Origin of the sequence: Porphyromonas gingivicanis JCM 15907 (genome assembly GCF_000614585.1) — a bacterium.
In the GTDB taxonomy this organism is placed as follows: domain Bacteria; phylum Bacteroidota; class Bacteroidia; order Bacteroidales; family Porphyromonadaceae; genus Porphyromonas; species Porphyromonas gingivicanis.
In genome coordinates, this window is the sequence record NZ_BAKX01000003.1 from 115,344 (window position 1) to 173,014 (window position 57,671).

General features: G+C 41.9%; 39 protein-coding genes, 1 tRNA gene and 5 pseudogenes (1 of these 45 only partly in view). 28 read left to right on the plus strand and 17 right to left on the minus strand.

The genetic code is table 11. The annotated features are described in order from the left end of the window. Positions 1-605, minus strand: partial view of a carboxyvinyltransferase gene (locus JCM15907_RS04255; RefSeq protein ID WP_025842843.1) — the 5' end (the start) only. Its footprint begins 688 nt before the window's first position; only the first 605 of its 1,293 coding nucleotides appear in the window; it begins with the start codon at positions 603-605; its stop codon lies off the left edge, out of view. Positions 606-632: 27 nt separating this feature from the next. Further along, positions 633-2,495, minus strand: a complete 1,863-nt coding sequence (locus JCM15907_RS04260) for an ABC transporter ATP-binding protein (RefSeq protein ID WP_025842844.1) — start codon at positions 2,493-2,495, stop codon at positions 633-635. 701 nt (positions 2,496-3,196) lie between these two features. Between JCM15907_RS04260 and JCM15907_RS13975 the strand changes: the two are divergent. The 14 genes and pseudogenes from JCM15907_RS13975 (at position 3,197) to JCM15907_RS04330 (ending at position 19,586) form a co-directional block, all read left to right on the plus strand. Continuing rightward, a pseudogene (locus JCM15907_RS13975) lies at positions 3,197-4,104 on the plus strand (DUF4831 family protein). A gap of 70 nt (positions 4,105-4,174) precedes the next feature. Beyond that, positions 4,175-6,102, plus strand: a pseudogene (locus JCM15907_RS12185) (peptide MFS transporter). 96 nt (positions 6,103-6,198) lie between these two features. Then, positions 6,199-7,191: a biotin synthase BioB gene (gene bioB / locus JCM15907_RS04280; RefSeq protein WP_025842847.1), complete on the plus strand. Its 993-nt coding sequence runs from the start codon at positions 6,199-6,201 to the stop codon at positions 7,189-7,191. Next, on the plus strand, positions 7,188-8,474 hold the full coding sequence (gene bioA / locus JCM15907_RS04285) for an adenosylmethionine--8-amino-7-oxononanoate transaminase (protein WP_025842848.1): 1,287 nt from the start codon (positions 7,188-7,190) through the stop codon (positions 8,472-8,474). Before bioB ends, bioA begins: the two co-directional genes overlap by 4 nt. A gap of 452 nt (positions 8,475-8,926) precedes the next feature. Then, a complete protein-coding gene (locus JCM15907_RS04290; protein ID WP_025842849.1) occupies positions 8,927-9,691 on the plus strand; it encodes a CPBP family intramembrane glutamic endopeptidase in 765 nt (254 codons plus the stop codon). Between the two features lie 2 nt (positions 9,692-9,693). Beyond that, complete coding sequence (locus JCM15907_RS04295; protein WP_025842850.1) at positions 9,694-10,590, plus strand: hypothetical protein; 897 nt, start codon at positions 9,694-9,696, stop codon at positions 10,588-10,590. Then, positions 10,527-12,515, plus strand: coding sequence for a PD-(D/E)XK nuclease family protein (locus tag JCM15907_RS13640; protein WP_025842851.1), 1,989 nt, complete (start codon positions 10,527-10,529; stop codon positions 12,513-12,515). Before JCM15907_RS04295 ends, JCM15907_RS13640 begins: the two co-directional genes overlap by 64 nt. Further along, positions 12,512-12,697, plus strand: a complete 186-nt coding sequence (locus JCM15907_RS13645) for a PD-(D/E)XK nuclease family protein (protein ID WP_025842852.1) — start codon at positions 12,512-12,514, stop codon at positions 12,695-12,697. The genes JCM15907_RS13640 and JCM15907_RS13645 overlap by 4 nt, the downstream gene beginning before the upstream one ends. 25 nt (positions 12,698-12,722) lie before the next feature. Continuing rightward, positions 12,723-14,504, plus strand: a complete 1,782-nt coding sequence (locus JCM15907_RS10690) for a M3 family metallopeptidase (RefSeq protein WP_306305470.1) — start codon at positions 12,723-12,725, stop codon at positions 14,502-14,504. Next, positions 14,501-14,764, plus strand: a complete 264-nt coding sequence (locus JCM15907_RS13820) for a M3 family metallopeptidase (RefSeq protein ID WP_306305471.1) — start codon at positions 14,501-14,503, stop codon at positions 14,762-14,764. The genes JCM15907_RS10690 and JCM15907_RS13820 overlap by 4 nt, the downstream gene beginning before the upstream one ends. Before the next feature lie 11 nt (positions 14,765-14,775). Continuing rightward, positions 14,776-16,010 (plus strand): annotated as a pseudogene (locus JCM15907_RS10695) (spore maturation protein). A gap of 18 nt (positions 16,011-16,028) precedes the next feature. Then, positions 16,029-16,451, plus strand: a complete 423-nt coding sequence (ybeY, locus tag JCM15907_RS04320; RefSeq protein WP_025842853.1) for an rRNA maturation RNase YbeY — start codon at positions 16,029-16,031, stop codon at positions 16,449-16,451. Between the two features lie 133 nt (positions 16,452-16,584). Then, positions 16,585-17,604, plus strand: a complete 1,020-nt coding sequence (locus JCM15907_RS04325) for an NAD-dependent epimerase/dehydratase family protein (RefSeq protein ID WP_025842854.1) — start codon at positions 16,585-16,587, stop codon at positions 17,602-17,604. 86 nt (positions 17,605-17,690) lie between these two features. After that, positions 17,691-19,586, plus strand: a complete 1,896-nt coding sequence (locus JCM15907_RS04330; protein ID WP_025842855.1) for a glycoside hydrolase domain-containing protein — start codon at positions 17,691-17,693, stop codon at positions 19,584-19,586. A gap of 131 nt (positions 19,587-19,717) precedes the next feature. On the opposite strand, the gene JCM15907_RS04335 is transcribed toward JCM15907_RS04330, so the two are convergent. The 6 genes from JCM15907_RS04335 to JCM15907_RS04370 all read right to left on the minus strand — a co-directional run bounded on the left by JCM15907_RS04335 (position 19,718) and on the right by JCM15907_RS04370 (position 27,809). Continuing rightward, positions 19,718-20,035 (minus strand): metal-sulfur cluster assembly factor, encoded by a 318-nt coding sequence (locus JCM15907_RS04335; RefSeq protein ID WP_025842856.1) that lies wholly within the window; start codon positions 20,033-20,035, stop codon positions 19,718-19,720. Positions 20,036-20,041: 6 nt separating this feature from the next. Then, the gene (locus JCM15907_RS04340; RefSeq protein ID WP_025842857.1) at positions 20,042-22,192 is read right to left on the minus strand and encodes a S46 family peptidase; all 2,151 of its coding nucleotides are present in this window, start codon (positions 22,190-22,192) and stop codon (positions 20,042-20,044) included. Positions 22,193-22,228: 36 nt separating this feature from the next. Further along, entirely contained in the window at positions 22,229-22,702 is a 474-nt protein-coding gene (locus JCM15907_RS04345) for a CYTH domain-containing protein (RefSeq protein WP_025842858.1), read from the minus strand. 19 nt (positions 22,703-22,721) lie between these two features. After that, positions 22,722-23,864, minus strand: coding sequence for a DUF2027 domain-containing protein (locus JCM15907_RS04350; protein ID WP_025842859.1), 1,143 nt, complete (start codon positions 23,862-23,864; stop codon positions 22,722-22,724). A 600-nt stretch (positions 23,865-24,464) separates the two neighbouring features. After that, positions 24,465-24,535, minus strand: a tRNA-Cys gene (locus JCM15907_RS04355). A gap of 610 nt (positions 24,536-25,145) precedes the next feature. Continuing rightward, a complete protein-coding gene (locus JCM15907_RS04370; protein WP_025842860.1) occupies positions 25,146-27,809 on the minus strand; it encodes a leucine-rich repeat domain-containing protein in 2,664 nt (887 codons plus the stop codon). 420 nt (positions 27,810-28,229) lie between these two features. Here JCM15907_RS04370 and JCM15907_RS12190 point away from each other — a divergent pair, with 420 nt between their 5' ends. From JCM15907_RS12190 to JCM15907_RS04410, 8 genes and pseudogenes are all read left to right on the plus strand, one after another. Then, the gene (locus tag JCM15907_RS12190; protein WP_052102618.1) at positions 28,230-29,423 is read left to right on the plus strand and encodes a DNA/RNA non-specific endonuclease; all 1,194 of its coding nucleotides are present in this window, start codon (positions 28,230-28,232) and stop codon (positions 29,421-29,423) included. A 51-nt stretch (positions 29,424-29,474) separates the two neighbouring features. Continuing rightward, positions 29,475-30,269 (plus strand): sulfide/dihydroorotate dehydrogenase-like FAD/NAD-binding protein, encoded by a 795-nt coding sequence (locus JCM15907_RS04380; protein WP_025842862.1) that lies wholly within the window; start codon positions 29,475-29,477, stop codon positions 30,267-30,269. Between the two features lie 36 nt (positions 30,270-30,305). Then, positions 30,306-31,778, plus strand: a complete 1,473-nt coding sequence (gltA, locus tag JCM15907_RS04385; protein ID WP_025842863.1) for an NADPH-dependent glutamate synthase — start codon at positions 30,306-30,308, stop codon at positions 31,776-31,778. Between the two features lie 19 nt (positions 31,779-31,797). After that, positions 31,798-34,272, plus strand: coding sequence for a replication restart helicase PriA (gene priA, locus JCM15907_RS04390; protein WP_025842864.1), 2,475 nt, complete (start codon positions 31,798-31,800; stop codon positions 34,270-34,272). A 194-nt stretch (positions 34,273-34,466) separates the two neighbouring features. Next, a complete protein-coding gene (locus tag JCM15907_RS04395) occupies positions 34,467-34,715 on the plus strand; it encodes a DUF4492 domain-containing protein (RefSeq protein ID WP_025842865.1) in 249 nt (82 codons plus the stop codon). Between the two features lie 66 nt (positions 34,716-34,781). Next, positions 34,782-36,371 (plus strand): annotated as a pseudogene (locus JCM15907_RS13345) (cytochrome ubiquinol oxidase subunit I). Between the two features lie 52 nt (positions 36,372-36,423). Next, positions 36,424-37,587: a cytochrome d ubiquinol oxidase subunit II gene (locus JCM15907_RS04405; protein ID WP_025842866.1), complete on the plus strand. Its 1,164-nt coding sequence runs from the start codon at positions 36,424-36,426 to the stop codon at positions 37,585-37,587. Positions 37,588-38,164: 577 nt separating this feature from the next. Next, positions 38,165-41,038, plus strand: coding sequence for a T9SS type A sorting domain-containing protein (locus tag JCM15907_RS04410; protein WP_036885495.1), 2,874 nt, complete (start codon positions 38,165-38,167; stop codon positions 41,036-41,038). Positions 41,039-41,170: 132 nt separating this feature from the next. Here the strand turns inward: JCM15907_RS04410 and JCM15907_RS04415 are convergent, their stop codons facing one another. From JCM15907_RS04415 to upp, 3 genes are read right to left on the minus strand one after another with little or no spacing between them, the layout of a single operon-like run. Then, complete coding sequence (locus JCM15907_RS04415; RefSeq protein ID WP_025842868.1) at positions 41,171-41,902, minus strand: glycosyltransferase family 2 protein; 732 nt, start codon at positions 41,900-41,902, stop codon at positions 41,171-41,173. A 56-nt stretch (positions 41,903-41,958) separates the two neighbouring features. After that, entirely contained in the window at positions 41,959-43,824 is a 1,866-nt protein-coding gene (locus JCM15907_RS04420; protein ID WP_025842869.1) for a peptidase U32 family protein, read from the minus strand. Between the two features lie 34 nt (positions 43,825-43,858). Then, positions 43,859-44,518: a uracil phosphoribosyltransferase gene (gene upp / locus JCM15907_RS04425; protein ID WP_025842870.1), complete on the minus strand. Its 660-nt coding sequence runs from the start codon at positions 44,516-44,518 to the stop codon at positions 43,859-43,861. Positions 44,519-44,694: 176 nt separating this feature from the next. On the opposite strand from upp, the gene porT reads away from it, so the two are divergent. Beyond that, positions 44,695-45,372, plus strand: coding sequence for a type IX secretion/gliding motility protein PorT/SprT (gene porT, locus JCM15907_RS04430; protein ID WP_025842871.1), 678 nt, complete (start codon positions 44,695-44,697; stop codon positions 45,370-45,372). A 59-nt stretch (positions 45,373-45,431) separates the two neighbouring features. Here the strand turns inward: porT and JCM15907_RS04435 are convergent, their stop codons facing one another. The 6 genes and pseudogenes from JCM15907_RS04435 to ileS form a co-directional block, all read right to left on the minus strand. After that, positions 45,432-45,809 (minus strand): YraN family protein, encoded by a 378-nt coding sequence (locus JCM15907_RS04435; protein WP_025842872.1) that lies wholly within the window; start codon positions 45,807-45,809, stop codon positions 45,432-45,434. Between the two features lie 9 nt (positions 45,810-45,818). Beyond that, positions 45,819-46,754: a glycine N(alpha)-acyltransferase GlsB gene (glsB, locus tag JCM15907_RS04440; protein WP_025842873.1), complete on the minus strand. Its 936-nt coding sequence runs from the start codon at positions 46,752-46,754 to the stop codon at positions 45,819-45,821. Between the two features lie 35 nt (positions 46,755-46,789). Then, positions 46,790-47,620, minus strand: coding sequence for a 1-acyl-sn-glycerol-3-phosphate acyltransferase (glsA, locus tag JCM15907_RS04445; protein ID WP_025842874.1), 831 nt, complete (start codon positions 47,618-47,620; stop codon positions 46,790-46,792). Positions 47,621-48,411: 791 nt separating this feature from the next. Further along, a complete protein-coding gene (locus JCM15907_RS04455) occupies positions 48,412-49,287 on the minus strand; it encodes a DUF4296 domain-containing protein (RefSeq protein WP_148297460.1) in 876 nt (291 codons plus the stop codon). A gap of 21 nt (positions 49,288-49,308) precedes the next feature. Beyond that, positions 49,309-50,031, minus strand: a complete 723-nt coding sequence (locus tag JCM15907_RS04460) for a lipoprotein signal peptidase (protein ID WP_025842876.1) — start codon at positions 50,029-50,031, stop codon at positions 49,309-49,311. 19 nt (positions 50,032-50,050) lie between these two features. Beyond that, positions 50,051-53,463, minus strand: a pseudogene (gene ileS / locus JCM15907_RS10710) (isoleucine--tRNA ligase). 320 nt (positions 53,464-53,783) lie between these two features. Here ileS and JCM15907_RS04470 point away from each other — a divergent pair. Genes JCM15907_RS04470 through JCM15907_RS13830 form a run of 5 tightly spaced genes read left to right on the plus strand, consistent with a single transcriptional unit; the run spans position 53,784 to position 57,614 of the window. Next, positions 53,784-55,049, plus strand: coding sequence for a putative porin (locus JCM15907_RS04470; protein ID WP_025842877.1), 1,266 nt, complete (start codon positions 53,784-53,786; stop codon positions 55,047-55,049). Between the two features lie 30 nt (positions 55,050-55,079). Next, positions 55,080-55,424 carry a sensor histidine kinase gene (locus JCM15907_RS04475; RefSeq protein ID WP_081773793.1) on the plus strand — a complete coding sequence of 115 codons (345 nt, stop codon included), beginning with the start codon at positions 55,080-55,082 and terminating at the stop codon, positions 55,422-55,424. Positions 55,425-55,469: 45 nt separating this feature from the next. Next, on the plus strand, positions 55,470-56,492 hold the full coding sequence (locus tag JCM15907_RS04480; protein ID WP_025842879.1) for an o-succinylbenzoate synthase: 1,023 nt from the start codon (positions 55,470-55,472) through the stop codon (positions 56,490-56,492). A 13-nt stretch (positions 56,493-56,505) separates the two neighbouring features. After that, on the plus strand, positions 56,506-57,087 hold the full coding sequence (locus JCM15907_RS13825; protein WP_306305472.1) for an AMP-binding protein: 582 nt from the start codon (positions 56,506-56,508) through the stop codon (positions 57,085-57,087). Further along, on the plus strand, positions 57,033-57,614 hold the full coding sequence (locus JCM15907_RS13830; protein ID WP_306305473.1) for an acyl-CoA synthetase family protein: 582 nt from the start codon (positions 57,033-57,035) through the stop codon (positions 57,612-57,614). Before JCM15907_RS13825 ends, JCM15907_RS13830 begins: the two co-directional genes overlap by 55 nt. The last annotated feature ends 57 nt before the right edge of the window (positions 57,615-57,671 follow it).

Sequence of the window (57,671 nt, forward strand, 5' to 3'; positions counted from 1 at the left end):
TGCATCATACTTAGAGTCATTGCAATATAGGGCTTGCTGGGAGCATCTGCCGAGAGAGGAACAAATAGAGGAGAGGAGAGATAGGGAGCTATTAAGAGAAGTGCGGTAATGAATTGACTGCTTAGACTCCCTATTTCAGGTGCTATATCTCCTCCTCGTAAGGGGTGCAACGAAGGGCTTACTACCAACGAGGTGGAGGATACTTTTTCATTGCCCCAACTACCAGATACGTTCGCACCCAACTCAGAGAGAGCTTCTATCAGTGGCTGTAGGGGGCGTTGTCGCAAACGCTGTGTAGCAGAAAAAGATACCCTCCCTTGAGTCGTGAGAGAAGCAACCGCTAAAACAAAGCGAAGCACTGTACCTGCAGCACCCACATCAATGATACTTGTTTCGGAACTATTGGCTTTTTGTAGGTTCGTTTGAGGAATGCTTTCAAGTGCTGATAGCATTAGATTTATATCATCGGGTATTTGAGCTTTTTGCCACCGAGCATAAAACTTCTTTTTGACAAATGGTAATACTCCTGCCAAATAAGCCATAACAAAGAGACGGTTGGTAAAGCTCTTGGAAGGAGGTAGATGCTGTATAACGATGGGAGACATATCTCTATGCAAGCAAAAAGGCTTGGTTTATAGAGTTTGACTTGACTGCATTTTATAGAGACGAGAATAGGCTCCACCTAAAGACAAAAGTTCTTGGTGAGAGCCTTGCTCTATGATGCGCCCTTTGTCTAAAACGCAGATAATATCGGCATTGACTATGGTGGTCAATCGGTGGGCTATAACGATAGTGGTGCGGTCTTTCAAAAGATTTTCAATAGCTTCTTGTACCAAGCGTTCAGAATGATTATCCAAAGATGAGGTTGCTTCGTCCAATATTAAAATAGCAGGGTTTTTTAGAACAGCACGGGCAATACTCAAGCGCTGTCTCTCACCACCGCTTAATCGACAACCTCTATCGCCAATGTTGGTGTGGTATCCCTCTGTTAAATTTTGGATGTATTCGTGAGCATTGGCTATTTTGGCAGCATTGAGTACTTCCTCTTGGGTGGCTGTTTCTGGAGAGAAAGCTATGTTGTTGTAGACTGTGTCGTTAAAGAGTATGGGCTCCTGATTGACGTTGCCAATGAGGGAGCGTAGGGCATCTAAATCTACCTCTCGGATGTCTGTTCCGTCTATTGTGATGCGACCTTCGGTAACATCCCAAAACCGGGGGATAAGGTCTACCAACGTGCTTTTTCCCGCTCCTGAAGCTCCTACGAGCGCTACTGTTTGTCCTTTTTTGATGGTTAGATTGAGGTCTTTCAGAATCCATTTTTCGGGAGAGTATCTAAAGGATACGTTTTCGAGTCGAATCTCTCGGTCGAAGTGGAGCGGTTTAGGTTGCTCTGGGCTTTTTATCGGATTTTCAATATCCAAAATCCGTTCGATACGCTCCATGGAGGCCATACCCTTTTGGATAGCGTAGGAGGCACGACTAAGCTCTTTGGCAGGGTTGATAATGCTGTAAAAAACAATTAGATAGTATATGAAAGTTGGGGCAGAAATCATACTTGTACCCTCTAAGATGAGACTACCTCCATACCACAAAATAATGGCTATTGTAATTGTTCCCAATAATTCACTAACGGGGTGTGCCAGTTGTTGGCGCTCGTAGACTTTTGTAACAACCTCTTTGTACTCCTCGTTGGTTTTGTGAAAGCGTGTTTTTATTTTACTCTCTGCACGGAAGGCTTTAATGATGCGTAGACCTCCAAGCGTTTCTTCTACTTGAGACATCAAGGTCCCCCACATATTCTGTCCCACCAGACTCTGGCGTCTTAGCTTTCTTCCTATTACTCCCATAATATAGCCAGCTGGAGGGAGTACAACGAAAACAAAGAGGGTAAGTTGCCAACTTAGGGTAAAAAGTGCTATGAGATAGATGAGCAGAAGGATAGGATTTTTAATCATCATATCCAATGTCTCTACAATAGTCCACTCCACGTCTCCGACATCTCCTGAGATGCGAGCCAATATGTCGCCTTTATGCTCTTCAGCCATAAAGGCAATGGGTAATGTGGTTATCTTGTCGTTGAGCTTGTTTCTCAAATCTCGCACCACGCCTGTACGCACGGGGATAAGACTCCAAAGTCCGAAGTAAGTAACCGTTACTTTTAGTAGAGTCATCCCTATTAAATAGAGACATAGTACTATGAGTGTCGTACTGGCTCCGTAAGAGGCGATAAGAGTCTCTATGTAGTAGCTGAAATTATTGGTTAGGGCGTTACCCCATTCGGAGAGTGTTTTTATACCCTCGTAGGGTATGCTGTCTAAGGGAATGTATTGATGACCGCCTTCGCTTAATCCAAAAAGAATTTTCAAGATGGGCATAATAAGCGAGAAGGCCAATAGGTTGAGCAGTGCTGCGAGGATATTAAGTACTACGCTTAGCCATAGATAGGCTTTGTAGGGCCAAACGTAATGTTTTACGATGCGGAAGTAACGCTTCATTTCAGTGTGTCAATAATTTTTGTCTCAAGATTTCTATTTTGCCTTACCTTGTTAAGAAAGTCTTCAATGCAATATATATAGAGCTTCTCAAGAATATTCCACAAAAGTACACTTTTGGCAAGAGATGACGAAAGGGCGCTAGCGGAGTTTGAAAAAGGGCAACGGGGGGCTTAGGACGGCTTGAGGGAAAAGAGGCTTCGATAAGCTGTAAGGAGTTTGTGGAAGGGCGACAGTGAGGGACATGATGCTCCCTATACATAGAAACCTATTAGACGATACTTTCAAGAGCCTACCTCCTCGATGCAAAACCATATGAGCAAACTATAGAAAGGTTCTGTGCAAACCTTTCAAACCTTCTGTGTAAACTATTCAAAGGGTTATGGGTACTGAAGAGCAAGAGAATGGAGTAAGAAAAAAAGAGTCTACATAAGAGAAAGAGAGGGGTAAAGCAGAGGGCAAAAAGGGTAAAGTGAAAATATATCAATGAAATTAGTTAGCTTTGCATTTGCTGAAAATTTTGAACAATGAAGTACGTGTTGCTAAAGAAAACTTTCTGCCTGTTGCTAGCCTTGCTTTCGTCTCTCGGGGCGTTATGGTCGCAGGCAGATGTGATTCGTTATTCAGCAGTGGAGTATGCTTCTCAGGGTATTGTTTATTATTTGCCAAAGAGTTTGGTGAAGGTCTCCCTGACGATTGAGAAGATGACCTATACACCTGGGGAGTTTTCTGCGTATGCTCCTATTCTTTTCGGCAAAGAAATTTCAATACAACCTCAGACTTCTTACCAGATAAAGAGTGTCCGACTCTCATCCATTGGTGTGCCTGACGAAGAGCAGCAGTATATCGTCTCTTTTAAGGCTTCGAACCCTTTTAGTTATGTAGCTCTTACCAAAGAGGGAGTCATAGCTGGTATCAATACTGATGGAGTGCCTTCTGTTGGAGAGAAGGAAGCTCTTCTTACTGAGGGTAGTGTGTTGCCACAGAACAACCTTGCCCTACCCCGAGAGTATGCCTTGGCTACTTCCAAGCTAAACGTGCCGAAATAGTAGCAGTAAAGCTCTTTGAGATGCGAGAAGACCTCTTGGAACTTATCTCAGGAAAGGCGGAGAATGCTCCTCGAGATGGGGCTGCCTATGAGCTGGCGGTGTCGGAGCTTAAAGCCCAAATAGCTGGTTTAGAAGCTCTTTTTGAAGGGGCTACAGCAACTACAACCATTCATCGGGATTTCTTTATATCCCCAGAGGGAGCTATTAATAATCGTACCTTAGCACGCTTTTCGGTGCAGGAGGGTTTACTTCCCGCCAATAGTACCAAAGGAGAGCCTATCACCTTTAACCTCTCTCCTACAAGGAGTTTACAAGAACTCTCCCCCGAAGAGATGGAAAAACGAGAGCGTAAACTCAAAGGTATTATATACAATGCGCCTGGTATAGCGGAGGTAACACTTCGATTAGACAGGAAGGTTATTGCCAAAGAAGACCTCCCCATAACTCAGTTGGGCTATAGAGTCTCGTTAGAAAATCAAATTACAAAACCCAAAGAGGGCAATGTGTGTGTTCTGTTTGATGTGAATACAGGAGCCATTCTCTCTCTCTACAAAAAAGAATAATTCTCACATTAATAATTAAAAGTATGGCAAAAAGTCACCCGAAAGGCTAGTTGTTCTAGCCTTAGCGAACATGGGAGAACGCTTTGGTTACTACACCATGTTGGCGATTCTAACTCTTTACATGCAAGCCAAGTTCGGCTTTTCTTCTGCAACCACAAGTCTTATTTATGGGACTTTCTTAGCACTCGTATATTTCTTACCAGTGTTTGGAGGTATTGTGGCCGATAAATGGTTGGGCTATGGTAAGACTATTTTGATCGGTATCACGGTCATGTTTGGTGGTTATCTTCTTTTGGGTATTCCATTTGGTACGGGTACCGAGGGGGTTATCTTTATGGCTCTATCCCTTGTTTTAATATCCGCTGGTACGGGTATGTTTAAGGGTAACTTGCAAGCCTTGGTAGGAAAACTTTACGACAATCCTCTCTATTCCAAGAGTAGAGATATGGCGTTTTCTATTTTCTATATGTTCATCAACATTGGTGCTTTCTTCGCTCCAAGTATGGGGAACGCTATTACTAACCATTTCCTACAAAAAGAAAACTTCTACTACGATGCAGCTATCCCTAAAAATTACGTAGCTCTTAACGATAAGGTCGTAGATGAAGCCCAATTTATGGCAGAGTTCCAAGCATCTCACCCTAAGTATGCTACTGAAACCGCCGAAGAGCAGGCTAAGATGATTGCTAAGGCAAAGAAGAAACAAGGGTGATTTTCCCTGCTGACGAGGCTGAAATCCTTTTCAATCTTAAGCTCGCAGGACTCCATCAATATACCAAGGCTGGGGCTGTTACAGACCCTAACCTCACGGTTACCGATGCAGACTATGAGGTTATGGCAAGCCGTAATATAGCAGATAATGAAGCTAAGGCAGCTATTCGCGAACGCATTACGCAAGCAGAGGTACCTGCTGAGTTCTTGGCAAAGAGTGATTCTGAAGGTTTTGCCAAAGACTTTGGTAAAAAGTACGTAGCCACTACGCTCTCTAAGTCTTATAGCTGGGCTTTCTTTGTAGCCTGTGGTAGCTTGATTATATCTATACTTATCTTCGTTCTCTTCCGTAAAACTTGGAAAGAGGCCGATGTTACAGCCAAACAGGCTAAAGCTAAAGCCAGTCAAGACGGAGCTGGAGCTCCAATGTCTAAGAAGGAAGTTAGCGAACGTTTGCTCGCTTTGGGGCTTGTGTTTGCTGTGGTAATCTTCTTCTGGATGGCTTTCCATCAAAACGGATTAACCATGACATTCTTTGCTCGCGATTATACAGTAAGTAAGGTTACGGCAGATGGTTATATTCCTTTCTCTCTCCTTATGCTTTTACCTTTAGTATGTCTTATGTACGGGGTATATCTTTCTATCTTCGGACTCCTTGGAGGAAAGAGAAATCCTAAGACAGGTTTGCTCCTTATAGTGTTAGGTATTGCAGGTCTCATCGGAGGTTACTTTGTAGATATTAAGCCTATTGCTGATGGCTTGAGAAGCATTACTCCTCAAATCTTCCAGCAGTTTAATCCATTCTTTATCATACTATTGACTCCTGTAACAGTTGGTTTCTTCGGTTATCTTGCCAATAGAGACAAAGAACCTTCTGCTCCTCGTAAGATTGGTATCGGTATGTTGCTCGCTGCTTTGGGCTTCCTCGTACTTTTGGTTTCTTCTATTGGATTGCCAGCACCCAGTGATATTAAGGGAACGAGCGACGTTTTGGTTTCTCCTAACGTACTTATCGGTACTTACCTCGTACTTACTTTGGCGGAACTATTCCTCAGCCCAATGGGACTCTCGTTCGTATCTAAAGTTTCTCCTCCACAATATGCAGGTTTAATGCAGGGTGGATGGCTTGCAGCTACTGCAGTAGGTAACCTCCTTGTAGGTGTTATGGGAGCTTTCTGGGAAAAACTTTCGTTGGTAGCTTTCTGGGGTGTACTTATTGCATGCTGTCTCTTATCGGCTGCATTCATATTCTCTGTAATGAAACGATTGGAGCGCGTTACTGCTTAATCGTAGCACCATAATTTATCACGCCAACCTCTCCATAGGTGCTCTTTATAGGAGTCCCTGGGAGAGGTTGCTTTGTAATCAACCAACCCTTAACGAATAATGCAGGAAATAGTAGAGAAGATAATTAATGGTTATGCCCTTTCAAAAGAAGAGGTTATAGCCCTTTGGAAAAATACTCCTCCCGAAGAGCTTTACGAGATGGCTCATAGGATTACTCAGCAAACTATGGGAAAAGGCTTTGATACCTGCTCTATCATCAATGTCAAGAGTGGTAACTGCCCTGAAGATTGTAAGTGGTGCGCCCAGAGTAGGCACTATACCACAGGAACAGAGGTCTATCCGCTTTTAGATACTGCTACTTGCGTGGCGCAAGCGAACTACAATCGAGCACAAGGTATAAAACGTTTTTCTTTAGTGGCAAGTGGTCGAAGTCTTTCGATACGAGAGATAAAATCGCTCGCAGAGACCTACAAGGCTATTCGCTCCGAGAGTGATGTCCGTTGTTGTGCTTCGCTGGGTTTGTTAGATGAGGAGCGTTTACGTATCCTCTACGAGGCTGGGGTTAGTACCTATCACTGCAATATGGAGACAGCACCCAACTTTTTTTCTAAACTCTGTACAACGCATACGCAAGAGGATAAATTGGAAACGATAAAAGCGGCTCGCCGTGTGGGTATGAGAGTATGCTCTGGGGGGATTATTGGTATGGGGGAGAGTATGGAAGACCGCATAGACTTTGCCCTTTTCCTTCGAGATATAGGTGTTTATTCTATCCCTATTAACGTATTACAACCGATAGCAGGTACACCGCTTGCCAAGGTAGCTCCTCTTTCGGCAGAGGAGTATCTTACTACGGTGGCTCTCTTCCGCTTTATCAATCCGAAAGCCTATTTGCGTTTTAGTGGTGGACGCATTCAAATTCCTATCTCTGTGGTACGTAAGGCTATGTATATAGGTATCAACTCTGCTATTACGGGAGATATGCTTACAACTATAGGTGCAAGAGCCGAAGAAGATATGCAACTCATCAAAGAGATGGGGTATAGTAACGAAATGGAAACTACTTGGGAAACAGAAGATAGTATATGACAACCGAAGAATTGTTACAGATAGATAGAGAGCATCTATGGCACCCTTATACTTCTACCATTGACCCTTTGCCCGTTTTTCCCGTAGAGCGAGCCGAAGGGGTACGCATCTATTTGGAGGGAGGAGGTATCCTAATTGATGGTATGAGTTCTTGGTGGGCAGCTATCCATGGGTACAATCACCCACAACTCAATAAGGCTATTGAGCAACAGTTGCATCAAATGAGTCATATCATGTTTGGAGGCTTTACGCATCGTCCTGCGGTAGAGTTGGCAAATAAATTGCTTCCGCTTCTCCCCAAGGGGATCGATCAGATTTTCTATGCAGATAGCGGTTCGGTAGCGGTAGAGGTGGCATTGAAAATGGCTATTCAGTACCAGCATAGTAGAGGAGAGGGAGAGAGACAAGCCTTCGTTACTATACGTTCGGGTTACCATGGAGATACATGGCACGCTATGAGTGTATGTGACCCAACAACGGGTATGCACGCCCTTTTCGGACGGGCTTTGCCCCAACAATACTTCTTGCCTCAACCTAAGAGTAAGTGGGGTAAGGAGTGGGATCCCTCGGATCTTGACCCTCTAAAAGATTTGTTGCAAAAAGAGGGATCTCATATCGCTGCATTGATCGTAGAGCCAATCGTACAAGGGGCTGGAGGAATGTATTTCTACCACCCCAACTACCTAAAGGAGGCATTAGATCTTTGTCATGAACATGGAGTACTGGTGATATTTGATGAGATTGCCACAGGATTTGGTCGTACGGGTACTTTTTTTGCTTCGGAACATGCACAAGTTGTGCCTGATATCCTCTGTATCGGCAAGGCTTTGACGGGAGGGTATATGACGCTCTCTGCTACTTGTACACATAAAACAATAGCTGATACCATCTGTTCAGGAGAGGCGGGATGTTTCATGCATGGACCCACTTTTATGGCTAACCCTTTGGCGTGTGCCGTGGCTTCCGAGAGTCTTTCGCTACTTCTTTCGATTCCTTGGCAACAAAAAATAGAATCTATGGAGCAACAGATGCGTGACGAGTTAGCACCAGCTTTCGCCTTTCGTGGAGTGGAGGAAGTACGAGTTTTGGGTGGAATTGGAGTCATCGAAACCAAAACGCCCGTCAATATGGCACGTATGCAACAACGCTTCGTGCAGGAGGGTGTGTGGGTGCGTCCCTTTGGTCGCCTCTGTTACCTAATGCCTCCCTATATTATTCAAGAGGAAGAGTTGAGTCATTTGACGCACAGCCTTGTAAAAATTGTACGTGAAGAGTTCGACTAATCCTTATTTTTTCTAAGACTTTTTACCTCATTCTTTAGTGCAAAATATAGCATACTTATACCCTTGTCTTCAAAGAGATAGAGTTATCATATAGGAGTGTACTCTGCATTTTTTACATAGAGAGACACTTTATAGAGACAGTTAAAAGGGAAGTCAAATATCTCTCTTTAGAGAGTGGCTACTCTGTTTTATTTGCCTTACTGCAAATCCTCTGTACAAACATTGCAAACCTTCTGTGTAAACCTTCAAAACGATTATAGGTTTTGGGACAGAGGGTTATAGGTTTCGAATGGGAGAAGCCGTTAGAGCTTCGATAAGGTTTTGTAAAGGTGGATGAATAGACCTTGGAGCTTGTCTTTTATTAAATAAAGTAATAGCTTGAGTAACCCACCATGCTGTATATTTATCTTATGATTTTGGATAACTTTGTAGGGTAGAAAGCAACAATCAAAGTGGAGTACAAAGCACAAGATACAGGATATTTTACCGAACAATATGCGGGCTTAGACCGCTCAAGGGGGCTTCGAGCTTTTTTGTTGCTCTTGGCAATGACTCTTTTTGCTCTATCGATAACTAATTTGTGGGCGATATACGCTCCCCCGAAGGACTTATTAGGGCAACTGTTGCACTCCGCATTCTCTTCTGTTCTTACCTTTGGGATAGTTCCCTTTCTCTTTACTTACGTTCAGATACCCAAAGGGTTTCGATGGAGTTATTTAGGATTGCAACCTATGCGAAAGCTCTCACGAGCTCTTTGGATAAAACTTTTTATAGGCACGCTCTTTGCCTTGGTTTTAATCGCAGGCACTTCCTATGCGAGCAATTATCTAATAGAACATTGGAGTGGAGTGTGGGGAGACTATTTGAGAACCTTACAAGAGCGGATTGAGGAGGCTACAGCTTTCATAAAACAGCCTACAACATTGGGCATTGCTATTGTTAGGATTGCGGTTATTTCTTTGCTAACGGGGGTAGTAGAAGAGTTGTATATGCGAGGAGTACTACAACCTTTACTTATTCGTACAACGAAGAGTGTACATATAGGTATTCTACTTACAGCCCTGATTTTCTCGTTGTTACACTTGGCTCCTTCGTACCTTTTGCCTATTTTTATCTATGGATTGCTTTTTGGTTACTGGAGACACTACACGGGCTCTCTTTATCCCAGTATGCTGCTACATATACTGAATAATTTATTGACCCTCTTAGTCTCGTGATTATGCCGTACGCTCCAGATTTTCTCCATACTTTGGCAAAGCGGGTCGTATCTACATCTACCGATCGACTGTATGAGCATTGCTTTGTTTTTCCTTCTCACCGTGCGGGAACTTTCTTTAAGCACTATATTAGTCAGATGCTCGATGTTCCTGCTTTTGCTCCGCAGGTTATTACTATTGAGGAGTTGGAGTTTCGCTTATCAGGTCTGAAGCAAGCGGGAAAAACTTATCTTTTGTGTACCCTTTTAGAAGAGCTGTATCGTCTACGGCAAGAGAGGCAACCCGAGTATACTTGGGAGGCGGGTATTGTTGCCATGGATCATTTTGAGCGAATACTTCGAGATTTCAACGATATAGATCTCTTTTTAGCTCCTGCCGATAAAATATTTCGTAATATGGAGCATCTTGAAGAGCTGACTTCAATAGACTATTTGACCGAAGAGCAACGTGCCACTATTGTACAGTTTTGGGGGACACTCCCCAGCTCCATAGGGCATTCCTCTTCGCTTTCTATGGGAGAGGAGTTTAGCTCTATCCTTTCGGAAATGGAGCTGCTCTATACTCGTTTTCGTGAGCGATTACAGAGAGAGGGGGTAGGATATCAAGGTATGATGGCACGGAACATCGTAGAGATGGACGAAAAGCTCTTTGTGGAGCATCTTGCCACTTTCTTGCAACGAAAGATTAAGCATATTACCATTGCGGGTCTTTACCAAATAACCCCTGCCGAACGTCTCCTGCTACAACGCCTTAGTCAATACTCTTCTCTTTTTTCCATAGAATTTATTTGGGAAGATCTTCCTTATAGTGCCGATACGAGACTAAAGGATAGTGAATGGAGCAAGATTATAGCAACGCTCTTGCCGAAAATAAAGCCTTCTTTGGAGGGGAGGTTTTGAAATCCAACATCCCTCTTACGCTTCCTGAGATAGAGATTATAAAGACTTCTTCCGATATGGGTAGAAGTCGAATAGTACCTACTTTGCTGCAGGAGATAGAGCTTCTTGATGCCGAAGCGGTAAACAACCTGCGCTGTGCCATAGTGTTACCGCAAGAGAAGGCTTTAGTTCCTCTTTTGGAGGCGATAAAACCTATCAAGAAAGATATTAATATCACGATGGGTTACCCTTTGAGCAATAGTTCTACAGCTATATGGGTGCGGCGTTTTATCGATTTGCATCTTAATGTTCGCTGGCAGGGAGCTAAGGTTTTATTGCCTGCCAAGCTCTTAAAGGTCCTGCTCCGCCATCCGATGACACGCTTGCTTTTGTCTGAAAAGGAGATTATCGCCTTAGAAAACCTCTTAAAGAATAGCTTCTACTATGTGGACTTTGCTGCTATTCAAGCGTTGAAAGAGGTGCAAATATCCTCTCTATTACGCCTCTTCCTTACTCCTTTGAGTCAAGGAGTAGAATTGCTATATACTTTACAAGAGCTTTTAGAGGCATTGGGCAAGAAACTTTATCTAACATTACCCGAAGAGGATGAGGAGACGTTAAGACACTTTGCCCAGTTGGAGATAGAGTTTACGCAGACTTACACTACTGTTGTAGTGCAATTGCTCAATATCGTAGAGCCTCTGCAAGAGCCTCTTAATCTTACGATAACGGTGCGCTTGTTACGTCAACTGGTAGAGGGAGAGAATACGCCTTTTGAGGGTGAGCCTCTTTTAGGTTTGCAGGTAATGGGTTTTTTGGAGTCTCGTCTTATCAATTTTGATTATCTCATTATCCCCGATGCCAATGAGGGTATGCTTCCCAAAGGCAAGAGTAGTACTGTCTTTGGCTACATACCCAATGCGCTAAGGATAGGTTATGGGCTACCGACCTATAGGTTTAATGATTATATAGAGAGTTACCACTTTTACCGCCTCATTAGTCGTGCTCGGCGTGTCTACTTTGTTACGGGGAGCAGTCAAGACTATGAACCTTCTCGTTATCTAAGGCAGATGCGCTATCTACTTGGTTATCCTATACGAGAGCGTTTGGTGCAAATTTCCTTGACTGATAGTCATACCCCTCCGATTACGATTAAGAAAAATGAAGAGGTTATAGCACTCTTGGAGCGTTATATGGGAGAGGCTTTACCTAAACAGCCAGCTCTCTCGGCGAGCAGTATCTATGATTTTGCTCAATGTCCACTCCGTTTTTATTTCAAGCATCTGTGTGCCATAGGCGATCCTGAAAAGGATGAAGAGTTTCTCAATGCAGGAAAGTTTGGAAGTATTGTACACAATACGATGCAACAGCTTTATAAGCCTTTTGAAGGTCAGCTCTTACTCAAGCAAGATATAGATTACTACTTAGACCCTAAGGGTGGGTTACAAACGGTAGATTCTATTATTAGAAAAGAGTATGCCTTTATCGTACTCAATAAGGAAGCTCCCTCCGCCCACGATATAGAGGGTATTCATGAGGTTTACTGCCGTATGGTGCGTAAATATGTTTGTGCTATTTTGGAGCATGACAGAAGGTATGAAAATCTTACCTATTGTGCTTCGGAGTATTCGTTTCTTTTCTCTCTTCCCTTGGATAATGGGCGCCGTGTGCGCATCAAAGGTTTTATAGATAGAGTAGACCAAGTAGAGGGGGGTACTCGTATTATTGATTACAAGACGGGAAGCGATAAGGGAGTTTTCCCCACTATGACTTCTCTCTTTTTTCCTACAGATAAGGATAAGGCGAGTAAGGCTATCCCTCAGCTACTCCTCTATGCCTATTACTGGTATGCACATAAGGATAGCTCTCGTCCCATCTTGCCTACACTCTATGCTCTCAAAGAGTTGAGCAAAAATCCAGCGCATCCCATCCCTCCTTTAGATTGAAAGAGTTACCCAAAAATGAAACAGAAATAAAAGATTTCAGAGAGGAAACTATTGTTCATCCCTTTACCGAGGAGTTAAAACGCTGTTTGGAAAATCTTTTTGACCCTACACAAGATTTTTCTCAAACCCCCATTTCAGATTTTTGTACCTACTGCTCCTATAAGGATATTTGTGGTAGATGATGAACGAAAATAAAAAGACTTTACAATGAATACGATACAAGAAAAAATCAAAACTCTATTTCTAAATCCCTCCACACCTTATGGGGCATATCCTTTTGATAAGATAAAGCAAGAGGTTTACGGGGAGGTTTTCACCGAGGCAATACGACTTTATAGGGCTGAGTTTGAGGCTCTGATTACTAATACAGATGCACCCAATTTTGAAAATACGATTGTTGCTTTAGAACATTTGGGTGCAGCTTTGGAAGCTGTTGAAGGAGCTTTTTACAACCTGCTCCACTGCCATGGAAACGACTTTATGATGGAGCTGGCAGAGCAACTATCGCCCGAATTGACTCGACTCTCCAACGATGTTTCTCTTTCGGAAGCCCTCTTTGTTCGAGTAAAAAAGGTTTATGATGAACGAGAAAAGTATGACTTGGACGAGGCTGATCGTCGCCTTTTAGACAATTGCTATAAGGGGTTTGTGCGCAGTGGTGCCCTGCTTAATGAAGAGGATAAAAAGCGTTTGCGAGCTTTGCGTGAAGAGTTGAGCCGAGATACTCTTACCTTTGGGAACAATGTTATCAAAGAGGAGAACGAATTTAGACTATATGTACCCAGCGATGAGGCATTGAAGCTACTTCCCTCAGCGCTACTTAGTAAGGCTCGACAAAGAGCGCAGGAAGAGCGAGGAGTAGAGGGGTATCTTTTCGACCTTTCGTTCCCCTCAATACAAGGTATTATGAAGTTCTGTACATCATCGGAGCTTCGTCGAGAAATGTTTTTAGCTAAGGCTCAACTTTGTTGTAAGGAAAATGAGACCAATAATACAGAGATTACTCGACGTATTGTAAACAATAGACTGAAAGTAGCTAATCTGTTAGGCTATCCTACCTATGCCGATTTTGCTTTGGAGGAGCGTATGCTCAATACCCCTCAGCGCGTATTAGACTTTTTGGAGCATCTACGGGAGGCTTATATCGAGCAAGCTCGAGGAGAGATAAGTCAGATTGCCAAACTCAAAGAGGAGGGAGAGCTTGAACCTTGGGATATAGACTTTTACTTTGAGCGTTATAAAGAGCAGCACTATGCTATCTCTCAAGAGGAGTTGCGCCCCTATTTTCCCTTAGAAAAAGTGATAAAAGGCGTGTTAGGTTTGGCAGAAAAACTCTATGATATCCAGTTCAAGAGTGTTCAGCTCCCTGTTTACGAGCCAGAGGTTTATTCCTATGAGGTGTGGGATAGAGAACCACAACGTTTCATAGGCTTACTTTACTTAGATTTCTTCCCTCGTAAGGGCAAGAGAAGTGGAGCTTGGATGAATAATCTGAAAGAGCAAAATGGCGAACAACGTCCTCATATCCTCTTAGTGATGAACTTTACTCCTCCTTCAGAAGAGCTCCCTTCGCTACTTACCCCAAATGAGGTAAATACATTTTTACATGAGTTTGGACATGGTCTTCATGGCTTGCTTAGTCAGTGTAAATATACTTCATTGAGTGGTACTAACGTAGTGAGAGACTTTGTAGAGCTACCCAGTCAAATTATGGAAAATTGGCTAAGAGAGCCTGACTTCATTCAATCTTTTGCTCGTCACTACAAGACCAATGAGGCGATGCCCGTAGAGTTGTTGAAGAAGATGTTAGAGGCAGAGCAATATCCCGTTGGGTATAGCATGTTGCGACAGCTTTCTTTCGGATTTTTGGATATGGCTTACCATACTCGTCGAGAACCTCTGGAGGTTGCTTGTGATTTGGAAGCATTCGAACGCGATGCCACTGCTTGGTACGTATTACTCCTCCTCGTCCTAAGGGGTGTATTATGAGTAACTCCTTTGGGCATCTTTTCTCGGGTGGCTATGCTGCAGGATACTACGGGTACAAGTGGAGCGAGGTATTGGATGCTGATGCTTTTTCCCTTTTCTTGGAGAGAGGAATTTTTGATAGAGAGACGGCTCGAGCTTTTCGTAAGGAGATATTGGAGAGAGGAGATACAGCTAAGGCTATGGAACTCTTTGTTTCTTTTAGAGGAAGAGAACCTCAGATAGAAGCTCTTCTTAAGAGAGATGGGATTGTTGTAAAATAAGATTTTGTAAGGTGGCACTCAACTATCTATTTTTACTGTTCATTTTAGGCGGTGTGTTGTTTGGCGTGGTAACGGCTCTCTTTTCGAATCGTCCCGATGTTTTTCAACAGATTGTTACAGCTATCTTTGACCAGTCGACCAATGCTATACAGATAACTATAACCTTGACAGGGATACTCTGTTTCTTTATGGGACTGATGAAAGTAGCTGAGAGGAGTGGTGCTATGGAGCGTTTGGCAGTGAAAATAAGCCCTCTTTTGAGTATGCTTTTTCCCTCTATCCCCAAAGGACATCCCGTTTTGAGCAGTATATTTATGAATTTGTCTGCCAACCTTCTTGGTTTGGACAATGCTGCGACTCCTTTGGGATTGCAGACTATGAAGCAGTTGCAGGGTATCAATCCTAATAAGGGGACGGCTTCCGATGCGATGATTATGTTTATAGCCCTTAATGCCAGCGGGCTAACTATCATTCCCATAAGTATCATTGCCTTTCGTTTAGAGGCTGGAGCAACCAATCCTACAGATGTATTTTTGCCGATTCTTTTGGCGACCTTAGCATCAACTCTCACGGCGATAACGTTAATTGCCTTGAAGCAGAAAATCAATTTGTTACAAAAGCCCTTTTTATTTCTCTTAGGCTTTATTGCTCTTTTGATAGCGGGAGTAGTTGTGTTGCGCAATAGTTTGTCTTCGGAGGTGTTTGCTCTCTATACAACTATGTTTGCTGCCTTGCTCCTTTTGGCTATTATATCATTGATTTTTATTCGGGGTATTCGAGCTAAAATCAATGTCTATGATGCTTTTGTAGATGGAGCTAAAGAGGGTATTGGTACAGCTGTAAAAATTGTTCCCTATCTTCTTGCTATGCTGGTGGCGATAGGGGTTTTTAGAGCATCTGGAGGTATGGATGTTGTTATTGAGGCTGTTCGGTGGCTTTTTTCTCTCATTGGGGTTCGTACAGATTGGATAGAAGCTTTACCCACCATGCTTATGAAGCCTCTTAGTGGCAATGGCGCGAGAGCTCTTATGGTAGATGCGATGCACACTTTTGGGCGGATAGCTTGGTCGGACGTTTAGCTTCTATCGTACAGGGAAGCACCGATACAACTTTTTATATTATAGCTCTCTATTTTGGAAGTATAGGCGTCAAGAAGATACGCTATACGGTGGGAGTTTCTCTATTGGCAGATTTGGTAGGAGCTATTGCAGCTATTGTTATTACCTATCTATTCTTTACACTATAATATATTATTTGAAACACAATGAGTGTATATTATTTTAGCGAGAGAGGACAGAAAGTGCCTCCCATTCACCGTTTAGTAGTACGCCGATGGATACGGGAAGTAGTTCATAGATGGGGACGAGAACTGGGGACTATTTCTTATCTCTTTACGAATGATGAAGGAATTTTGGAGACCAATCGTCAATACCTCGACCATGATTATTATACAGATATTATCACTTTCAACACCCAGGTAGATGAGCAAGATGACCGTGTTTTTGGCGATATTGTTATAAGCCTCGATACGATAAGGAGCAATGCAGAGAAGTTTGCCACAGAGTATGCCGAAGAGTTGCACCGTGTATTGATACATGGTATACTGCACCTCGTGGGCTTGGATGACCACACCGAAGAAGAGGAAAAAACGATGAGAAAAGCCGAAGACGATGCTCTAGCCTTCTAAAGAATCTGCTCAACGGAACTTCTTTATTGAGAAATTGAACCGGAGAGGGTGGAAAACTCTTTAGTTTATATAGACCCTATCACTATATTTGTTTAACTTTGAGTATAAGATGTACTTAAAAAAGGAGGTGGATATGTCACAAAAAATAAAAGTCTTGCTCACAGGTGCTGGGAGTAGCATAGGGAGAAACATCCTAAAAACTTTACTTGTCCACAAGGAGCAGTTCGATATTACTGCATTTGATGTTAAGAAGGGAAAGACGATGAACTTCTTAGAACATTTTAAAGCAGAGGTAAAGGTTATCTACGGAGACTTGGCCATACCAGAAGAGAGCATCGAGGCTACAACGGATAAAGATTTTGTTATCCACTGTGGGTATCTATCCGAATCTGCCTCTAATCGTAATCCTCGATTGGCACAAAAGATAAATGTAATGGGTACTCGCTACTTGGTAGAGAATTTGGAGTGCTACTCTCCTTCTTGCTTTTTAGCTATGATATCGACTGTGGGAGTATATGGAGATCGTCTCCGATCGCCTATGATTACGGTAGGAGATTTTACAGCTCCCTCTATAGGAGATAGCTATGCTCTTTCTCTCTTACAAGCAGAAAAATTTGTTCAGGATAGTCGTTTGGAGTGGACTATCTTTCGCCCAGGGATTGTTTTAGATACAGAGGAAAGTTTCTTGGATAGCTCTTTCTTCAAAATGCCTTTGACCTCTCACTTGGAGTTTGTACACATTCGAGACTTGGCCTTTGCTGTGGTGAGTAGCTATGAGCGTAGAGCTTCTCTATGGAACAGGACTTTCAATGTAGGAGGAGGAGACCTTTGTCGAGAAATTTATCAAAACTTTGTTCAAAGGCTCATAAAGATAGCAGGCTGGGGTGATATAGATTTTCCCGAACGCTCTTTTGCTACGTATAATAGATATGGAGGGTATTTCTCCGATGGAGATGCCTTGGAAGAGATAATGCATTTTAGGGCACACACATTGGAGCACTTCTTTGAAGAGTTACAGAAGTCTCAAACTCTTATCAGTCGCCTGACAACGAAGGTATTTGGGGACTTGCAAAAGAAGAATTTTTTAGCTCAGAGCGAGCCTTATAAGGCTTTCAAACAGAACGATGAAGAGAAGTTAAGACTCTATTTCTAAGTTTTCTTCCTTTTCTTTGACAAATAAGTAGCACTTTTTTTGACTTGGGTAGAGTTTTCTACCCAGTCTTCTTTTTTTTAGTTTTTATGCTTATATCGGGTAAATTATTTCGTTCCTTATTACTTTTTATAGCTCTCTTCTTTATCTTTTCCTGTACACAAGAGGGCACATCCTTTAGGCGTGTTGCACTTGCTCCAATAGACTGTGTAGACCCTTTGGTTGGGAGTCTTTCTCTGGGGCAGAAGCCTCTTCCTGCCATCGTACAGCTACCCCATGCACTGCTCTCTATCAGTCCTATGAAGGCAGACTTTAGAAGTAACTATATAGAGGGTTTGCCTTTAGTGTCATTTTCTTCTATGGGGGGAACGCAACTCTATTTTTGTCCGCTTCTCTCAGACTCGACTCAAACCGATTATACACCCCATTATACTTATGACTATGAGGCTATAACACCTTATAGCTATCAAGTTTTTCTCGACAAAGAGCAGGTGCATTGTAGTTTTTCTCTTCAAGAACGAAGCGGTATTTACCTTCTCGATTTTAAGGAGTCTGTAGCGCAGGAGCGTTTGTTGCAGTTTCGTTCTTCTGAAAGTGAAGCTATCTTTCGAGTAGACTCGCTCAATAAGGTCTATGCTACCTTTCCTCTCAAAGGTCGAGGAAATTTGTTCCTTTACTTAGAGGCTAATTTGCCGTTGGAAACAAGTGTGCCCCAAAGTGAAACAAGGCAACTGCTCTTAAAAGCACCTACAGGTTGTGAAGAATTAGTTGTGCGCTATGGTATCTCTTTGATAGACCATGAGCAAGCGCAAAAGAACTTGGAGCGAGAGATACCTTCTTATGAGTACAATGTCGTTTCCAAAGCTGCTCGTAACGTTTGGAGTACCTCTTTAGGGCGTATTAAACTTGAAGGAGGTACTTTTGAGGAGCAGTCTATCTTTTACACAGCTCTATATCGTTCTTTGACAGCTCCCGTTTGCATTTCGGAATATGGGCGTTACTACTCTGCAATAGATGACTCCGTGCACAGTGACGAGGGGGTGCCTTTTTACACTAATGATCGTACCTCTGAATCTTTTCGATCATTGCATCCTCTCAAAACACTTCTTTTCCCAGAAATAGAACAACAGATATTGAACTCCTATATTCGGATGGCTCATAAAGTGAATAATAAAGAGCTTCCCGCTTACCCTTCATTTGGGGGTGATATTGCCACTGCATTGGATAGAAATAGAATGCTCGAAATCTTTACTGATGCTTATAGCAAAGGATTGACAGACATAGATATACAAACTATATATCAAGTAGCAGATAGCTATATAGATAGAGACCTTTCCGATGCCTACGACCGATGGTGCTATGGGAAAATAGCGGCTTTTAGCGGACGCCCTATTAAGGAAAATCAAAAGAAAAAGATGGAGGTTGTAAGTTCTCCTTCAATCTCTTTAATATATCAATTAGAGCCTTACAATATAAGAGAGATAATAGACCGTTCTGGGTCGGTAGAGACATTTGAAACACTCTTAGATCAGCGGATGTCTTCCGTTCTGTTAGAGCCATTAACAGTACACAATATCTATGGTTACTACCTCTACTCCTTTACCGATAATCCTGCCAAAAGTCAGAAGATAATACGTCATATACTTAAGAAAAACTGCCGTCTTGACCCTGCAGGCTTCCCAACAACAGTTGATGGAGCTTCTTGGGGGGCTTCGGTCGTCTTCTGTATGTTGGGCTTTTATCCTGTTACTCCAGGTTCAAGTGAGTACACTATTGGCTCGCCTATCTTTACCAAAGCAACTTTGGATCAAGGGGGAGGACGCTACTTCGTATTGGAGGCAGAGAGAGCTTCGGAACGAGAAAAGTATGTAGGGGCTGTACTCCTTAATGAGCAACCGCTTAAGCAATTGCATTTTTCTCACAAAAGTATTGCTCAGGGAGGTAGCCTAAAGATGAAAATGTATGCTAAGCCCTACAAAAATTAGATTTTTTGTGGAGGTCGTACAGAGTTTGTGGAATTTGAATAAGACTTCTACTAATACTTAAAAAGGGTGTGGCATATAAAAGGTTGCCACACCCTTTTTTAGGGTCTTTTCAACTTCTTTCGAAGTGAAGATTATAGGAAGCCAAGTTCTAATTTAGCTTCGTCACTCATCATATCTTTATGCCAACTTGGCTCGAAGGTAAGTTCTATGTTGCATCGTTCAACCCCTTTGACACTCTCGGTCTTGAGTCGTACATCTTCGAGTATAAAGTCTGCCGCAGGACAGTTGGGGGCTGTTAGGGTCATAGTAATGGTTACCACTCCGTTCTCCTCAACATCTACTTTATATATAAGCCCAAGGTCATATACATTAACGGGTATCTCGGGGTCATATACGGTACGTAACATGCGTACTATATTCTCCTCAAGAGCCAAAAATTCATTGTTCATAATAGATTAAAATTTAGGGTTAATCTCATCGATTAGTCTCTGACAACCTGCAAATTTATCAATAACAAAGAGTAGATAGCGAATATCAAGAATAATACTTCTCTGATAGTTAGGAAGATATTCTATATCTCCTCCAACACCTTCCCAGTTGCGGTCGAAGTTAAGTCCTATAAGTTCTCCTTGGGCGTTGAATACGGGACTTCCGGAGTTACCTCCTGTTGTGTGTGTTGTGGCACAGAAGTTAACGGGCATGGTGCCATCGGTATTTGCATAGCGTCCGAAATCTTTTCGGTCATAAAGCTCCTTAAGACGAGGTGCAACCACATACTCCCAGTTATTGGGGTCCTCTTTTTCCATAACTCCATCCAGTGTTGTTTTGGCTTCATAGGCAACGGCATTGCGAGGGATATACCCCTTGATTTGTCCGTAAGTAAAGCGTAGAGTAAGATTGGCATCTGCGGGAAGTTTCTCTTCACCTACCATAGCCAACCAAGAGCCGATGTAGTCTCTCTGTGCCTTGGCCAAAGGAGCATCGAAAGTTGCCATTTTACTCATAAGAGAGGTATACTCTGTGTGTACTGAAAGGGCAAAAAGAGTCATCGGATCGGTAAGTAGTTGCTCTTTGTTCGGTTGCTTCATAAAGGTTTCAAACTTCTCTTTAGAGGCGTAGATAGAGTGCTTAAAGATATTCTCTATATAGGTTTCGACAGAACCTGCTTGGGCTACTCCAAGGCGGATAGCTTCTGGTTGTTTCTCCGGAGCAATACGTTGGGTATAACGTTTGAGTAGAGCGGTCGCAATGGCTTGATCTACTCGAGGGCTGTAGTCTGCGTTGTAGAAAGAGGTGAATTGTTTACGTAGGTTGTCTAATCCTTTTTGGCGTATAGAAGCATTGTCCCAAGAGTTGATAAGCTCATCGGAGGGGATGGGGGCTTGACTAAACTCTATGCCGACAAGTATACCTTCCAAAAGGTAACGTTGGCGTGTGCGGAGATCTTTGCGCTGAGCTATAGATTTAGAAATAGCTTTTACGGCATCTTGGGTTATGGGGTTAGCTCTGCCTTCTGCCCAACGGATAACCTCTTGTTGCTGTTGGAGCTTGGTGTTGTAAAGCCCTCTCTGACGAATAGCCCAGTTAGCCCCTTGAGCGCGTTTGTAGCCGTTTTGCGAAGAGGCATATTTAGCGGCATACATAATGTTAATTTCTTCGTTAGAAAGCATCTCATGGAGCATCACATCTTGGCGTATGCCTCGCATTTCTATACGGATGTTGTTGTCTATTTCGCTCCATTCGGTTACTTCGTCAGCTGTGAAGAAGCGGTAGGTAGTGCCAGGAAAACCCATAATGAAAGCAAACTGACCTTCCTGTACACCTTTGGCACTCACAGGTATAAACTTTTTAGGAGTATAGGGTACGTTGTCTTTAGAGTAGGGTGCAGGGTTACCATTGCGGTCTACATAGAGACGGAAGATAGAGAAATCACCCGTATGACGTGGCCAAGCCCAGTTGTCTGTATCAGAGCCAAACTTACCGATAGAGCTGGGAGGAGCTGCTACTAAACGCACATCAGAGAAGACTTTTTTGGTAAACATGTAGTAGCGATTACCTCCGTAGAAAGCCTTTATTTCGTAGCGATAGCCATAGCGAGAGGCTGCCTTTTTGCCTACAATCTTGGGAGCTAATGACGATAGGTACTTGGGCGAAAGGTAGTCCATGCTGTTGGGATCTTTGATTTTCTTTAGCTCCTTCTTGATAGCCTCTGTAACATCGTCCACTCTATCTATAATTTCCGCTTCGAGTCCTGGGTTAGGAAGCTCTTCTTGGAGCGTATGGCTCCAAAAACCATCTTGTAAATAATTGTGCTGTACAGTACTATGTTTTTGTATTTGGTCATAACCGCAGTGATGGTTGGTTAGTAGTAGTCCTTGTGATGAGACTAATACTCCAGAACAACCCCCATCGAAGAGCACTACAGCATCTTTGAGGGAGTTACCCTCGGGATTATAGAGGTCAAGGGCTTCGAGCTGCATACCCAAGCTCTTCATACGTTCCATTTGACCGTTAATTTGTTGCATTAACCACATGCCTCCGTCTGCATACAGTGCGGTAGAGACTAAGAGAGCAAGGATTGGAGTTAGAAATAATCTCTTGTTCATAGATATAAAATAAATGATTTGTAGCTAATTATAGTTTTATTGAGGGCGAGAGGTTGCTATGGCGAGTTGAGAGTTGTAGTAACGCTTGTCCCCCGTAACCTCTTGACCTATCCAATGAGGAAGTATAGGCGTATCTGTTGGAGAAGATAGCTCTACTTCGGCAAGGATAAGCCCCTCTAAGATACCATGAAAACAATCGACTTCCCACATAAAACCTTCGTAGGGAATATAGTATCTCTCTTTTTCTATTGAGCCGATAATGGGGGTGCGGAGCAGTTGCTCTGCCTCTTCTTTTGAGAGGGGGTATTCCTCTTCTCTGCGCACTAATCCATCTTCAGAGGATAACCCTTTTCGAGTGAAGATAGCCTTGCCATCGATGAGGCGTAAACGGAGAGTTTCTTCCTTGTTAGGGCTGTGCAGGTAGAACTGCCGAATCTCAGCTGAGTGCGTGGCTTCTTGCTTGAACTCCTCACTAAGCACCAAGAATTTGCGTTCAATCTCTACTCCCATTGTACTCTTGTTTGCCTTGTTAGTGAATAGTTACCAAGGTAGCCCCAAACCCATACTCTTGAAAGGAGGCATCCTGTGCCGAGGCCTTGGGATACTTACGTTTGAGTTCATCTAAAATAGCTTTGCGAAGTACGCCTTCGCCTTTGCCATGTATAAATACGATTTTTTGACCTTTGTGGTGGATATGCTCCTTCATAACCTTGTGAAACTCGTCCAACTGGTACTGAAGGAGGTCGCCTGCCGAAAGCCCTTGCGTGGTGGTGAGTAGATGAGAGGCGTGTAGGTCTACTTCGATGGGTTCCTCTCTTTTTTTCTTAAGAGGAGTATGGTGTAGGGGTTTGCTCTCTTTTTTATCTCCCTTTTCGGTGATGGACTTACTGCTCTCCATGGCTTCTTTGAGAAGGGTAGGAGATACCTCTTCCCGTTTTCCCTTTGCTTTGTCTTTCTCAATCAAAGCTACTATAAGGGCGTCTTCATTGAAGAAGTCATTGTCGGTAAAGCAGTGTCTTTTGAAAAATTTGACCCCATCGGGTTTGAAGTCGATAGAGTAGGGCTCTTTGAGAGCATATTTCTGTCCTTTCTTGTAGGGTACAACGCTTAGGTGGATACGCTCCCTCTCGGAGAGTTCCGATAGGGAAAAAGTGTCTATTAGGAGCTTGGTATCTCTTTCTATCTCGCCCGATGCTACTAAGCGGTAGGTGCCATTGGACTGAGCTAAGGCATAGGTGAAAAAGAGGTGATAGTTACTGTCGTTGATGAGATAACACTCCATGTCTCCGTTACTGAAGGTGGCGTAATCTTCTGGAAGCCAGGCTAAGTAAAGGGATATAAGTTCTCCTTCTGGACGCTCGGGTAGGAAGAGATGGGCGGGAGGAGGAGAAGAGATCTCTGAGGTTACTTTTACGCTTTTCGAGAGACTCGATTGCGTTCCGAGGCGTGCCTCTTTGCGACGCATCTCTTCCTCTTTTATTTCTTGTGGAGTGCGGTAGGCAGGTATGAAAGTATCTTTTTCACTTACTATAACGCACTCATGGATAGGAGTTGGTAGTTCGAAGCCATCTTCGCCTTCTACCCAAGCCACCTTACCTACTATACGACGTACTATACCGCCACCTTTGCTATTTAGGAAGCGCACGTTATCTCCAACTTTTAACTTCGCCATTGCTACTAATATCTCTAATCAATATTTAGAAAAAGTAGAGATTCTGATGAAACTCGCACGATGAGCTGGAGAAGCTATTTTATGCGCTTTTCTCTTTTAGGATTGTCGTTACAGTCCATGGGGAACTCTACTGCCTTTCAAAAGTAGTGCTTTCTTTTGACTTTGTCGGGGCTTGAGTCAAGAGTTTATTTTAATTAGAAGGCGTTGATTGTAACTATAAAGAGAGGTAAAAGTTTTTTGAAATATAGTAGTGTCCCAAAGGATAGTGTTTTTTAATAATGGATAGCTTTACATGAGTTCTTTAAAGATGACCAGGAAAGTCTCTGAAATAGTGTTGTAGAAGGTGGTTATGTGGGCTTCAAAAAGTCTGTTGTAACGGACTTGCGAAAGATTTAGCAGAATGCTGTAATCAAGGCGCAGAAACGAAAGGCAAATAAAGGGAATATAAAAAGAGATATGAACTCTAACTTGAATATCAACAATAACGCAGTGAATACGGTTGTATGCTGAGGTTTTCTATGGAGTAACCTTATGAAAGCTATCTCCAAAAGAAAAACCTCGAAATGATACTATAAATCATTCCGAGGTCTCTTCCCTTAGAGGTTCGTGGCGGATTCGAACCGCCGTAAACGGTTTTGCAGACCGGTGCCTAACCCCTCGGCCAACGAACCAACATATGAGAGCGTTAACTCAAATCGTTTGCAAAGGTAGCAATTATTCTGATACAACCAAACCTTTTTCGTCTTTTTACTCTAAAAAGTTTGCTCTTATAGCTATAGAGAGAGCAATCTATCTTTTTACTCCTATTGTATAATAGAGAGGGGAAAGACCTCTTATCCTTCCTTATGTAACCATTAATACTTGTATGTAAAAGGGTTAATGGTTTTGCACTTAAGGGTTAATGCTTAGAAGAGAAAGGTATAATCCTATTGAGTCTTTTACTTATAAAAAGGAACTTTTTTGCTTATTGTATTGTATGTCAAATTCTTAAAGGTTGGGTGTGAAAGTGTCTAACTCTCAGAGTGCTGCTGTCTCAATTGTTACATCCACAGAGATATGCTGAAAACAAATCAAACCTCCGTGTACCGAACGATATGTATGGGGAACATAGAAAAGGAGACGAAAGAAAAATCTCTCGTCTCCCTATTTACTTGACCTTTATAGCTTCCTCTTCTGCTCCTCATTAAGATACATGGTGGAAAACTATAAAGGGGGCAGGGAAAAAGGTTAAGAGTCTCGAAATAGAAAGTCCTATGCGAGACTATCTTTTACAGTAGTGCACTACTTGGCTCTGTGGAGTACTTTGAGCACGTTGCCGTTGCTGAGGCGGATGATATTTACCCCCTCTTGCAGTTCGGATATGCGATGTCCATCCACATTATAAATTGCCACAATAGTAGCTTCCTCTTGTGCTAATACGTCATCGATAGCAACATCTTCGCTACCTTCATATTCGTTCCACTGTTCATTTTTATACTCTTGAGGTATCCAGCCACGGATTTTGGCAGCAGCGACCTGTTTCTTGGTACAAACATTTCCCTCAGGATACTCTTCGGAATCAGTAAAGCACACCACATAGAAATTTCCTTTTCGCTCCTGATTACTTCGATCGGGGAGAGAGGATATGAGTATACCCATATTTTGGCTCTTAATAGAGTTGCCGAAACAAGCGAGATCTTTGAGTTCTCTGTTTTGAACCACATCAAGCTGTGTAAGCTGATTGAACTCGCAATTGAGCTGTTCGAGCTTTGTGTTTTTGCTCACATCAAGTTGTGTAAGTTGGTTGAATGAGCAATCGAGTTCGTTGAGTTTTGTATTTTTACTCACATCAAGCTGAGTGAATAGGTTGCCCCAGCAAATGAGTTCTTCGAGCTTTGTGTTTTTGCTTGCATCAAGTCCACTGAGTTGGTTGTTTGCACAAGAGAGCCATTCGAGATTTATGTTGTTGCTAACATCAAGCCTATTTAGCGGATTATTTGTGCAATTGAGTCCTTTGAGTTCTATGTTTTTACTCACATCAAGCTGAGCTATTTTGTTCTTTGCACAATTAAGAACTTCGAGTTTGGTATTTTTACTCACATCGAGTTGAGTGAGCTGATTTTTAAAACAAATGACTCCTTTGAGTTCTGTATTTTTGCTTACATCGAGCAGTGTTAGTTGGTTACTAAAGCAACTGAGCTTTTCGAGCATTGTATTTTTACTCACATCAAGTTGAGTGAGCTGGTTGTCTTGGCATTCAATCGAAGTTACATCTCCTTTGATGGTGATGCGTCCATCAGTCGCAGTTAATGTGTATGTCTTACCATCTTTAAGAGTGGCGCCCTCTACGGTGAATGCTCCATCAGCTTTTATTTCTAAGGTGATGGTCTCGCCTACAGCCTTTTTGGTTGTCATCGTGATCGCCCTATTATCAATAGCCTCACTTCCCTCATACTCACTCCACTTTTCATTTTTATATTGTTGAGGTATCCAGCCTCGGGTCTTGACAGCAGCTACTTGTTCTTTGGTGCAGACATTACCCTCTGGCTGATTGGAGTCTGAAAGGTCTATCACATAGAAATTTCCCTTTTTCTCCTGACTACTTCGGTCGGGAAGTGAGGCTATGAGCGCACTCATATTTTCCTCATTAATAGAATTAGCTGAGCAGTTGAGCCATTCGAGCTTTTGATTTTTTTCAAAGTTGAGCCGAGAGAGACTATTGTTGCTACAATTTATAGCGGATAGAGTTGAGCATGAACTGGCATCCAACGCAGTTAGTTTGCTCTTCCCAACAGAGAGTTTCTTTAAATTACCCTCAATAATCACATCGGACGAGAGTACTTTGAAAGTTCCATTGCTCAACTCTTCTAACCCATCATATACCAAAGGATTGTCTCCTTCTGCTTGCAACGAGATATTTTCGTTTATAGGCGTTTCTGTAGTAAAACTCAAGGTAGGATAGCCATCTATTCCAGGATATTCGACTGACTCTGAACCTTTAAAATCGTACATAACAAAGCCTTTTCTTTTCGCTACGGAAACAAGGGTTTTGCTACACTCGTTTTTATGAGGAGTATTACTCTGTTCACTATCTACGACAAAGATGTTGATGGGCTTTTCTGTATTATTGGGTAGAGATTTAATAAACTCATACATAGCTCCTCGATCCAAACGATTGTTTTGTATATGGATGCCTAAAAAAGAGGCTTGAGAAGATACCAACAAAGAGGTAAGTTCATTGTTGTAACAAGAGAGTGTATGTAACTTATGGTTGTTCGATAGATTCAATTCTTTGAGCTTCCCATTATAGATATTGAGTGTTTCCAATAGAGTGTTTTTAGAAAGGTCGAGTTGGCTGAGTGCATGTTGGAAGCCATGTAGTACTTCGAGCTCCGTATTAGCAGTTAGATCGAGCTCTTTCAAAGAAGGACATTCGTGTATGTACAAACTTCTCAAAGCGGAATTATCGGACAAATCTACACTGCTGAGAGAGGGACTCTTGCTACAGTTCAGCAACCTAAGGTCTTTTTTCTTTTTTAGGGATAAAGAGGTTAAGTTGTTTTTACCGCATGCAAGATAGGTGAGTTTATTGTTATTATTCAAGTTAAGTGTAGAGAGAGAGTTACTTCTACAATCAAGCGATTGGAGTTCGGGAGCTTGAGTTACGTCCAATGCTGTTAGCTTTACATCGCTACAAGTAAGCTCTGTAATATTGCCTGTAATAATGATTTCCTGAGCAGTAACTTCGTATTTATATTCACTCAGTTTTTTAATACCCTCGAAAGTTACGGGATGTTTTGACTTTTCATTTACCCAAAAGTCATCACGGTTAATTTTGGTCCCCACCTTAAGTTTTGTGGTCATAGTTACTCGGTGTTGAGCAAAAAAAGGAGAGGCATAAATTGAACTCAAAAGAGCAATTAGCAGGGTCTGATAAACGACACGTTTTTTAATCCAATGGTTCATAAATGTAGTTTTATTTTAAGGGTTCATAATGTTGCTTTACAACGGTAGAAGGATGAATTCTTTTCTGTATGTAAGTAAGTTGAGAAAGGAAATGACCCTCCAAAAATAGGTTGTAGGATTTTCTTTGAGACGAAGATAATAAAAAATTAACGCATAGAGCCTACTTGAAGAAAAAATATTTCGTTTATTTTCATCTGCTTGTTTTACCTTTTTAAGTATAGACTCTTTGGCGTAGTTGGGGGAATTATTTTTGTTCTTCGCCGAACAAATTATTACAACCTTTTGCAAAGTGTTTCATACTTAAACTTTGCGAGTTAATAATCTTATGGGCAGATATCAAAGGGCATGGGCTATGTCTGTTACCGATATAATGGTATCTTTGTGTCTCGTAAAAGGACAACCTTATAAAATGGTTTGTAAATGAGATTTTTTAGGTCAATTATAGCAGGAGAAGGACATTTTATTCACAGTTTTTGGCTATTGTCAATTGCAGTTTCGTTTTTACTGCAATCCTCTTCGTGCGAAAAGCGAGTAGATTCTGCTCCTTCTGTGTTGCATTTAACGACTGTTACTTATGGAAAAACTTTGGTTCTCCCAGAGGAAGGGGGAAGGCAGAGTTTACGTCTTACATCTCCTAAAGAGTGGACTTTGTCCCTACTCCCAAACGCAAATGGGTGGTTGCAGATTAGTCAAAAAACAGGGACAGCAGGAGTATATACTATTGCGATAGAAGCCTCTAAAAACGAGGAGTCTCAGAGAGAAACTTATATCTATTTGCAGAGAAATGATAACCTTCTTCGAGATTCAGTGCGCATTATACAGCAAGGAAAAGATGGTGCTGGTGAGTTAGGAGCGGAGCATATATTTGGAGATATAGATTTGATTGAGTTGCCTCGTTTAAGTGGAGCGAAAGAGGACTATTTTGTAACTCATAGAGTGGAGGCAGGACGAAGAGTAAACTACTCTCTAGAGTATCATACCCCCTTGCGCCACGCTCGGTGGGTTTGTTTCAGTTTCGATGATACGACTAAAGAGGTTAATACAGAGCGTTCGGATGCATGGGGGTGGGATCCTTTTATCCCCACTGATTTTGAGGTAGGTAAGCTTGATTTCAAAGGTTTTGATCGAGGACACTTAGTGGCTTCTTATGATCGAGTTTTCTCTAAAGAAGCCAATATGCAAACTTTCTACTATAGTAACATGAGTCCTCAACGCGCCAAGTTTAATCAAATCGCTTGGCAGCAACTTGAGCGTGCTGTGCAGGACTGGGTACGTACTCCTGGCTTTGCAGAAAAGATGTATGTTGCCAAAGGTGGCACTATTCGTCCAGGGGAGTATGAGGGGCGTTTGAATGCAAACAAAATAGCTATCCCCAAGCATTATTGGATGGCTATTGTAGTTCAAAAAGGAGATAGCTGGCGAGGATTAGCTTTTTGGATTAGTCACAGTAGTGATAGTAAGAAGAAGGGGGGATTGGCTCCTCTTACTTGCTCTATTGACGAATTGGAGCATCGCACGGGCTTGGATTTCTTTTTCAATTTGCCCGACGACATAGAGCAAAGTGTCGAGGCTCAAATACCATCAGAATATAAAAAAGAGTGGCCTGGATTATAACCATGGGCTTACTTCTGTAGATATAATCTTTCGAGACAAATAAGGAAAACAATGAATTTGATAGTTGAAAAGCGTTATTTCTCGCCTAATGTGGCGATGTTACGCATTCAGGCACCCCGTATTGCTAAGGCACGAAAGGCGGGGCATTTTGTTATTGTTCGTGCAGACGATCATAGCGAACGCATCCCCTTAACGATAGCTTCTTCCAACCTTGAAGAGGGAACGATAACTTTGGTTATACAAGGTGTGGGTACTTCGTCTAAAAAGTTGATTGCTTTGGAGGAGGGAGATTACGTACACGATGTTGTGGGACCTTTGGGCAAGGCTACAGAAATTGAAAAGGTTGGTACGGTAGTGTGTGCTGGAGGCGGGGTCGGAGTTGCTCCATTGCTTCCCATTGTAGAGGCTTTTCATGCAGCAGGTAATAGAGTTATCGTTGTCTTAGCTGCTCGTACCAAAGAGCTTGTTATACTTGAAGAGCAAATGCGTCGTTCCAGTGACGAAGTTATAATTATGACCGATGATGGCTCTATGGGACAAAAAGGCTTAGTTACCGATGGGATAGAATCGGTTATAAAGCGAGAAAAGGTAGACAAGTGTGTTGCCATAGGTCCTGCTATAATGATGAAATTCGTGGCTGCTTTGACTCAAAAATATGATATACCTACAGTTGCTTCGCTTAATACCATTATGGTAGATGGTACGGGGATGTGTGGAGCTTGTCGTGTTACGGTAGGTGGGCAGCGTCGTTTTGTTTGTGTAGATGGTCCTGAGTTCGATGCACACGAAGTAGACTTTGATGAGCTTTTGATGCGTCTGAACTCTTACAAAGATCAAGAGAAATAGGATAGAAGTTGTGTAGATTGAAAGAGAAACAGCATAATGAATACCAATGAACTGATTACCGAGCGTCGCAATCAAGAGTGGCGTGAGACGCTTCGTAAGAGTCGCTCGGCCAAAGAGCGTTCTGCTATTGAACGTGTTAAGATGCCAGAATTAGACCCTTCTTACCGTATAACTTCTTTGACAGAAGAAGTGAATACAGGTTTGACTGAAGAGCAAGCTCTTTTAGAAGCCACTCGTTGTCTTGACTGTGCCAAACCTACCTGTATGGAAGGGTGTCCTGTGGGCATTCATATCCCAAGTTTTGTTAAAGAGATAGAGCGAGGTCGTTTTGCCGAGGCAGCAACTATTCTTCGAGAGACCAGTTCTCTCCCTGCCGTTTGTGGTCGTGTTTGTCCTCAAGAGCGTCAGTGTGAGAGTAAGTGTATATATCACTCAATGAAAAAAGAGCCTGTTGCTATTGGATATTTGGAGCGTTTTGCTGCCGATTGGGAGCGTGTTAATGGCACGATGAAAGTCCCAGAACTTCAGCCTCGTAACGGTAAAAAAGTAGCCGTTGTAGGTAGTGGTCCAGCAGGTCTTTCCTTTGCAGGTGATATGGCTAAGTTGGGCTATGAAGTGGTCGTATTCGAGGCTTTGCATGAAATTGGTGGGGTCCTAAAGTATGGTATTCCAGAGTATCGTCTGCCTAACGAGGTAGTTGATGCTGAAATAGAGTTACTGCATCGTATGGGAGTATCTTTTGAAACGAATACTATTGTTGGAGCTACACTTTCGTATGATGATATTCATGATATGGGTTTTTCAGGGCTTTTCGTTGGTTCGGGGGCAGGGTTGCCTAACTTTATGGGCATTAAAGGTGAAAATTTAGTGGGAGTTATGTCTTCTAATGAATATCTAACCCGAGTAAATCTTATGAATGCTGGAGCTGAAGATAGTGAAACTCCCGTTTTTAGGGGGCGTTCGGTAGCGGTTATAGGAGGGGGAAATACAGCCATGGACTCTGTGCGTACAGCCAAACGTTTAGGGGCAGAGAGAGCTATGATTGTATATCGTCGTAGCGAAGAGGAGATGCCCGCTCGTATAGAAGAAATAGCCCATGCTAAGGAAGAGGGAGTTGAGTTCCTTACTTTGCATAATCCTGTGGAGTATTTGTCTAACGAAAGAGGGCGTGTAAGGTCTATGCTTTTACAGAAAATGGAGTTAGGAGAACCAGATGCTTCGGGTAGAAGAAAACCAGTCGCTATTGAGGGGGCTATCGAAGAGGTTCCTGTAGATGTGGTTATTGTCAGTATAGGAGTTTCTCCCAATCCCCTTGTCCCTAATGCTTTTAAGGGCTTGAATGTCTCTTCTAAAGGTACTATTGTAGTGAATGAAAACAATGCTACTGATTTGCCCGATGTATATGCTGGAGGCGATATTGTGCGAGGAGGAGCGACTGTAATCTTAGCTATGGGTGATGGTCGTAAGGCAGCCTCTTCAATGCACGAATACCTCTCTCGTTTGTCCTAAACAGAGCTGGAGGTAAAGTATGTTTGCGCATGTCTTTCTGCCCCTCAAATTGTCGGATAGCTATCTCTATAGTGTACCCACAGAATTTTCCGAAGAGGTCGCAGTAGGCATGCGCTGCGTAGTACAGTTTGGCACTAAGCGTTTTTATGTAGGAATAATTGCCTCCCTGACCAATGATAATAGCCAAGCAAGGGGTAAAAGGATAAAGCCCATACTTTCGCTCCCCGACAAGTTTCCTATAGTAACACTCGAAGAGATTGAGTTGTGGAAGTGGGCTGCTCATTACTATATGGCTACTCCCGGAGATTTTCTGCGAGCTGCCATGCCTATTACGCTTATCCCACAGAGTGAGACTCTTGTTTATTTGCATCTTGAGAGAGCCGAGGTAGAGCTCCCTCCAGAACAAGCCGAGGTCGTGGAGCGTCTGAGGACTATTTGTAAAAGAAAGATACGCTTCGATTTATTGCTCTCTACTGTAATAGGAGCAAGAAGGATAAAAATTTTTGAAGCTCTTTTGGAGCGAGGGATACTCTCCGTAGAGGAAGATATTCATAAGGCTTCCAATACTATCGGTACACGTTGTGTTGGTTTTACAAAGGCCTATAGAACCGATGAAGCTATCGCTCTGCTCATGGATGAACTTCGAAGAAAGCCTGCTCGTTTACGACTAATTCAGCAACTGATAGCTTTGCAAGAGAAGGAGAATTTAGGCTTCGATGGTTGGATTCCAGAGAGAGTTTTGACCCGATCGAAAGAAGCTCCTCGTCAAGCCCTGCGGCATCTTGTTACAGACAATATATTAGAGGTTATTTATCACTCTGTTGTCCAGCACAAGGGAGAAAGCTTTTGTTATGACTCGATAGAACTCTCGCTCCCTCACAATAAACCAACACTTTATATTGCTCCTGACTATCGTCGAGAGATGAGCTATCTGGGGCGACATATTCAGAGTACTATATCTAAAGGTAAAAGGGTGTTACTTTTGCTCCCCCAAAGTACCAATGTGGATGGAGCTCTGGAAGAAATACAGATGCAATTAGGAGTACAAGGAGTTACTACCTACCTTTACACGAGTACACTTTCCAGTCGAGAACGCTCTGCTTTGCGGTATCGTCTTCTTGAGACTGAAGAACCGATGCTTATTGTCGGTAGTCGTACTGCTTCGTTGCTTCCAGCACATCTGTGGGGATTGATTATAGTAGCAGAAGAGCAAGACTCTTTTTACAAACAGCAGGAACCTACTCCTCGCTATCATGCTCGAGATTTATTGATTGTTCGTGCTCACAAAATAGGCATACCTATACTCTTGTCATCGGTTACTCCCTCTGCCGAGAGTTTTTACAATGCTATGCAGGGCAAATATCACTGTATCAATGCTTCAGAACCTATTCCTAAAGCTTCTTTGGAGATGGTCGACTTGCAGTATGAACGCTCTACCCAACGTTTGCAGTATGGAAAGCTTTTTACTCATCCTCTAAAGGAGGCGATTACTCAAACTCTTGCGAAAGGCGATAAGGTGCTTATTCTTTCTGCCCATAGGGGCTTTGCTCCCTATGTTTTTTGCAACCGTTGTAGAGAGAGCTTGAAGTGTATTCATTGTAGTGTCAGCCTTACTTATCACCAAAAAAGGCGAGCATTAATTTGCCATTATTGTGGATATATGCTTCCTTTCCCTACGCAATGTCCTAAATGTACGCATATGGGAGATATGATTGCTGTTGATACTTTAGAATTAAAGGGCTTTGGTTCTGAACGAGTAGAAGAGGAGTTATTATCTCTCCATCCCGATGTCTCTATTACGCGAGTAGATATTGATACCTTTCGTACCAAGGAACAAAAAAAGAGGTTGAGGGAGAGTTTGGAACGCGCAGAGGCGAGTATCTATGTCGGCACTCAGATGTTGAGACATTTTTTACCGATAAAGGGAGTGCGTTTGATAGGGGTAACCCAGCTCGACCAAATGCTCTCTATTTCTAATTTTAGAACAGATGAGCAGGTATTCGACCTTCTGTATCAGCTTATGGCAAAGTATCCAAAGGCTTGTCTTTTACTCCAAACATCAGACCCCGAAAGACCTTTATTGACGTTGCTGCACGAACCCCAAAAGAGAGAGGGAGAATACACCTCGTCGTATACTCTTTTTATGCAACAGCTTTTAGAAGAGCGACGTTTGACTCATTTCCCGCCCTATGTGCGACTGATTAACATTATTGTAAAGGCTACACAAGAAGGTGATGCTGTACTCGTTGCCCAGCATCTATCCTCTTCTTTGCAGGCTCACACCTCTTTTTTTAGTTCTGTTAGTATCCCTATGAAGCCTTATGTTTCTCGTGTTAGGCTAAAATATATTCGCCAGATAACTCTTCGTTTGGACCCTAAAGCCTCTTCTGTTGGGGTACGTACCCTTCTAAAAGAGACTATTACTGCTCTTGAAAAACAACTTTTACAAGCTCGTAGAGTTACTATTTTATTCGATGTAGATCCGCAAGGGTAATCTTTGTTAGAATGTAATTCTTGTGCCAATAGTTCTTTTGTAGCTTTGTTTTTCGACCACTCTTCTCAGAGGTTTTCACTTAATTTCCATATATTTGTGTCCTAAAATAGCCATTGCCTTCGGGCGAGTCTCCTATTGCAATAGGTTGATTTGTCTATTGGGCGTAGTATTGGTAGATAAATAAAATAAGAAAAATGAATTCGGTTCGGGAACAGAAAAAAGAGGGTTTTTGGCGCAAAGCCTTGTATCTCTACTTAGATGGCTTTAGGACACTTACTCCTACATCAAAGACCCTTTGGATTATTATACTTGTTAAGTTGTTCATTATGTTTGCCATTTTAAAGGCTTTCTTCTTCCCCAATATTGTTAAACAACAGGGTGATAAGGAGCAACAAGCCTCCTTTGTAATGGAGCAGATAACGCAACCGAAAGAGTACAAGTAGTCGCATCAAGCTCCTCTCTGACTCTTGAGAGGAATTTTTATAAACAATAACAACAAACTAAATGATATAAGTATGAATATTGAATCTTTACTCACTTGGTCACGGGCACAATTTGCTCTGACAGCATGTTATCACTGGCTGTTTGTGCCCCTTACGTTGGGATTAGGCGTTATCATGGCTCTTGCAGAGACACGCTACTATAGAACCAATGATCCCAACTGGAAGCGCTGGGCACAGTTTTGGCAGAAGTTGTTCGGTATCAACTTTGCTATTGGTGTTGCCACAGGTATTATTTTGGAGTTTGAGTTCGGAACTAACTGGTCTAACTATAGTTGGTTGGTAGGAGATATCTTTGGAGCACCTTTGGCTATCGAAGGTATCTTAGCTTTCTTTATGGAGGCTACTTTCATTGCTGTGATGTTTTTCGGTTGGGATAAAGTAAGCCGTCGCTTTCACTTAGCTTCTACTTGGCTTACCATAATCGGAGCAACCATATCTGCTGTGTGGATATTGGTGGCAAATGCTTGGATGCAAGACCCTCAGGGGATTACTTTTAATCCTGCTACGGTGCGTAGTGAGATGACGGACTTTTGGGCGGTAGCCCTTTCTTCTACAGCTATCAATAAATTTTGGCATACTATATCTTCTTCTTGGGTTTTAGGTTCTGTTTTTGCCTTGGCTGTGTGTGCTATTTATTTGATTAGAAAGGATACAAAACATAGAGCCTTTGCCCTTGCAAATGCTCGTTTAATCGCACCGTTTGGTTTAATTGCTGCTCTTGTGACTGCTGCCACGGGAGATACTTCTGCATACAATGTGGCACAAAAGCAACCCATGAAGTTGGCGGCTATGGAGGGACTTTATGAAGGAGGACTCTCTACCCCCGATGGAAAGAGTCGATGGTACAGGTGCCCCTCTTTCTCTTTTGGGAGTATTGAATCCTGATAAAATGAAGAGTGGAACGACCGCCTCTGAAGAGCCCTTCTTTTTTAATATAAAAGCTCCTGGAATACTCTCTTACTTGGCTACACGAGAGTTGGATGGCTATGTACCTGGTATCAATAATTTGCTCGATGGAGGATATTATTTACCCGATGGCACTATAGCCCTTTCTGCTGAAGAGAAAATGGCAAGAGGTCGTATAGCTCTTGGTGCTCTGAGTGATTATCATAAGGCTATGGAAGAGAACGACAAGGAGGCTATGGAATTTCATAATAAGACTATTCAAGAGCATTTTCCCTACTTCGGTTATGGCACATAAAGGATAGAGATGAGCTGGTACCTAATGTGCATATAAATTATTACACATTCCGTATTATGGTAGGAAGTGGAGTCCTCTTTATTCTTTTGTTTGTTTTGGTATTCATTTTCGCTCGTAAACCAGAAAAGTATGCCAAAATGAAGTGGTTACATATTTTGTCTATTTTCTGCTTGCCTTTGGTTTATTTGGCAAGTCAGTCGGGCTGGATTTTAGCAGAGGTGGGGCGTCAGCCATGGGCTATACAAGATATTCTCCCTGTACGAGCTGCGGTTTCTTCTTTAGAGGCCTCTAATGTGATTGTCACATTTACCCTTTTTGCGGTTCTCTTTACTATTCTCCTTATTGCCGAACTCAATATTATGGTTAAGGCGATTAAGTCAGGGCCTGAGCATTAATTGACAACCCTCGTAAGTTATAAGAAATAGAAACATCTAATTAGTTTTAATGATGGATTATTCGATGCTACAACACTATTGGTGGTTATTGGTCTCTCTCTTAGGAGCATTGTTGGTTTTTCTGCTCTTCGTACAGGGCGGTCAAACCTTTATATTCCCTTGGCAGAAAGATATTACCCTTCAAAAGATGATTATTAATTCAACGGGACGTAAATGGGAGTTTACCCTCACTACGCTGGTAACTTTTGGAGGAGCTTTTTTTGCTTCTTTCCCTCTTTTTTACTCCACGAGTTTTGGGGGAGCTTATTGGGTTTGGATGCTTATCCTTTTCTGCTTCGTGATACAAGCTATATCGTACGAGTATCAATCGAAACGTGGTAATGTATGGGGTAAAAAGACTTTCCAAACATTTCTCTTTATAAATGGTGTACTTGCTCCGATTCTTTTGGGAACGGCAGTATCGACCTTTTTTACGGGAGCTAACTTTATAGTTTCTAAGAGGGCTATATTCGATTTTGTTGATACTCCCGGAGTAATTTCTGCTTGGCAACCTTTCAATGGAATTCAATTACACGGATTAGAAGCTGTATTAAACCCTTGGAATCTTGTTTTAGGATTGGCTGTTCTCTTCTTGGCACGAACCACATCCTTGCTCTATTTTATCAATAATATAGATGATAAAGAGGCAGATAGAAGAGCGCATAAATCATTGCTTCCTAACGCTCTTATCTTTGTGGTTCTATTTGTTGCTTATGTAATTTTCTTACTTACAAAGGAGGGCTGGGCAGTAGACCCCAATACAGGAATTGTCTCTATCGAGGCTTATAAGTATCTGCATAACTTTTTAGCTATGCCCATAGTGCTTATTCTATTTTTAGTAGGTGTCCTTTCTGTGTTAGCAGGTATTGGGATTACGATTTTGAAGCCCTCTTTCCGTAAGGGAATATGGATAGAAGGCGTTGGCGTGGTGCTAACGGTACTTGCTCTGCTTTTGGTAGCTGGCTGGAATAATACTGCCTACTATCCTTCTATGGCAGATATGCAAAGCTCGTTGACTATCGTTAATAGTTCGTCAAGTTTCTATACGTTAAGGGCTATGGCTTATGTCTCTATTTTGATACCCTTTGTACTTGCTTACATCTTTTACGCATGGAGGGCTATTGATATACGAAAGATAACTCGTAAAGAGATTACAACCGATGATCATACCTATTAAGAGATAGCTATCTAAATTCACAGTTTTTTCTACTATAAAAACTCCTTTCGAGCTATTGGGCTTTGAAGGAGTTTTTTTGTGTTTTGTCATAGGAGACGGAAGGTTTAATGGTTCGCTTTGTAGGGATTAATCCTTTTTCTCAAAAGGATTGATGGTTGCAAGGAAAAGGATTATACCTTTTTTATGTTCGTAATAGGACCTATTGTGTTGCCCAATAAAAAGCTGTCGTTACTGTAAGTGGAACATAATAGAAAGGATCTAATAAGGGGTGAAAGGAGAGGGCAGATGAGTTAGGTTGTAAAAGGTTGAGAGAATATGTTTTATGAGTTTTATCTATCTTAGAAAGACTGTTTTCTTGTTTGTATAATTCAAAGATTATGCTAACTTTGCTCCTCGTAGTTTACCCTACTTGGGTAGGTAGTTCTTGGCAGAACAAATATGGACCGAAATTAGCTAAAGAAAAGAACTTATTGCTAGAATAGAGGAAAGGAAGAGTTCTGATGGATAAATACTAGTAAGGAGCTTCTTGTGTTGAATTGAATTTTTAGAGAGAAATCCAGTAACATTTATAGATGTGATGAAAAAAAATAGATTATTGCTCACTAAGGTGATGGGAGCTTTTTTGGCTTCTTCACTGTCGATGTCTGCCTTTGGTCAGATATCATTTGGGGGTCAACCTGCGAGCTTTGAGATACCTCAGAGTGCCTTGCGTTCAGATTTGGCTCCGCACACAATCCATGTATTACCCAATTTTAACCCTGATGATGTGCGTGCTACTTCTGAGTGGAATGCGCAGGAGGTGGGGGTACGTCCTCTTACAATTGGTCAAATCATCAAGACGGATATTGACTTTGCACGCGATGCTCAGAGTATGAGTTTGCCTGATGGACGAGTAATCTATCGTTTAGCAATAGATACACGTACAGCCAAGGGGGTTGCTTTGATGTATGATGACTTCTTTATCCCCAAAAATGGAGGTGAGCTTTATCTATATACACCAGACCATAAGCAGGTTTTAGGTCGTTATACACATGAAACCAAGCCTACGCATGGCTCCTTTGCTACAGAGCCTCTCTTTGGTTCTTCGGTGATAATGGAGTATGTGCCTGCAGCGGGCGGAGAGATGCCGAACATCCTTATCTCAGGAGTGGCTTACATATTTGCTGAGAATGTATTGCGTGATCTATCCGATCCTGGAGAAGACAATGCCGATGAGACTTGTCAGATCAATGTTAATTGTACAGAAGGGGCAGATTGGCAAACCCAAAAAGCAGGTGTCGTGCAGATGTATATGGTTTCAAGAGGACGTTATAGTGTCTGTTCTGGAAACTTGTTAAATAATACTGCGGGAGACTTTAAGCCATTGATTATCTCAGCTGCGCATTGCGCTGGATTAACTGGTACATTCGGTGTGTCTCAGTCTGATTTGGATAAATGGACCTTCTCCTTCCATTATGAAAAACCGGGTTGTAGTAATGGTCAGCGAGCTCTTCCTCGAAGAAAAACAATGGTAGGGTGTACGATGAAAAGTTTCCTTCCTATTAGAGGGCAATCTGATGGTCTTTTGCTTCAGCTGAATAGAGAGATTCCTCTATCTTACCGTGTTTACTATAATGGTTGGGATAGGACTGGTACTCTGATTTCCAAGGGAGCTGGTATTCACCACCCTGCAGGTGATGCAAAAAAAATAGCGATTCTTGACCAACAGGTGCAAAATGCTACTTGGAGAGCTCAAGAAACAGGTGGAGTTGATGCCCACTTCTTCTTTAGATATAAGTTAGGTTCTACCGAAGGAGGATCTTCTGGTTCTTCTCTTTTCAACGAAGAGAAGTTGGTTGTTGCTACTCTAACTGGAGGTGCAGGGGCTTGTGCGAGTGCTACTGAGTATTATGGAAAGCTACAAGCGCACTGGGATCGCTATAAACAAAGTGGCAAGCCTCATACACAGATGGCTTCTTTCTTAGACCCAACGAATAGCAATGTAAAGACTCTTAAAGGTACTTGGCGCGAAAATATGCGTCCATTAGACCCCGTTAAGGATCTTAGAATAGTACGTGAGGGAAATGATGTTAAAGTTACTTGGACACCTGTTTCCACCGATAATATACCTTCTGAATGGAAAGTTAAGTATCGTATTTATCGTAATGGACGCTATTTAGATGGTAAAGATGTTACTGAGGGTTCCTCCTTTGTAGAGCCTTTGAGCGATGCTTTGGCTGGAGATTTTGGTAATATCGTCTACGGAGTACAGGCTCGCTATCTTTACAATGGGGCTGTTATCACAACAGAAAACTATGGAGATGCTGATATTGTCGACTTGGGTATCTATGCTGGGCGTACTGTAAATACTATTACTCCGAAGGTGGAGAATAATACATTCGGTTCTAAAAAAGGTAAATACCTTTCTTGGGGAGCAGCCAATAACGTTCAAGAGGTTTCTCTCTTTGGTTATCCAAATTCTATGAGTTTGGCTCCTTTTAATCCAAGATACATTAGTGCAGGCTTGTTTGGACCTGTGCCTGCCACGCCTCCTGCCTATGCGGTAGTAGCTTCCAAATATCCTTCTTACTATTTCCAGAACTTTGGCAAAGGAGATCATTACATTTATGCTGTAAGTTATATTCCTACAACTAAGTCGAAAGATGATTACAAGATTTTCATTCGCAATGGGGAGTATAGTCAAAAGAATATCTATGAACAGGCTTTTAGTGTACCCGATAACTGGAAAGCTGGTGAGTGGGTTACAATAAAACTAAAGAAGCCTTTCAAGATTTCTAATCCTAATAAGTCTCTTTATGTTGGCTTTGGAGCAAGAAATAAATCTGGTCGTACTACCCCAGGTGTAGCTCAGGTAGAAGGAAGCACAGATGGAAGTATGCTTTCTTTGGATGGGTTAACTTCCTTTGATGAAGGTCGTTCCTTCCATGACAGAGATGCTTGGGCACATTCAACACAAGGCTACTTAGCGATGCGTGTGCTTGTGTCTAACACAGCTTCTTCTGCTTCTGATGAAAATGTTCAAGTGTTCTCTAAAGGTAAGCAGCCTGTTCCTTTCCCTGAAATAAAAGGCTATCGTGTTAAGAGAGATGGGGTCGTTATTGCTGATAACTTGCAAGTGCGTGAGTTTACCGATGAGGATGGTACAGACAATAGTAACTATCAAATCGAAGTTATCTATGACGAATCTTCATTCATTGTTGGAAATCAAGAGGTAGAAGCCATTAAGACCTTACCTTATGTGTTCCCTTCTCGCTTAGCTACAGATGCTACTCTTAACATATCAGATAATAGTAGTGTTACTAAGGTGCTCGTTTACGCTATGGATGGAACTCTTGTTTATAGCGAAGTTACACCTGCTGAACGCGTTTCTTTAGCAGAACTTGCTTCGGGAACTTATCTTGTGGTACTTGAAACTACACAGGGTAGAGTATCTCAACGAGTAATCCGTTAGGGCAACTAATCTGCATTAAATATTAAACCCTCATTCCTTAGTACTAAGGAGTGAGGGTTTTTCTTTTCTGAATACTCTGAGAAGATAGCGAAAACTCTTAATCAAGAATTTATCAAGAGGTCGGTCGTAAAATTACCGTTTGCGTATAAATATGAAACTTAAATGCGCCAACAGAGTGGGCAGTAGTCCGAACTCTTTGCGCATAATGTGAAAGCGTTCTATAAGAGAGTTTAGGTGATGTTTATGAGAAAGTCCTCCTTCGAGATAGTTGACGATTACTGCGTCTATCCATAGGTTGTGTTGAGAGCGAGCCAACATCCTTATGCACCAGTCAAAATCTGACGAGAGTCGATAGTTAAGATTGTAGGGTAAGGCAATGCGTCGAGATACAATAAAGGCTTGATGACACACCAACATCCCTTTCAAGAAATCTTCCTTTTTTAATGTTTTGGGAGGTCTTAGACGACGGAGGGAAATATCTTTTCTTTGGCTGTCTACAATCATAGTATCTCCATAAACAATGTCAGGTGTATTTGGGGTATGATTTTTTTCAATCTGTAAGGCTACTTCTTCTACGGTAGTTGGAGTGCGAAGAGAATCCCCAGCATTGAGAAACCAAAGGTAATCTCCAGTAGCTTTTCTTATACCCTTATTCATAGCATCATATAATCCACGGTCGGGTTCGCTCGTAATAATGGCTTGAGGCGTATATTGACGAACCCAATCTAACGTATCGTCCTTTGAAGCCCCATCTATAACTATATACTCGATGTTGCGATAGGTTTGCTCTTGCACACTTTTTAGAGTAGGTACAATAGTCTCAGCTGCATTGTAGCAGATGGTTATAATAGATATTTTTACCATAATAGTACTCTGCTAACGAAAATCGATTAGCCTCTATTGTGTTTCCTTTGTACGATTTACCCTTCTTTTGGGAAAGAAGTTGCATAAAGAAGCATCTGACAATTTTTGCAATCAAATTGAAGACGGATGCGTTCCTCTCCGTGCATTAGAAAAAGAGGCTCTTCAAAAGGGGCTTTTTTCTTGCTCTGTGTGCAGTAGCCCAAATGTCTCCGAATGCAGTGACGGCATATCATTAGAGGAACCTTATTTATAGGAAAGAGTTCAAAAGCAGGAGTTGGATTTTCCACCCCCCATATACGATACACGGCTTCTGCTTTCTGATTGGCTATATTGTTAAGGTAGGATGTCTCTTTTTGAGCGAAAGGTCGTCCATTGGCAATAGGAGGCCGATGTAGCACTTTAGCTCTATGTCGGATAGAAAGGATTTGTTTAAAGGACTCAATAGCCTCCCTTTTTAGTTCAGACACTAAAGAGAGAGGAATAAACTTTCCAGAGCAGTCTACTCTTATTGAGAGGGCTTTTAATCCTGTTCCTCCCAATTTAGAGAGAGCTTCTTTAACTCTTGATTCGCAGGGCTTTTGTGCCTCTTCTAATAAATGAGGTAGGGTTATTTTAGAGTAGATGGAGGGAATAGCACAGTCTCTAATTTCCAGAGAGAGACCCCAGCTGAGGGTTTGGAAAAAAAGGTTTACAGAACGCTCTCGAAGGGAGCTGTCGGATTGTTGGAGTAGCTTCTCAAAAACAATCGAATAGTTTCTGTATAATTTTATTCCAAGGTAAAGGTTTTGAGGATTATCTACTATGAAAGAAGTCGGAGATAGTACTTTGTTTACACGACTTCCTTCCATCTTCCCATCTTTTGTATAGAAAGCTAATCCATCTCCATTTGAGAGAGTGTGTTCGTTTTGAAGAAAAATGATGTCTCCTTTTATTTGGGCTACCTGTCCAATTGGTTCACCTTCGGACTTGGGACTTTCTGGTCGAATAATCAACTCCTTAAACGCTCCTTTACTTAATTGATAGGAGGTAGCTCCTCGAGAAAAACTTTTTTGAGGGTCTGGTATAAAGCGAAGAGTTGTTTCTCCTTGTGAGGCTCTGCGGTAAAGGTGTGGAGATTTTGCTATGATTTGGTTTAGCAATTGACTATAATAAGCAGTCGTATTTCGTACATAGGAACTGCTTTTTAGACGCCCTTCTATCTTAAAGCTAACCGCTCCAGCCTCAACCAATTGTTCCAAGATGGATGATCTATTTAGATCTTTCAGTGATAGAAGATGGCTATTTTGGGCAAGAACTTTCCCTTTACTATCGATTAGTGTGTAGGGTAGACGACAATATTGAGCGCAATTACCCCGATTGGCACTGCGCTTTGCCAATGCCTGAGAGATGTAGCAATGACCACTATAACTAACGCAAAGCGCTCCATGGACAAATGTCTCCAAACGAAGTTGGGGAACCGATTGTGCTATGATTGCTGTTTCTTCCACAGATAGTTCGCGCGCCAAGACAGCTTGTTCAAAGCCTACTGCTTGTAGTAGCTGGAGCTGTTGTATGGAGTTATTATGGCATTGGGTGCTTGCATGTAGGGCAATGGGCGGGATATCAAGGGCTAAGATACCCATATCCTGTATAATAAGTGCATCTACACCTATCAGATACAATGCTTTAATAAGATGCTCCACTTCCGCAAGCTCGTGGTCGTAGAGTATAGTGTTTAGGGCAACATATACTTTCGCTCCAAAAAAATGGGCTTGGGTAACTAACTTTTCTATATCTTCAAGAGAGACTCCTGCCGCAGCCCTTGCTCCAAATTTAGGAGCCCCTATATAAATAGCATCTGCTCCTGCCGACAGAGCACTCAAACCACACTCTAAGTTGCCTGCAGGAGCAAGAAGTTCAAGGTCTTTGGGTTGTTGAATCACAATCTTGTGTGTAGAGGTTGAGAGATGGAAGAGGTTAGAGCTTTTCCCCGAAGGCAAGGTCTCCGGCATCTCCTAATCCTGGTACTATATAAGAGTGCTCGTTCAGCTCTTCATCTATGGCAGCTACCCAGAGGGTTGCATTAACCGAGGGGTCTATTACGCTACAAAGGTAGTCCACAGCCTGACGACTAGCTATAACAGATGCAAAATGAACGCTCTTCGGTGTACCTTTAGAGAGCAGAGCGCGGTAAGCTAACTCCATAGAGCCTCCAGTTGCGAGCATAGGATCGGTTAGTAAGAGGACTTTGTTCGTTAGGTCTGGACAGGCAATGTACTCGATAAAGATGTCGAACTTAAGTTTATCTTTGTACTTTCGATAGGCAGAGACAAAAGCATTCTCTGCGTGGTCGAAATAGTTTAAGAAGCCAGAATGAAAAGGTAATCCTGCTCGAAGTATAGTTCCGATAACTACATTGTCAGCTAAACGATGGTTGTGAGCTGTAGCAAGAGGAGTAGGTACTTCAGATAACTCATATTTAAGACGACGACTAATTTCGTATGCCAAAATCTCTCCTGTACGTTCTATATTGCGACGAAAGCGCATACGGTCTTTTTGGATATCTATGTGGCGCATCTCTGCCATATAATCGCTCAGCAAAGATGGTTGCTCTGAGAAATTAATAACCTCTACCATAAAATTGTTTTTTGAATTGTTTTTCCGGACAAAAGTACAATAACTTTTTACTATCCTACGTTGGTACTCCAGATAATGCACATAAAGATTTTGATGATGAGTTCGTTTGTTGGGTGGCGAAACCAATATAATTTGCTTGCTATATTGCGTGGTTTGCTCTTTTTAATGTTCTTCTTTTGTTCTGTGTTACCTCTATCTGCCCAGAAAGAGGTGCCTATGAGACGCCTTATGCCGATTACCGTACTGTGCATTTAGGTTTTCATGTGGGCATGCATACCCAAGATTTGGTCATCACTAATAGTGGCTTTGTACGCAATCCCTCCACTCCTGAAGCTCAACCTCTTTATGCTACCGTTGCTAACTATACACCAGGATTCTCCGTCGGTTTAATAGTGGATTATACCATTGTACAGAATTTAGAGCTTCGGTTACAGCCCACTCTCCATTTGAGTGAGCGTCAAATAACCTATTCGAATGGCAAGCAGGAGATAGAACGTTTAGGCTTTCGTTCTAATATTATAGAAGTACCTGTGATGTTAAAGTATGCTTCTCGTCGATTAAATAACGTGCGTCCCTATATTATATGTGGAGTTTATGGTGGTTTGCAGGTAGGGCAACGCAAAATGGATGCCGTGCATTTTAAGACTATGGATTATGGTATTAGAATTGGAGTAGGGTGTGATTTTTATCTCCCTTTCTTCAAACTCTGTCCAGAACTATCTTTCTCTTATGGCTTGCCAGATGTTATCGAGCGTAACAGACCTGATATTTGGGATGATCATCGTTATGATTATACACAGGCGATGAGTAGAGCTTCTTCTCGAATGATATTGCTCACTTTCAATTTTGAATAACTTAGAGAGTCGATATTCTTGATTTTTTTTCTTCTTCCGATAGTATTTTTGAAGGATTCTCAGTAGGTTTTAGGGCGTACTCCAAAAGCATTGAGATAGTGCTTTGTCTCAAAGACTCCCTGAGAGGGGATATAGATAGCAGTTACAATGTCGAATCGGATGGGTAAAGCTATTCGGTGCATTCGAACGTAAATATTTGCCGCACGGATGATATGGCTTTGTTTACTTCTATCAACACTCTCCAAGGGAGACACAATGAAGCTTGAAGTTCGAGTCTTGACTTCAACGAAGATAATCTCACGTCTATTTGTAACAATCAGATCAACTTCTAATTGCTTATATCGCCAATTTTTCTCTAATATGCGGTAGCCTTTTTGCTCCATAAGGGTGAAAGCTACACGTTCTCCTTCTTCCCCCAATAGGTTGTGTACAGCCATAGAGTAGGTCTAATCGATGGGGGGCTGAAAGGAATCGATGTGTCTTTTCTTTTTTTCTTCCAATATTTCTCCTATAGGAACTAAAATCCCCGTCTCCTCTACATCTCCAAATTCGTAATTGATAGCTGTTCCTAACATTAAAAGTTTAGGCGATAGTGAGATATAGGCATTGATGAGCGGAGGAATATTGATGCCAAATTTGCGTATCTCTTGCTTCAGTACGCGATAATCTGTATTTAGATCGTTGGCACTGAAGAGCCTTTCTACCTCTTCTTTATCAATGTCAATGGATAGAGGTTCTTTGGGGTAAATGAGCCGTTTGTCATCATGAAAGTACTTATTCATGAAGTAGAGGATAAGGTTGCGACAGTAGCGGTCGTACGAGGGGTACATCGTTATTTTTCCAAAGAAATATAGGTTCTTTGGGTGGATAACAGTGAGGGCACCTAACCCGTCCCAAAGATTGTCTAATGCAAATATGGAAAGTTTACTTTGATGAGTAGCTTGAAACTCTTGGGTAACAAATGAACGCCCTAATTCAATGGTGTAGGGAAGGTAACTTTCTATAAACTCTTCGCTGTAGTCGAACATATGCGATGTGGCAAGCAATTTAGCTCCCAAAGGACTTTTTAGAATATCTTTCCCTTGAATGTATCTATAGCCTCCTATAATAACTTCCTCTTTGGGATTCCAAACAATGAGCTGTTTATAGCCATCGGGATGTGTGTCGAACTCATCAACATCAGATGCTAAACCTGTACCTCCACCTCCTGCTCTGAAAGCGTGTTCTCGTAGGCGTCCAATTTCTTGCATCGTATGTGGTGCTTCGGAGGCAGAGAAGATATAAATTTCATTTTCTGCCTTGTTGCTGGTACGTAACAAAGGGATGTTAGATAGTTCCTTACGAATAATATCTTTGGGAATAGGAGGAATAATTGTTTGCATAGATTAATATGGGAAATAAAGAGGTAGCTGTTTTTTTATTTATAAAGTTGGTAAACCTTATCTCGGAGTTCTAATGCCAATTCCTTACTGCTTTTTGAAGAGGTTTGGAGGAGAGTATAGGGAACGGGTTTCCCAATGTGTATTTTATAATGAGCTCCTTTAGAACGGAACATCTCATCGGGTAAAAGAGCGGTCCCTATGTTGAACTTTATACCTAATTTTCGACGAATACGTTCTATATTGTAGAAATGGCGTGTATTGTATCCCTCGAAATATAGAGGAACTATGTCTCTTTGATGTTCTAAGCTCATACGTATAAAGCTCTTTTTCCATTCCAAATCTTGTATTTTGCCATCAATGTGGCGAGAGCATACTCCTGCAGGAAAGGTTACAACGGGTAGAGGCGACGATAACTCTTTTTGTAAACGCTCTAAACTACTTCGAGACTGTCTGCCTAATGTGTTTACGGGAACGAATATCTCCTTGAAGGGTTGTAGATTAAAGAGTAAGTCATTAACGATATAGCGTATGTCCGATTGATAATGGCTTCCTAAAATATGAGTCAAGCATATACCGTCCATCCCTCCCAAGGGATGATTGGATATGAAAAGAGCTCGTGGATTATCAGGTAAATTCTCTTTGCCAATAACTTCGAGATGGATATTGAAGTAATTCACCAAAGCACTCATAAACTCTACCCCTTGTAAATCTTTATAGTGGTCAAGGATATAATTAATCTCTTCTTGATGAATTAATCGCTCCAAGATGCGCACTACCCAACGAGGTAGCTTTTTCCCCCACTTAGAGGAGATAATATTACCAATGTTAATCTGTTGAGCTTCGTTATGGCTTCCTACATTGCTCATTAGTCCTTCGTCTGTTTGCTATATGGCTTTGACAACTCTACCCAACATCAGTAGAGATACACCATAAACCCTGTTTAATGCACACAAAAGTACAAAACTATTAAGCAAAAAAAGAAGACTTTTAAAAAGTTGCACATTAAGGGATTTTCGTGCAAAAAACTACTCTTTTTCTATTATTGGTTCTATAAAAATTAGAAAAACAGATGGGATAAATGCTTTATAGGAGGATGAGAGAGCTTTGCATAAACACTCAAAAGGGAATGTAAAAGCAGTCTTTGGGGATAGGTTGTTCGATGAAGGTGAGATAGGGCAGAGAAGTAGAGTTCATGGGAGAATAAACTAATAGAAGTTGGAGATTGAATATAGAGAGCATACCGTAAGCTTCATTTATTTTCACTTGTTCCCGTTATAGGGGCAATTTAGTAGAGAATCGAATTGTCTTTGTGGAACTTTTTTATAACAACGCAATAATTGCATTTTGTAGAGAAAGTACTATGAGAGAATATAAAATATGTCGGACTCGAACTACTTCTATTGCTGACTTACAAAGGTTTTATAGGTTCCTGTTGAAAGCATTAATCCTTTCGGAAGAATCCATTAATCCTTTTCCCGAAAACCTTCCGAGTAAACTCCTCCAACCATTGATCCTTTTTGTTTGAAAAGATTATATCTATCAAAAAAGCTTACCTAAGCCTCTTTATTGGAACTTAGTAGTAATGGTTAGAAAGGAGTGTGAGAAGTCTTTTGGAGATTGAATGGGCGATAGTTACTTTGACAGTAGTAAGAGGAAATTATTCCTTTAGGAGAGAGGTGGTGGGGAGCGCTTGAGAGAGAATAGAATTGTTGATACTATCGGGCGTTTTCGATACTCTGGAGAGTTCCAGTTTTTCAATAAGAAGGCTATTGTAGAGGGCCGGAGTTGTAACAGTCTGTTCTATACCGATATTGAGTATGCCGCTGGGGTATGTCTTATCGAACTTAAGAATCAGTTCATACTCTGTGCGTCCATCAATGGGGCAGGATTTGTGTATTTGTAGTGTATCTGCCACATAATAGCTCATGGAGAGCTTGGGCAAATCTTGTAGTTGTCGAGAGATCATAGTATCGGGAAGTCCTACAATACTTGCCCTTAGAGAGAGCTGAGTCTCCTTGAGTATATCGGCTTTTATATGCGCTGTATGTAGTAGAATAGCCTTATCTCCATAGATTTTGATAAGTCGAGGATAAGCGTCCTGTGGAATGGCTGAGTTGAGTTGAAAGAAAGAAAACTCTTGAAAGTACTTCTCTACCTGACTTTGTGCAATAAACAGATTTTCTCGATGTAGGGTGCGTAGCTTGTTGCGAGTATTTTCCGATGCCTTACGAGCTATATCGGCATAGAGAAGGGGATTATTTTTATTGTAGTAGAAAATAATACTATCAAAATCCTGAGGTGTCAGCCCATATTTTTGAAACAGAGTTTTTTGCAGGGCTAAATGTAGTGTATCATTGCTAATGAGAGGAGTTGATTTGATAGCCTGCTCCATAGTGTACAAATCCTCCAGACAGCTTTGAAGCTCCTTTCTACTTAACTTATTTTCCCAAGCGTTATCGGAGCAGGAGAGGAAGAAGATACTCCCCAAGAGAATGAAAAGGGAATAAACAAACAGCGAAAGATAGCGCCTCATTGTCAATGTATAATTGTAGTATTAAAGAGAAGTATTGGCTTCTTTCTTGTCCCTCTTCCTATTAAAAAGATGCTCTATGGCAAAGTTGAGTGTATTGCGATAGAAAAGGATGAGAAGCACTATACCTACCGATATGCAGGAGTCCGCAAAGTTGAAAATGGGGTCGAAGAAGGTAAAGTGTTTACCTCCTATCCACGGAAGCCACTCGGGGAGATAACAGTCGATGAGAGGAAAGTAGAACATATCTACCACTTTGCCGTGCAGGAAAGAGGCATATCCTCCCTCTGGTGGAAAAAGGGTAGCTAATTGTCCCTCGCTGGAGGAAAAGATAACTCCATACAAAAGACTATCGACAATGTTACCAATGCCACCTGCTGCTATTAGACCTAAGACTAAAAGAAAACCTGTTTTGAATAGTCTTTCCCGAATGAGGCGGTATATTAACCAGCATAGGACTCCCATAGCAACAATCCTAAAAAGACTTAGAAAAAGTTTACTCCCAATCTCGATGCCATAGGCCATACCAGGGTTTTCGACAAAATAGATATAGAACCAGTCAAATACTTTGATTTGCTCGCCCAATACCATATTTTGTTTGACCCATAGCTTTATTATTTGATCTATAAGCAATAAAAGAAAAATCCCTCCAAAGACGATAAGGGATTGTTTGCGCACTCCTCCTTTCTCTCCTCCTTCTACAAGAAAAGGAGGAGTAGAGGAAGGGGGGTGAAATAGATTTTTCATTAAAGCAAACAATTAGATTTTACTCGGTTACTTTAGCTATGCTTACCATAAGATTAAAGTCGTCAAACTCTAAAGGAGTAGCATCACTAACCGCATCACTAATAATGATATTATTAGCTTGTACCTGACGAGCAATGTATTCCTGATAAGAGGGTAGCATATCATCTACTTTAGTACCCGATAGGATGATAACTTCTATTCGGTCGTTCACCTCAAGTCCAGACTGCTTGCGGAGGTTTTGCAAACGATTGATGAGTTCACGAGCTAACCTTCTTCTTCAAGTTCGGGAGTAATAGTTATATCTAAAGCCACAGTACGGATACCTTCGGAGGCTACTAACCATCCAGGGATATCTTCTACAATAATATCCACCTCACTGCGCTCAATACGAACGGATATACCTTCGACAACAAGCTCTATGTAACCCTTTTCATCCAGATTGACAATTTCGTCTAAAGTCAATGCCTCGATAGCAGAGGCCAAAGGTTTCATAATTTTGCCGTAACGAGGACCTAATTTCTTGAAGTCGGGTTTAATGCGTCTACTCCAAATAGTCTCAGAAGCGTCTACGAAGGATATTTCTTTTACGTTTACTTCTGAAAGGATTAGGTCGCGTACTGCTTTGATTTGATCCAATTCCTTGCTGGTAGAGATGGGAAGCATGATTTTGCTCAAGGGCTGGCGTACTTTGATGTTTACTTTACGTCGTAGTGCTAAGACCATAGAAGAGAGGTCTTGCGCCAACTGCATCCGCTCTTCAAGATTTTTATCGATGAGTTCTGGACGACTTTGTGGGAAGTGAGTCAAATGTACCGAATTTCCTTCCCCTACAAGATCTCGATAGAGACGGTCGGCATAGAAAGGAGCAATAGGAGCAATCAATTGAGCTACCGTAACTAAGCATTCGTATAGAGTTTGGTAAGCCGACATCTTGTCGTTGGTCATTTCTCCAGCCCAGAAACGTTTGCGAGAGAGACGTACGTACCAGTTACTCAAATTGATAGAGACAAAGTCATCGATTGCTCGCCCAGCTTTGGTCGGTTCATAGTTCTTAAGATGTTCATCTACCTCTAAAATCAGACTATGTAAGAGAGAGCGTATCCAACGATCTATTTCGGGACGCTCTTCTGAAGGTAGAGGTTGCTCTTTTGCCATAAATCCGTCCAGATTGGCATATAGAGCAAAGAACTGGTAGGTATTGTACAGAGTACCGAAAAATTTACGACTCACCTCTTTGATGCCTTCGATGTCAAACTTGATATTGTCCCAAGGAGAGGCATTAGTAATCATATACCAACGCAGAGGGTCGGAGCCATACTTTTCTATGGTCTCGAATGGGTCTATCGCATTACCTAAGCGCTTACTCATCTTGTTGCCGTTCTTGTCCAAAACAAGTCCATTGGCGAGTACGTTTTTGAAGGCTACACTTCCTTTAACCATAGTTGCAATAGCGTGGAGCGTAAAGAACCATCCTCTTGTTTGGTCTATACCTTCGGCGATGAAATCGGCTGGGAAAAGTTCTCCACTCTCAATTTCCTCTTTGCACTCGAAAGGATAGTGTACTTGAGCAAAGGGCATAGCACCCGAGTCGAACCATACATCGATGAGGTCTTTCTCTCTGTAGAGAACTTTGCCTTGAGGCGAAACTAATTTGATGTCATCCACGAACGGACGGTGTAAGTCTATCTTGTCGTAGTTTTCGTTACTATAATCTCCTGGAATAAATCCTTTGAAAGGATTGCTCTCCATGACACCTGCTTTGACAGCCTCCTCAATAGCTTCGTAAAGTTCGGCTACAGAAGCGATACAACGCTCTTCGGAGCCATCTTCGCTACGCCATATATTGAGAGGTGTCCCCCAAAAGCGACTACGAGAGAGGTTCCAATCCTGTAGGTTCTCTAACCATTTGCCAAATCGTCCCTGTCCTGTAGATTCAGGCTTCCAATTAATAGTATTGTTGAGAGCAATCATCTGTTCTCGGCAAGCAGTAGTACGGATAAACCAACTGTCCAAAGGATAGTAGAGGATGGGTTTGTCTGTACGCCAGCAGTGAGGATAATTGTGCGTGTGCTTTTCAATGCGGAAGGCTTTGTTTTCCATTTTGAGCATCACACAGAGATCCACATCCAGTGTTTCTTTGTCATCCAAAGGTGTTGGAGAGTAGGCATTCTTTACATACCGTCCTGCATATACATCGTATAGAGGTAAATCCATACGATTATGTACAAAGTCTGGGTTAAGATGCTCCACTTTGTAGAAGCGACCCTTTAGGTCTACCATGGGACGCTCTTGTCCCTCCTTATCAATCATAGTTAAAGAGGGAATGCCATTTTGACGAGCCACTCGACTATCGTCTGCACCGAAAGTAGGTGCTATATGTACTATACCTGTACCATCTTCTGTAGTTACAAAATCTCCCGTTATCACTCGAAAAGCTCCTTCGCCAGGGTTTACCCAAGGGATAAGTTGTTCGTAGTGCATCTCTGCTAACTCCTCACCCTTATAGCGACCTACAATGCGCCATGGAAACTTCTTGGCATCCTCTGCTACCTGTTCGGGTAATATCTCTACCATCATCTTCTCATCAAAGTAAGCATTGAGGCGAGGCGCTCCGAGGATTACGGTTTGCTTAAGACGTGTGTAAGGATTAAAAGTTTCAACGGCTACGTACTCGATGTTGGGACCGACGCAGAGTGCTGTATTGGATGGAAGAGTCCAAGGGGTAGTAGTCCAAGCTAAGAAGTAGGCTTCGCCCCAGTTGCTCCATTCAGATCGAGGATTTACGACCTTAAACTGAGCTGTGCAGACAGTATCTTTCACGTCTCGATAGCACCCTGGTTGGTTCAATTCGTGCGAACTAAGTCCCGTTCCAGCTGCGGGAGAGTAGGGCTGTATGGTAAATCCTTTATATAAATACCCCTTCTTGTACAGGTCTGCCAGTAGCCACCAAAGGGTTTCGATAAACTTATTGTTGTAGGTTATGTAAGGGTGTTCCATATCGACCCAATAACCCATTTTTTCTGTGAGGTTTTCCCACTCGTTGGTGTACTTCATTACTTCGCGACGGCAAGCAGCATTGTAGTCAGCCACGCTGATGCTCTTTCCGATAGCATCCTTTGTAATGCCCAACAGTTTTTCTACCCCAAGTTCTACAGGAAGTCCATGTGTATCCCACCCAGCACGCCTGTCTACTCTGTATCCTTTCATCGTTTTGTAACGGCAGAATATATCTTTGAGAGAACGAGCTATAACGTGGTGGATACCAGGCATACCATTGGCAGAGGGAGGCCCTTCGTAGAAAATAAAGGCTGGAGCGTCTTTGCGCTGACGTAGGGTCTCGGCGAAGAGATTTTCCTCTTCCCAAACAGCTAACATTTCCTTGTTGATTCCTGAAAAATTAGGCTGGGTATATTCTCTAAACTTCTTTTTCATCGATACTTCCTATATTTTATTTGGGTGTGATTCTTTAAGAATATCTATACATTTTACAAAGATAATGCAAAGCTCATGGGTAACGTATAACTTAGGGATGCTTTTTCATTGTTTTACATTGATTATAGGAAAATTCGTTGTAACCTCGTGCTTCTCTTTGAAATGTTTTATGGAAGACTGCAAAGCTCTTTTTCATGCGCTTTTGAGCTCCATAATACAGAATAGTAAAGGTTTAGAAACAAAAACGTAACAATAGAACTCTATCTTTGCAATAGAAATATAGATTTATTGAGGAAAAGTCGTTTATCTAACTCAAGAATATGAAAAAGAAAATCATCGTACTACTTACCATTTCTCTTTTAGGCTCAATTGTTTGGGCGCAAAAGAGCGAGCAAAGTATCTCTTCATTGCAAGGGGGAGGGGAAGTTTCTTCGACCCCAGAAAGGAAAAAGGATAAGGAGCGCAAGCTGAAGTTCTCAGGTTATATCCAAACCAGTTTTCAGCATGGTATGTCAGATGCCTCTCTAAAAGTTGGAAAAGAGAATGAAACTTCCGACCAATCATTCTCTCGAATAGGTATCCGTAGAGGTCGTCTGAAAGCTGCTTATACGGAGAAATATCTTTCAGGAGTGTTGCAAATAGATGTAACGGAAAAGGGTTTAGGCTTAAAGGATGCTTATATCAATATGAAACTTCCCTATGTGGGAGCAAGTGCTATTAGAGTAGGTGTCTTTAACCGTCCCTTTGGGCATGAGATAGGTTTCTCTTCCAGTAAGAGAGAGTCTCCCGAACGCTCTACAGTTATTCAGACTCTTTTCCCAGGAGAGCGTGATTTGGGGGCGATGCTATCTTTACAACCTGCTAAAGGCAGTATATGGAATATCTTCAAGCTCGATGCCGGACTCTTTGCGGGCAATGGAATTAAGCCAGAAATAGATAGCCGATTGGATTTTATAGGTCGTCTCTCTGCTTCGCGCCAATATGGCAAGTGGATGGAGTGGGGCGTAGGCGCTTCTCTTTACTATGGAGGGGTATATCAGGGTACTTCTAAGGTATATTCTATAAAAGATGGAGCATGGCATTTGGAAGACCAACCCGAAAATACGGGAGCGTTTGCCCAACGTCTTTATACGGGCATAGATATGCAACTTTCCTTTTACACAGATTGGGGTAAAACGCATGTTAGAGGTGAGTGGCTTATGGGTAACCAACCCGGTTCGGCAACTTCGTCTAAGAGTCCTAACTCCTCTTCTCTACCCAAATCGGATACTTATATAAGACCTTTCTATGGGGGATATGTTATGTTTGTGCAAGATTTAGGTCGCTTGCCCTTTGCTGCTATGCTAAAGTATGATTGGTACGATCCCAATACGCAAATCGGTAAAGATAGCAAGGGAGCGCATCCTTTTACAGAGGGAGATATTGCCTATCAAACATTGGGTGGAGGCGTATTGTACCAAATTACTCCTTCTTTGAAACTAACGGCCTACTATGAAATGGTAAAGAATGAAACGACTTCACTCAAAAAGTACAATGTAGATCGTAAGGACAATAGATTTACAATGGTATTGCAATATCTCTTCTAAGTCTGCAACTATAGACGAGTTTCTAAAACTATAGTTAATGAAAATCTCTTTTATACTATCTTCCGCAATCTTACAGAAAATGCATTGAAATATGCTGGAGAGGAGGTACGCATTGTAATAGAGTTGTACAGAAAAGATAAAGAGTATTTTTACTTTTCCTTTTATGATACAGGGCAGGGTATTGTTGATGAACGGCATCTAACCCGTCTTTTTGAGCGTTTTTATCGCATCAATCAAGGGCGTACTCGAGAGACTGGAGGTACAGGGTTAGGACTTTCTATCGTTAAGAATGCTATACTCTTTCATAAAGGAGATATTATCGTTAAGAATAGAACTCAAGGAGGTTTAGAGTTTCTCTTCCGCATCAAGCAGTAGACTTTCATATCAAAAGTAGATAAATATTTAGAGCATCAAAAAGCTATGGCATACTCGTTATCATTGCATCCCTATACGTTACTGTTCAAAAAGCCTGCAGGAACATCTCGAGGGGTTTATCATACTCGTAAGGTATGGTATTTACACCTTTCTTCTTCGGATTACTCAGCAAGGGTAGGAATAGGAGAGTGTGCCCCCTTACCTAATTTGAGCGATGAGTTTTCGCCTACCTTTGAGCAGGAGATTTATGCTTTAGCTCGTTCTTTAGAAGGGACTGAGGTGATAGATTGGAGTTCTTTAAGGAGCTATCCCTCCTTTCTTTTTGCTTTAGAAACGGCTTTGTTACATCTTGAAACAGGTGGTTTTGATTTTTGGGATACTCCTTTTGCGCGTTCAGAAAAGGGGATAACTATCAACGCTCTTGTTTGGATGGGAGATTATGACGATATGTTGCGCCAGATAGAGCAAAAACTAAGTTTAGGGGTACAGTGTATTAAACTAAAGATCGGAGCGATTGACTTTAATGAAGAGTTGGCTCTCTTGCGCCATGTGCGTAGACATTTCTCTGCCCAAGAGTTATCCTTACGAGTTGATGCCAACGGAGCTTTTGCTCCAGAGGTTGTGGAAGAACGTCTTAACCGTCTTTCGGAATATGAAATACATTCTATCGAACAGCCTATAAGTACTCGACAATATGCTTTAATGCGCTGTTTGTCGGATAGTTCGCCTATACCTATTGCGTTAGACGAAGAGTTGATTGGACTTCACACTTTTTCTCAAAAAATAGAGTTGCTGGAGGAGGTTTGTCCCCAATTTATTGTGCTAAAACCCTCTTTGCATGGAGGGTTAAGAGGATGTTCCGAATGGATTCAGGAGGCAGAAAAGAGAAATATAGGATGGTGGATAACCTCTGCTTTGGAGTCGAATATAGGGCTCAATGCTATTGCGCAGTGGTGTGCTACCTTATCTACAACGCTACCCCAAGGTTTGGGTACAGGACAGCTTTTTATTAATAACATTGCACTCCCGCTACGCATAGAAGGAGATAAACTTTGGTATAATCATTAGACTAAATTCTATCATGCAGTTCGAGATAGAGAAGCAATCAATTGTTATAGAAGGAAAGGTGTACAGTGCCTCAACTATAGAGCAACGTTACCAAGAGTCAAGAGAGAAAGGAGATACGCCTCTAAGGGAAGTTGTTTCTTTCCTGAGGGACTGGTTTTCTTCCTCCTATGATACAATGGAGGTGCAAACATCTGGCTCGACGGGAACACCAAAGAAAATGCAAGTTGCAAAGCAAAAAATGCTTCAAAGTGCCTGTACAACCTGTCATTATTTAGGTTTGTCTTCTGCCGATACAGCCTTACTCTGCATGAATATGAAGTACATAGGGGCTAAAATGATGGTGGTTCGTGCGCTACTTCTGGGGATGAAACTCGTGGTGCGCGAAGCCTCTGGACATCCTTTACAAGATATAACGGAGGAAATATCCTTTGCTGCTATGGTACCCCTACAAGTTTACAATTCTTTGCAGAATGGCTTAGAGCGAGAAAGGCTGAAATCTATCCGAAAAGTGATTATTGGCGGGGGGGCTTTAGATGCTCGATGGAAAAAGAACTCTCCTCTTTTCCCAACCTTATGTACGCTACTTATGGGATGACAGAGACACTTTCTCACATCGCTCTCAGAGCTTTAAGTGGGCCTGCTGCTTCTCGTTTTTTTACTCCTGTGGAGGGAGTTACTCTGTCCCTTTCGGAAGAGCAATGCCTGTGTATAGAGGCTCCTTTAATTTGTGAAGCTCCAATACAGACAAACGATATTGTTCGGCGTTATACGGATGGGTCGTTTGTTATCTTAGGACGAATTGATAACATTATTAACAGCGGAGGAATAAAGATTGTAGTAGAAGAAGTGGAGTCTATCTTGCTTGGCTATGTGGCTGCTCCTTTAGCTATAACTTCTGTTCCCGATAGAGCTTTGGGACAAGCTGTGGTACTTCTGCATGAAAGTTCGTTGGAGGAAGAGGCCATTGTCAAGATATGTCAGGAGTATCTTTCGCCCTACAAACGTCCGAAGAGAATATTTAGAACCCATTTACCCTTAACTCCAAATGGGAAAATTGACAGAAAGGAGTTGCAGAAAGTAGCTCTTCAATTGATTCGAATTACCTCTCTATCGATTGATTAAAAGAAAGGTTTCGATACTTGACTTATAGGAGAAAAAAGGTAGTTTTTGACACCTTAA

Excerpts from the sequence above, each read along its gene's own strand:
- JCM15907_RS04295 (WP_025842850.1), top strand. The coding sequence starts at position 9,694 with ATGCCGTACGCTCCAGATTTTCTCCATACTTTGGCAAAGCGGGTCGTA.
- glsA (WP_025842874.1), bottom strand. The coding sequence starts at position 47,620 with ATGAGCAATGTAGGAAGCCATAACGAAGCTCAACAGATTAACATTGGT.
- JCM15907_RS04455 (WP_148297460.1), bottom strand. The coding sequence starts at position 49,287 with ATGAGGCGCTATCTTTCGCTGTTTGTTTATTCCCTTTTCATTCTCTTG.
- JCM15907_RS04415 (WP_025842868.1), bottom strand. The coding sequence starts at position 41,902 with ATGGTAAAAATATCTATTATAACCATCTGCTACAATGCAGCTGAGACT.
- JCM15907_RS12190 (WP_052102618.1), top strand. The coding sequence starts at position 28,230 with ATGAGATTTTTTAGGTCAATTATAGCAGGAGAAGGACATTTTATTCAC.
- JCM15907_RS04480 (WP_025842879.1), top strand. The coding sequence starts at position 55,470 with ATGGCATACTCGTTATCATTGCATCCCTATACGTTACTGTTCAAAAAG.
- JCM15907_RS04435 (WP_025842872.1), bottom strand. The coding sequence starts at position 45,809 with ATGGCTGTACACAACCTATTGGGGGAAGAAGGAGAACGTGTAGCTTTC.
- JCM15907_RS13820 (WP_306305471.1), top strand. The coding sequence starts at position 14,501 with ATGAGTAACTCCTTTGGGCATCTTTTCTCGGGTGGCTATGCTGCAGGA.
- JCM15907_RS13825 (WP_306305472.1), top strand. The coding sequence starts at position 56,506 with ATGCAGTTCGAGATAGAGAAGCAATCAATTGTTATAGAAGGAAAGGTG.
- JCM15907_RS13830 (WP_306305473.1), top strand. The coding sequence starts at position 57,033 with ATGGAAAAAGAACTCTCCTCTTTTCCCAACCTTATGTACGCTACTTAT.
- JCM15907_RS04325 (WP_025842854.1), top strand. The coding sequence starts at position 16,585 with ATGTCACAAAAAATAAAAGTCTTGCTCACAGGTGCTGGGAGTAGCATA.
- JCM15907_RS04350 (WP_025842859.1), bottom strand. The coding sequence starts at position 23,864 with ATGGCGAAGTTAAAAGTTGGAGATAACGTGCGCTTCCTAAATAGCAAA.
- priA (WP_025842864.1), top strand. The coding sequence starts at position 31,798 with ATGTTTGCGCATGTCTTTCTGCCCCTCAAATTGTCGGATAGCTATCTC.
- glsB (WP_025842873.1), bottom strand. The coding sequence starts at position 46,754 with ATGCAAACAATTATTCCTCCTATTCCCAAAGATATTATTCGTAAGGAA.
- upp (WP_025842870.1), bottom strand. The coding sequence starts at position 44,518 with ATGGTAGAGGTTATTAATTTCTCAGAGCAACCATCTTTGCTGAGCGAT.
- bioA (WP_025842848.1), top strand. The coding sequence starts at position 7,188 with ATGACAACCGAAGAATTGTTACAGATAGATAGAGAGCATCTATGGCAC.
- JCM15907_RS04405 (WP_025842866.1), top strand. The coding sequence starts at position 36,424 with ATGGATTATTCGATGCTACAACACTATTGGTGGTTATTGGTCTCTCTC.
- JCM15907_RS04330 (WP_025842855.1), top strand. The coding sequence starts at position 17,691 with ATGCTTATATCGGGTAAATTATTTCGTTCCTTATTACTTTTTATAGCT.
- ybeY (WP_025842853.1), top strand. The coding sequence starts at position 16,029 with ATGAGTGTATATTATTTTAGCGAGAGAGGACAGAAAGTGCCTCCCATT.
- JCM15907_RS04335 (WP_025842856.1), bottom strand. The coding sequence starts at position 20,035 with ATGAACAATGAATTTTTGGCTCTTGAGGAGAATATAGTACGCATGTTA.
- JCM15907_RS04340 (WP_025842857.1), bottom strand. The coding sequence starts at position 22,192 with ATGAACAAGAGATTATTTCTAACTCCAATCCTTGCTCTCTTAGTCTCT.
- JCM15907_RS04470 (WP_025842877.1), top strand. The coding sequence starts at position 53,784 with ATGAAAAAGAAAATCATCGTACTACTTACCATTTCTCTTTTAGGCTCA.
- JCM15907_RS04395 (WP_025842865.1), top strand. The coding sequence starts at position 34,467 with ATGAATTCGGTTCGGGAACAGAAAAAAGAGGGTTTTTGGCGCAAAGCC.
- JCM15907_RS04410 (WP_036885495.1), top strand. The coding sequence starts at position 38,165 with ATGAAAAAAAATAGATTATTGCTCACTAAGGTGATGGGAGCTTTTTTG.
- JCM15907_RS04370 (WP_025842860.1), bottom strand. The coding sequence starts at position 27,809 with ATGAACCATTGGATTAAAAAACGTGTCGTTTATCAGACCCTGCTAATT.
- JCM15907_RS04460 (WP_025842876.1), bottom strand. The coding sequence starts at position 50,031 with ATGAAAAATCTATTTCACCCCCCTTCCTCTACTCCTCCTTTTCTTGTA.
- JCM15907_RS04260 (WP_025842844.1), bottom strand. The coding sequence starts at position 2,495 with ATGAAGCGTTACTTCCGCATCGTAAAACATTACGTTTGGCCCTACAAA.
- JCM15907_RS04380 (WP_025842862.1), top strand. The coding sequence starts at position 29,475 with ATGAATTTGATAGTTGAAAAGCGTTATTTCTCGCCTAATGTGGCGATG.
- JCM15907_RS10690 (WP_306305470.1), top strand. The coding sequence starts at position 12,723 with ATGAATACGATACAAGAAAAAATCAAAACTCTATTTCTAAATCCCTCC.
- JCM15907_RS13640 (WP_025842851.1), top strand. The coding sequence starts at position 10,527 with ATGGAGCAAGATTATAGCAACGCTCTTGCCGAAAATAAAGCCTTCTTT.
- gltA (WP_025842863.1), top strand. The coding sequence starts at position 30,306 with ATGAATACCAATGAACTGATTACCGAGCGTCGCAATCAAGAGTGGCGT.
- JCM15907_RS04345 (WP_025842858.1), bottom strand. The coding sequence starts at position 22,702 with ATGGGAGTAGAGATTGAACGCAAATTCTTGGTGCTTAGTGAGGAGTTC.